General features: G+C 49.7%; 45 protein-coding genes. 7 read left to right on the forward strand and 38 right to left on the reverse strand.

The genetic code is table 11. The annotated features are described in order from the left end of the window. Positions 1-477: 477 nt before the first annotated feature. Positions 478-1,092: a TetR/AcrR family transcriptional regulator gene (locus ACRJJO_RS11430; protein WP_431065866.1), complete on the reverse strand. Its 615-nt coding sequence runs from the start codon at positions 1,090-1,092 to the stop codon at positions 478-480. 104 nt (positions 1,093-1,196) lie between these two features. Here ACRJJO_RS11430 and ACRJJO_RS11435 point away from each other — a divergent pair, with 104 nt between their 5' ends. Genes ACRJJO_RS11435 through ACRJJO_RS11445 form a run of 3 tightly spaced genes read left to right on the forward strand, consistent with a single transcriptional unit; the run spans position 1,197 to position 7,069 of the window. Continuing rightward, positions 1,197-2,411: an efflux RND transporter periplasmic adaptor subunit gene (locus tag ACRJJO_RS11435; protein WP_431065867.1), complete on the forward strand. Its 1,215-nt coding sequence runs from the start codon at positions 1,197-1,199 to the stop codon at positions 2,409-2,411. A gap of 6 nt (positions 2,412-2,417) precedes the next feature. Further along, positions 2,418-5,603: an efflux RND transporter permease subunit gene (locus ACRJJO_RS11440; RefSeq protein WP_431065868.1), complete on the forward strand. Its 3,186-nt coding sequence runs from the start codon at positions 2,418-2,420 to the stop codon at positions 5,601-5,603. After that, the gene (locus ACRJJO_RS11445; RefSeq protein ID WP_341328776.1) at positions 5,600-7,069 is read left to right on the forward strand and encodes an efflux transporter outer membrane subunit; all 1,470 of its coding nucleotides are present in this window, start codon (positions 5,600-5,602) and stop codon (positions 7,067-7,069) included. The genes ACRJJO_RS11440 and ACRJJO_RS11445 overlap by 4 nt, the downstream gene beginning before the upstream one ends. A 252-nt stretch (positions 7,070-7,321) precedes the next feature. Here ACRJJO_RS11445 and ACRJJO_RS11450 read toward each other — a convergent pair whose 3' ends face one another. From ACRJJO_RS11450 to ACRJJO_RS11590, 29 genes are all read right to left on the reverse strand, one after another. Beyond that, on the reverse strand, positions 7,322-7,930 hold the full coding sequence (locus tag ACRJJO_RS11450; protein WP_431065869.1) for a hypothetical protein: 609 nt from the start codon (positions 7,928-7,930) through the stop codon (positions 7,322-7,324). Positions 7,931-8,182: 252 nt separating this feature from the next. After that, the gene (locus tag ACRJJO_RS11455; protein ID WP_431065870.1) at positions 8,183-8,353 is read right to left on the reverse strand and encodes a type I restriction enzyme subunit R domain-containing protein; all 171 of its coding nucleotides are present in this window, start codon (positions 8,351-8,353) and stop codon (positions 8,183-8,185) included. Beyond that, positions 8,346-8,876 (reverse strand): virulence RhuM family protein, encoded by a 531-nt coding sequence (locus ACRJJO_RS11460; RefSeq protein WP_431065871.1) that lies wholly within the window; start codon positions 8,874-8,876, stop codon positions 8,346-8,348. The genes ACRJJO_RS11455 and ACRJJO_RS11460 overlap by 8 nt, the downstream gene beginning before the upstream one ends. Before the next feature lie 10 nt (positions 8,877-8,886). Beyond that, entirely contained in the window at positions 8,887-9,255 is a 369-nt protein-coding gene (locus ACRJJO_RS11465) for a type II toxin-antitoxin system VapC family toxin (protein WP_431065872.1), read from the reverse strand. A 2-nt stretch (positions 9,256-9,257) separates the two neighbouring features. Then, complete coding sequence (locus tag ACRJJO_RS11470) at positions 9,258-9,452, reverse strand: type II toxin-antitoxin system VapB family antitoxin (RefSeq protein ID WP_431065873.1); 195 nt, start codon at positions 9,450-9,452, stop codon at positions 9,258-9,260. Positions 9,453-9,498: 46 nt separating this feature from the next. Beyond that, entirely contained in the window at positions 9,499-10,614 is a 1,116-nt protein-coding gene (locus tag ACRJJO_RS11475; protein ID WP_431065874.1) for a restriction endonuclease subunit S, read from the reverse strand. Continuing rightward, positions 10,611-12,149, reverse strand: coding sequence for an N-6 DNA methylase (locus ACRJJO_RS11480; protein WP_431065875.1), 1,539 nt, complete (start codon positions 12,147-12,149; stop codon positions 10,611-10,613). Before ACRJJO_RS11480 ends, ACRJJO_RS11475 begins: the two co-directional genes overlap by 4 nt. Before the next feature lie 16 nt (positions 12,150-12,165). Further along, positions 12,166-12,450 carry a type II toxin-antitoxin system RelE/ParE family toxin gene (locus ACRJJO_RS11485; RefSeq protein ID WP_431065876.1) on the reverse strand — a complete coding sequence of 95 codons (285 nt, stop codon included), beginning with the start codon at positions 12,448-12,450 and terminating at the stop codon, positions 12,166-12,168. Continuing rightward, entirely contained in the window at positions 12,447-12,707 is a 261-nt protein-coding gene (locus tag ACRJJO_RS11490) for a CopG family ribbon-helix-helix protein (protein WP_431065877.1), read from the reverse strand. The genes ACRJJO_RS11485 and ACRJJO_RS11490 overlap by 4 nt, the downstream gene beginning before the upstream one ends. A gap of 203 nt (positions 12,708-12,910) precedes the next feature. Then, positions 12,911-13,171 (reverse strand): PhzF family phenazine biosynthesis protein, encoded by a 261-nt coding sequence (locus ACRJJO_RS11495; protein WP_431065878.1) that lies wholly within the window; start codon positions 13,169-13,171, stop codon positions 12,911-12,913. Positions 13,172-13,253: 82 nt separating this feature from the next. Next, positions 13,254-13,601 (reverse strand): PhzF family phenazine biosynthesis protein, encoded by a 348-nt coding sequence (locus ACRJJO_RS11500; RefSeq protein ID WP_431065879.1) that lies wholly within the window; start codon positions 13,599-13,601, stop codon positions 13,254-13,256. 568 nt (positions 13,602-14,169) lie between these two features. Continuing rightward, positions 14,170-14,439, reverse strand: a complete 270-nt coding sequence (brnA, locus tag ACRJJO_RS11505; RefSeq protein ID WP_431065880.1) for a type II toxin-antitoxin system BrnA family antitoxin — start codon at positions 14,437-14,439, stop codon at positions 14,170-14,172. Then, positions 14,429-14,692, reverse strand: coding sequence for a BrnT family toxin (locus tag ACRJJO_RS11510; RefSeq protein WP_431065881.1), 264 nt, complete (start codon positions 14,690-14,692; stop codon positions 14,429-14,431). The genes brnA and ACRJJO_RS11510 overlap by 11 nt, the downstream gene beginning before the upstream one ends. Before the next feature lie 569 nt (positions 14,693-15,261). Beyond that, entirely contained in the window at positions 15,262-16,587 is a 1,326-nt protein-coding gene (locus tag ACRJJO_RS11515; protein WP_431065882.1) for an ATP-binding protein, read from the reverse strand. A gap of 471 nt (positions 16,588-17,058) precedes the next feature. Further along, the gene (locus tag ACRJJO_RS11520; RefSeq protein WP_431065883.1) at positions 17,059-20,469 is read right to left on the reverse strand and encodes an eCIS core domain-containing protein; all 3,411 of its coding nucleotides are present in this window, start codon (positions 20,467-20,469) and stop codon (positions 17,059-17,061) included. Continuing rightward, positions 20,466-21,890 (reverse strand): contractile injection system tape measure protein, encoded by a 1,425-nt coding sequence (locus tag ACRJJO_RS11525; protein ID WP_431065884.1) that lies wholly within the window; start codon positions 21,888-21,890, stop codon positions 20,466-20,468. The genes ACRJJO_RS11520 and ACRJJO_RS11525 overlap by 4 nt, the downstream gene beginning before the upstream one ends. A 30-nt stretch (positions 21,891-21,920) precedes the next feature. After that, positions 21,921-25,706: a hypothetical protein gene (locus ACRJJO_RS11530; RefSeq protein WP_431065885.1), complete on the reverse strand. Its 3,786-nt coding sequence runs from the start codon at positions 25,704-25,706 to the stop codon at positions 21,921-21,923. Between the two features lie 16 nt (positions 25,707-25,722). Next, a complete protein-coding gene (locus tag ACRJJO_RS11535) occupies positions 25,723-29,394 on the reverse strand; it encodes a hypothetical protein (protein ID WP_431065886.1) in 3,672 nt (1,223 codons plus the stop codon). Next, complete coding sequence (locus ACRJJO_RS11540) at positions 29,391-33,791, reverse strand: baseplate J/gp47 family protein (RefSeq protein ID WP_431065887.1); 4,401 nt, start codon at positions 33,789-33,791, stop codon at positions 29,391-29,393. The genes ACRJJO_RS11535 and ACRJJO_RS11540 overlap by 4 nt, the downstream gene beginning before the upstream one ends. A gap of 3 nt (positions 33,792-33,794) precedes the next feature. Beyond that, the gene (locus tag ACRJJO_RS11545) at positions 33,795-34,232 is read right to left on the reverse strand and encodes a GPW/gp25 family protein (RefSeq protein ID WP_431065888.1); all 438 of its coding nucleotides are present in this window, start codon (positions 34,230-34,232) and stop codon (positions 33,795-33,797) included. 1 nt (position 34,233) lies between these two features. Beyond that, positions 34,234-34,503, reverse strand: coding sequence for a PAAR domain-containing protein (locus ACRJJO_RS11550; protein ID WP_431065889.1), 270 nt, complete (start codon positions 34,501-34,503; stop codon positions 34,234-34,236). A 12-nt stretch (positions 34,504-34,515) separates the two neighbouring features. Further along, entirely contained in the window at positions 34,516-36,282 is a 1,767-nt protein-coding gene (gene vgrG / locus ACRJJO_RS11555; protein ID WP_431065890.1) for a type VI secretion system tip protein VgrG, read from the reverse strand. Next, positions 36,279-36,986 (reverse strand): CIS tube protein, encoded by a 708-nt coding sequence (locus tag ACRJJO_RS11560; RefSeq protein ID WP_431065891.1) that lies wholly within the window; start codon positions 36,984-36,986, stop codon positions 36,279-36,281. Before ACRJJO_RS11560 ends, vgrG begins: the two co-directional genes overlap by 4 nt. Continuing rightward, on the reverse strand, positions 36,986-37,174 hold the full coding sequence (locus ACRJJO_RS11565) for a DUF5908 family protein (protein ID WP_125219687.1): 189 nt from the start codon (positions 37,172-37,174) through the stop codon (positions 36,986-36,988). The genes ACRJJO_RS11560 and ACRJJO_RS11565 overlap by 1 nt, the downstream gene beginning before the upstream one ends. 7 nt (positions 37,175-37,181) lie before the next feature. Continuing rightward, entirely contained in the window at positions 37,182-37,622 is a 441-nt protein-coding gene (locus ACRJJO_RS11570) for a phage tail protein (protein ID WP_431065892.1), read from the reverse strand. 5 nt (positions 37,623-37,627) lie between these two features. Further along, complete coding sequence (locus ACRJJO_RS11575; protein ID WP_014148652.1) at positions 37,628-38,065, reverse strand: phage tail protein; 438 nt, start codon at positions 38,063-38,065, stop codon at positions 37,628-37,630. Positions 38,066-38,106: 41 nt separating this feature from the next. After that, on the reverse strand, positions 38,107-40,059 hold the full coding sequence (locus ACRJJO_RS11580) for a phage tail sheath family protein (RefSeq protein WP_431065893.1): 1,953 nt from the start codon (positions 40,057-40,059) through the stop codon (positions 38,107-38,109). Positions 40,060-40,084: 25 nt separating this feature from the next. Next, positions 40,085-41,092, reverse strand: coding sequence for a hypothetical protein (locus ACRJJO_RS11585; RefSeq protein WP_431065894.1), 1,008 nt, complete (start codon positions 41,090-41,092; stop codon positions 40,085-40,087). Further along, positions 41,085-41,726 carry a DUF4255 domain-containing protein gene (locus ACRJJO_RS11590; protein ID WP_431065895.1) on the reverse strand — a complete coding sequence of 214 codons (642 nt, stop codon included), beginning with the start codon at positions 41,724-41,726 and terminating at the stop codon, positions 41,085-41,087. The genes ACRJJO_RS11585 and ACRJJO_RS11590 overlap by 8 nt, the downstream gene beginning before the upstream one ends. A gap of 494 nt (positions 41,727-42,220) precedes the next feature. Here ACRJJO_RS11590 and ACRJJO_RS11595 point away from each other — a divergent pair, with 494 nt between their 5' ends. From ACRJJO_RS11595 to ACRJJO_RS11605, 3 genes are all read left to right on the forward strand, one after another. Continuing rightward, a complete protein-coding gene (locus ACRJJO_RS11595) occupies positions 42,221-42,451 on the forward strand; it encodes a toxin-antitoxin system TumE family protein (protein ID WP_431065896.1) in 231 nt (76 codons plus the stop codon). 131 nt (positions 42,452-42,582) lie between these two features. Then, positions 42,583-42,930 (forward strand): transcriptional regulator, encoded by a 348-nt coding sequence (locus ACRJJO_RS11600; protein ID WP_125219363.1) that lies wholly within the window; start codon positions 42,583-42,585, stop codon positions 42,928-42,930. A gap of 357 nt (positions 42,931-43,287) precedes the next feature. Further along, on the forward strand, positions 43,288-43,653 hold the full coding sequence (locus ACRJJO_RS11605; RefSeq protein ID WP_431065897.1) for a P-loop NTPase fold protein: 366 nt from the start codon (positions 43,288-43,290) through the stop codon (positions 43,651-43,653). A 137-nt stretch (positions 43,654-43,790) separates the two neighbouring features. On the opposite strand, the gene ACRJJO_RS11610 is transcribed toward ACRJJO_RS11605, so the two are convergent. The 8 genes from ACRJJO_RS11610 to ACRJJO_RS11645 form a co-directional block, all read right to left on the reverse strand. Next, the gene (locus ACRJJO_RS11610) at positions 43,791-44,183 is read right to left on the reverse strand and encodes a hypothetical protein (protein ID WP_431065898.1); all 393 of its coding nucleotides are present in this window, start codon (positions 44,181-44,183) and stop codon (positions 43,791-43,793) included. 277 nt (positions 44,184-44,460) lie between these two features. Continuing rightward, a complete protein-coding gene (locus tag ACRJJO_RS11615) occupies positions 44,461-45,957 on the reverse strand; it encodes a SpoVR family protein (protein WP_431065899.1) in 1,497 nt (498 codons plus the stop codon). Beyond that, the gene (locus ACRJJO_RS11620) at positions 45,954-47,216 is read right to left on the reverse strand and encodes a YeaH/YhbH family protein (protein WP_431065900.1); all 1,263 of its coding nucleotides are present in this window, start codon (positions 47,214-47,216) and stop codon (positions 45,954-45,956) included. The genes ACRJJO_RS11615 and ACRJJO_RS11620 overlap by 4 nt, the downstream gene beginning before the upstream one ends. Positions 47,217-47,233: 17 nt before the next feature. Beyond that, positions 47,234-49,156, reverse strand: coding sequence for a PrkA family serine protein kinase (locus ACRJJO_RS11625; RefSeq protein WP_431065901.1), 1,923 nt, complete (start codon positions 49,154-49,156; stop codon positions 47,234-47,236). A 774-nt stretch (positions 49,157-49,930) separates the two neighbouring features. Further along, positions 49,931-51,271 (reverse strand): sigma 54-interacting transcriptional regulator, encoded by a 1,341-nt coding sequence (locus tag ACRJJO_RS11630; RefSeq protein WP_431065902.1) that lies wholly within the window; start codon positions 51,269-51,271, stop codon positions 49,931-49,933. A gap of 124 nt (positions 51,272-51,395) precedes the next feature. Then, complete coding sequence (locus ACRJJO_RS11635; RefSeq protein ID WP_431065903.1) at positions 51,396-52,349, reverse strand: transglycosylase SLT domain-containing protein; 954 nt, start codon at positions 52,347-52,349, stop codon at positions 51,396-51,398. A gap of 163 nt (positions 52,350-52,512) precedes the next feature. Beyond that, the gene (locus ACRJJO_RS11640; RefSeq protein ID WP_404355133.1) at positions 52,513-52,725 is read right to left on the reverse strand and encodes a DUF2905 domain-containing protein; all 213 of its coding nucleotides are present in this window, start codon (positions 52,723-52,725) and stop codon (positions 52,513-52,515) included. Positions 52,726-53,150: 425 nt separating this feature from the next. After that, complete coding sequence (locus ACRJJO_RS11645; protein ID WP_431065904.1) at positions 53,151-53,624, reverse strand: Crp/Fnr family transcriptional regulator; 474 nt, start codon at positions 53,622-53,624, stop codon at positions 53,151-53,153. Positions 53,625-54,089: 465 nt separating this feature from the next. Here ACRJJO_RS11645 and ACRJJO_RS11650 point away from each other — a divergent pair, with 465 nt between their 5' ends. Further along, the gene (locus tag ACRJJO_RS11650) at positions 54,090-57,539 is read left to right on the forward strand and encodes a hypothetical protein (RefSeq protein ID WP_431065905.1); all 3,450 of its coding nucleotides are present in this window, start codon (positions 54,090-54,092) and stop codon (positions 57,537-57,539) included. Positions 57,540-57,671 lie beyond the last annotated feature (132 nt).

The raw sequence follows: 57,671 nt of genomic DNA on the forward strand, positions 1-57,671 counted from the left end.
ATCGGGATTTGGAGCCAATTGATTACGGCGTGACGTTCCAGATGTAACCAAGCCAAGGATGTTACTCATTTACGAGGGAATCCTTACGGTCCCCCAGTTTGAGGGACTTCACCAGGTCGGTGAAAGTGTTGTAGACCGTTCATGCTTCGCCTTGGCTCAGCACGAACGGTCTACAACACATGCCAAATGCTCTTTTCAGGATTAAGTATAGTGTTCCCACACATTAAAACTCGGTTTTTTTAACCCTCTAGCGTTAGGTGATTCACGTAGGGTACGCTGTGCGTACCATGGTAACCCCGCGATGTTGATGTGCCAACCGAACCGCCAGGGCACGGCTTTGGTACGCGCAGCGTACCCTACAATTTTTGTATAACGATGAGAGCTCCAGCGTGGGAAAGAGCGAATCCCCCTTTTCCAAAGGTGGAGGAAGGTTTAGCTTAATGGCAGTGACGCAGCCTCCTGAAAACGAGTAAAAACTCATTTCTTCAAACAACCGTGTAAAAATAGATCGACGGCCTGCCTAACCCAAAGGTCTATTTCGGTCTCTTCCGGCGTTGATGCCAATCCAAGCTGCAACTTCTGAAAATGTTCGTTTCGCAGACAACTCAAAAAATAATCGGCTAACACCCTCGGCGACACATCCGAAAAATGCCCTTCTTGCTGTTTTTTGACGAAATAATCGACCAGCGTATCCCGGGCGCGTTGCGGACCTTGCTCGTAAAACTTTGCCGCCAATTCCGGAAAACGCAGCGACTCGCCGATCAAAATCGTCCTGATACGCACCGCATCGGACCGGGTAATGAGGTGAACATAGTGTTTTGCGAAAACAGTCAGCGCCTCTCCCGGCTCGAGATTTTCGGGCAGTCTGTCGACGAACTGGTCGCTGCAACGCTTGATCACGGCGCCGAATAACCCCGCCTTATTACCGAACCGGCTGTAAATCGTCCGCATCGATACATGGGCATCCTTCGCGATCGTTTCCATGCTCAGATCACCGTAACCGTGTTCCAGAAACAGTTGCAACGCACTGTCCAACAAGCGCTCGCGGCTTTGACACTCCTGCCCTTTCGGCGGACGTCCACATTTAACCATGCTGTCTTACTCATAAAATACATTGACAAGAACGACGATCATACCTAAATTAAACGGTAATTTGTATTACCTTTTAATCCACAGCGATCGAGGTCGCCTTACCGATGAACCCAAAAACCGAACCAGCACTTGCGATATATCGCCCCTCCGTCAACGAAGTTTCGCTTACGAGCGGTGGAAACATTCCGTCTTTGTCGCCAAGACTGCTGACATTTTGGGTCATCACGGCTATTGCGATCGCGCTGACCGGTTGCGGCGACAAGGCCGAAATTCAAGCTCCGCCGGCGGCCAAGGTCAAAATCGCGCACCCGCTGTCCCGTGATGTCACCGAATGGGACGAATTCACGGGCCGCATCGAAGCGATCGAAGCAGTCGAAGTACGGGCGCGGGTTGGCGGTCATTTGGAGAAGGTCAATTTCTTCGCCGGCGAAAAAGTCAAAAAAGGCGATTTATTGTTCACGATCGATCCGAAACCCTATCAGGCTCAATTGAATCTGGCTCAAGCCGAATTGGAAAGAGCAAAATCCAAACGAGAACTCGCGCAGAACGACCTTGAGCGCGCGAAAAACTTATTAAAAGCCAAAGCGATATCCATAGAGGAATACGACGGGCGCAGCAAGGGCCTTCGCGAAGCATCCGCCTCGGTGCAAGCCGCTGAAGCGAACGTTTACCGAGCCAAGCTCGATCTCGAATACACGCGCATTCATGCGCCGATCGACGGACGCGTCGGGCGCGAATTGATCACGGCAGGAAATCTCGTCAACGGCGGCGGCGCCGCGACGCTGCTGACCCACATCGTCTCGATCGATCCGGTCTATGTCTACATCGACGCCGACGAGCGTTCGGTATTGAAATACAAACGTCAACTCAGCGGCCGCGAGAATCTTCAAGGCATGCCGATGCAACTGAGCTTGACCGACGAAAGCGATTTTCCGCATCGCGGCACGCTCGACTATATCGCGCCGAGCGCCGATACCGATACCGGCACCGTGACTTTGCGAGGCGTTTTCGAAAATACCCATAATCTGTTGAGTCCGGGCTTTTTCGCCCGCGTGCGCATACAAGGCGGTGCCCCCTATCCGGCGCTATTGCTGCCGGATCGCGCTATCGGTACCGATCAGGCACAACGCTTCGTCTGGGTATTGAATCAAGACGATCAGGCCGAATACCGTAAGGTGATTCCGGGCGCGCGCATAGACGGCTTGCGCGTCATTTCCGAGGGCTTGACGGCCGAAGACAAAGTCGTGATCGAAGGTCTGCAAAAAGTCAGACCCGGCGCCAAAGTCGCGCCCGAGCCCATCACGTTTAGCGGAGAATAAAAAATCATGCACCGATTTACACACTTTTTCATCGATCGTCCGATCTTCGCGTCGGTCTTGTCGATCCTGATCGTCATGGTCGGCGGGCTCGCGCTGATCGCATTGCCGATCGCCCAGTATCCTGAAATCGCGCCGCCGACCGTGATGGTCAGCACCGTTTATCCCGGCGCGAATGCCGCGGTCGTCGCCGAAACGGTCGCAACGCCGATCGAACAGGAGGTCAACGGCGTCGAAGACATGCTGTATTTGTCGTCGCAATCGACCAACAGCGGCAATATGGCGCTGACGATTACGTTCAAACCCGGCACCGACCTCGACAAGGCACAGGTCCAGGTGCAAAACCGAGTCGCGCTGGCCGAACCGAAACTGCCCGAGGAGGTCCGGCGTCAAGGCATCAGCGTCAAGAAACGCAGCCCGGACCTCAGCCTGGTCGTCAACCTGATTTCGCCGGATCAACGCTATGACAGCGTCTACCTGAGCAATTACGCATTATTGCAAATCAAGGACACGCTCGCGCGGCTGCCCGGCGTCGGCGAAATACTCGTGTTCGGCGCGCGCGATTACAGCATGCGCCTATGGCTGGACCCGGAAAAAATCGCTGCGCGCAACATGACTGCAAGCGATGTCGTCAATGCCGTGCGCGAACAAAACACACAAGTCGCGGCCGGCGTGGTCGGCCAACAACCGTCTCCGGAAGCGACCGACTATCAATACACGGTCAGCACCTTGGGCCGGTTGACCGACCCGGAACAATTCGCCGACATCGTCATCAAGCAAGGTTCCGACGGAAAAATCACGCGTCTCAAGGACGTCGCGCGTATCGAATTGGGCGCGAAGGATTACAACTCCAGTTTGTATTTGGACGGCGAACAAACGGTCGGCCTAGCCGTTTTCCAATTACCCGGCTCGAATGCCTTGGACACCAAGAAAGCCATCGAAGCCGAGATGGAAAAATTGAAGACGCACTTTCCGGAGGGCCTCGACTACACGCTCGTCTACGACACGGTCGTGTTCATTCAGCAATCGATCGATGCGGTCGTCATGACTTTATTCGAAGCGCTGCTGCTGGTCGTCGTCGTGGTTATCGTCTTCCTGCAGAACTGGCGCGCCGCGATCATTCCGCTGCTCGCGGTGCCGGTGTCGTTGATCGGCACTTTCGCCGTGATGGCCGCCATGGGCTTGTCGTTGAATACCTTGTCGCTGTTCGGATTGGTGCTCGCTATCGGCATCGTCGTCGACGACGCGATCGTCGTCGTCGAAAACGTCGAACGTCATATCGCCGAGGGCATGAGCGCCCGAGACGCGACGCGCAAGGCGATGGAGGAAGTTCTCGGGCCGATCATTGCGACGACGCTGGTGTTGGTCGCGGTGTTCATACCGACCGCCTTCATCACCGGCGTGTCCGGCGCATTCTACAAACAATTCGCATTGACGATCGCGGTTTCGACGCTGATCTCGACCTTGAACTCGCTGACCTTGAGCCCGGCGATGTGCGCATTGTTGCTGGACCGCGCGCACGGCGACAAGGATGCCTTCACGCGCTTGCTCGACCGGCTGTTCGGCTGGTTTTTCGTCGGCTTCAACCGCTTTTTCGATCGCTTCGGCGAAGGCTATGCGCGCCTGGTCGGCCGCTTGATCCGGATGACTGTCTTGGTATTGACGCTTTATGTCGGACTGAACGGACTGAACTGGCTGGCCTTCGAAAAAGTGCCGACCGGTTTCATTCCGCAACAAGACCAGGGCTATCTGATTCTGTACACGCAACTGCCCGATGCCGCATCATTGAGCCGCACGCAGGACGTGGTCAAGGAAGCCACTCGCATCATTCTCGATACCGAAGGCGTCGCGCATGTGATCGCTTATTCCGGCTGGTCGGTCCTGACCGGCGCCAATCAGTCCAATGTCGCGACGATGTTCACTCCGCTGGACAGCTTCAAGGACCGCGCCGGCAAGCCCGAACTGCATGCCAACGAGATCATCAAAAAACTGCAACAACGCCTCGCGCAAATACCGAATGCGCATATCGCGGTATTCGCGCCGCCGCCGGTGCGCGGCATGGGTTCGGTCGGCGGTTTCAAACTGCAGATTCAGGACCGTACCAGCGCCGGCATCGATGCCTTGCAAGACGTCGCCAATGAAATGATCGCCGAAGGAAACCGACAGCCCGGACTTGCCGGTCTATTCACGACCTTCCGGGCCGGCGTGCCGCAATTGTTTCTCGACGTCGACCGGACCCGCGCGAAAGCGATGGACGTGCCGTTGAAGGAAGTCTTCGAAACGCTGCAAATCTATTTGGGCTCGATGTACGTCAACGACTTCAACAGCTTCGGGCGGACCTACCAAGTCGTCGCGCAGGCCGACTCCGAATACCGAATGCATCCGGAAGATATTGCCGAATTGAAAACCCGGAACGCGGCCGGCGGCATCGTGCCGCTCGGCTCGCTCGTAGACATCAAGGAAATCACCGGGCCGGACAAGATCACGCGCTACAACATGTATCCGGCCGCCGAAATCAACGGCGGCACCTTGCCCGGAATCAGTTCCGGCCAAGCCATCGATATCATGAGCCGCTTGCTCGACCGACAACTGCCGCCCGGCTTCGGCTACGAATGGACCGAACTGAGCCTGCAGCAAGTCTTGGCCGGCAACGTCGCGTTCCTGGTGTTTCCGCTCAGCGTCGTCTTCGTATTTCTGGTGCTCGCCGCACAATACGAAAGCTGGTCATTGCCGCTCGCGATCATCTTGATCGTGCCGATGTGTATCTTGTCGTCGATGACCGGCATCTGGCTCAGCGGCATGGACAACAACATCTTTACCCAAGTCGGCTTCATCGTGCTGGTCGCGTTGGCCAGCAAAAACGCGATCCTGATCGTCGAATTCGCGAAACAGCGCCAGGAAAGCGGACTCGACCGCTTCGCAGCCGTCATGGATGCTTCGCGCGTCCGGCTACGCCCGATTCTGATGACATCGTTCGCATTCATCATGGGCGTGCTGCCGCTGGTGCTGGCGCAAGGCGCCGGCGCCGAATCCCGACGCTTGCTGGGCACCGCGGTATTCAGCGGCATGATCGGCGTCACGCTGTTCGGCCTGTTGTTGACGCCGGTGTTCTATGTCAGCGTGCAGGGACTGGTCCAACGTCTGTTTTCTTCGCGGAAACCAAATCCGCAACACTCTACATCGGATTCTGAATGATGAAACAAGTCATTTTTACGAATAGCGGCCGGGCGCGGTCTAATCTCGGATTGGGTCTGACTTCGTTATGCCTGACATTGCTCAGCGCCTGCGCAGTCGGTCCCGATTATCGACTGCCCTTTATCGAAACGCCGCAAGAATTCGGCCAGGCCGTCCATCCTGAATTTTCTAAGGAAGGCATCGAGCTTAACTGGTGGACCTTGTTCGAGGATAGCCAGTTGAATGACTTGGTCGAACAAGCCGTCGAGCACAATTACGACCTGAAAACGGCCTATGCCAATCTCGAGGAAGCGCGCGCACTGTATTTGGAATCCGGTCTGGATCTTTTGCCGGCGATCACATCAAAAGCGAGCTATACCGACCAGAAACGCAGTTTCGGCGCGATGAATAACCGCACCTTCGCGCCGCGCGAATTAAAACTGTATAACATCGGTTTCGATGCCTTTTGGGAGCTGGATTTGTTCGGCCGCGTTCGCCGCAGCGTCGAAGCCAGCGACGACGAAGTCGACGCACAAGAAGCGAGCCTGCGCGATTTGAGCGTCAGCCTTATCGCCGAAGTCGCGCGTAATTATTTCGAGTTACGGGGCTTGCAAAATCAATTGGCCGTCGCACAAAAAAACGCCGAGAATCAGGCCGAAACAGCCGAAATCACGCAGTCCAGGCTCGTCAACGGTCGAGGCACCGAACTCGACACATCGAGAGCGCTTGCCCAACTCGAAGCCACAAAAGCCGGTATTCCGCCCCTAAAAAGTGCGATCCAAAAAACGATACACCGCTTGAGCGTATTGACCGGGCAATTTCCCGGCGCACTGACCGAACGATTGTCGCGCCCTGCCCCGTTGCCGAAATTACCCGAAACGATACAGATCGGCTCACCGGCAGAACTGCTGCGCCGCCGCCCCGATATCCGCATCGCCGAACGCACATTGGCCTCATCGACTGCACGCATCGGCGTCGCGACGGCCGATCTTTTTCCGCGCGTCACCTTCGTCGGTTCGATCGCACTCGAAGCCAGTTCCTTATCGGGACTCGCTACGGGCGGTTCGGACGCTTTTTCGGCGGGTCCGAGAATTACTTGGGCGGCGCTGGATCTCGGCCGCGTGCTGGCACGTATTGATGCCGCCGATGCGCATGCCGAAGCCGATTTGGCGCAATACGAACAAACCGTTTTGAATGCCTTGGAAGAAACCGAAAACGCGCTGATCCAATACAATCAGGAACGCGCCAGGCGCAAACTGCTGGCTGCGGCGGCCGAGGCGAGTCAAAGAGCCCAAGAACTCGCTCACTTGCGCTTCAATGCCGGACTCAGCGATTTTCTGACGGTATTGGATATCGAATCGAGACTGCTGCAGGATCAAAGCAGTCTAGCCCAAAGCGAAACAGCGACCGCAACCGCGCTCGCGGCGTTATACAAAGCCTTGGGCGGCGGTTGGGAAACGACTGTAGAGACTAATGATGACGATTAATTTAAAATAATTTTTACGGATTTCTCGCTCATCATTAGTGTTTCGCTCATTCCCAAGCTCTTGGCTTGGGAATGCAGTACGGGAAGCTCCAGCTTCGCGAATTTGGCAAGCTAGAGCTTGCGAGACTGAATACCAAGGAGTTTGGGAAACAACAAAATTTACCGCGTCTTGAACGGCGTTTGCGGCTATAGGCGTCATTGTTCGCTAATTTTCCAGGGAAATTACCTGACCGGATAGGCAAAACTGCCTTTATCATTGCTCTCCTTGACTTATGGCTACCATAGCTAGTCTGCGGTACATCATCAAAACCATGATGAATACGCATGTTAGCCCCAACACGGCTGGGAAAAGTACGGTTGTCACTGAATAGTGCTCAAGTGCCATAACAACAAATAAATTGCGAATAGCGAACAAAGCGTAAAAGTTTAACGGCTCGGATTTCGGCTGGTGATAGGCCTTGCGAATCGTAGGGCCGAACCCCAGCACATCCACTGTTGTGAGAATGAAAACCGCCCAGAGCGGATCCGAGGTGAAGTACCACAGCGGTAAAGAAGATAACGCCGTTATCAGGAATACCCAATCCGTTTTTGTGATCGTTACATCCCCGCGCTTTGCGAAAGCCAAGATGGCAATGAAGATCGTAAGAATCCCCGATACCCCGACTGGCCAAGCCCCAACGCCGCCCTTGTTATTAAGTTGCGCCAGAAAAACCACGAAGGTAGTTGTCCCCCAAATCACCCATGAAAATACATGCGGTTTGGTCGCACCTTTCAAAATGGAATATATGTAAGGAGCCGTCGCCAGAAAAGTCAACACGATGGCAACAATGCTCAATAGCTCTTTGTATGATACGGTTTCCATTGTTTCTATTGCCTATTTGCCTAACATTACCAATCACCCTGCGGCGACGAGTGATCCATTTGAAAACGCCAGACTTTGCCGCGCGGGTGCATTGGATCGTTATTCGCTCGGGTTACGCCTCGGCCCCATTTAGCCTCAGGCGCATTGCCAGTAGACCAATTTTGGAGATGTCATCGACACGAGATTGTAGCGTCAGATTTCCCCTAAAGTAACTGCTCCGCAGTTGTATTTAAATCTCTGTACAAGTTAATTTTATTGAACTTCAACAATTGAGGGCGCATCGAAGCCGGTCAGCCACATATTGCGGACGATAACGAGCTTGACTTCATCATTGTTATCCTTCATCCGTTCGGCCAAGGCTTTGCGTTGCTGCTTGGTGGTGTGATGTTTGGCCAGCTCGGAACCGTCTGACGAGTCATCCATTGTTACCATTGATTAAATTGATTATGACTTTGATGATGGTATCTTTTTCTTCCGGTTTGCTTTCGGCGATCAGCAAAGTAAAGGCAACCAGGGTGTTATCGGCAATGCGTTTTTCTCCGTCTTCGTTGCTGGCGCGCAGTTTTTGTTCGTTGAGCGCGTAGCCTTGCAGTAGGTATTGCTTGAGGATAGTGTTGGCCCAGATGCGGAATTGAGTGCCACGTCGTGATTTAACCCGATAACCTACTGAGATGATCACGTCGAGGTTATATCGATTGACTTCATAGGTTTTGCCATCGGATGCAGTTGTCCGGAATTTCCGGACAACTGCAATTTCTTGCAACTCGCCTTCCTTGAAAATATTACGGATAGGCTCGGAAATGGTGCGCTTGTTTTTGTCGAATAATTCGCACATTTGCGCTTGGCTAAGCCAAACGGTGTCTTGTTCCAAGTGGACATCAATGCGAATGCTGCCGTCTTCATTTTGGTAGATGGCGATTTGTTGTGGTTGGTTTGTTGAAGTCATGCGCTGATGCTTAGGGTTGATAGCTCATAGTGAGCTGCGTAGTAACGGCCAGTAGTCGGTTATCGCGTGTCCATAAGGTGGCGTTAAGCGCCAATTTTGCAGCGGCTAACAGATGCACATCGACAAAACCGATGCCCAAACCAAACAAGGCATTCGCTTCGATAAACCGGTTGATTTCCGCATCGAAAGCTACCGGCGCTTGCGGCAAGTGATCTAATAGCTCCAAAAGGGTATACCGTTGCGGCAGATTGCCTAACGCGAGTTCACTCCGGACCAACGGATGACCCAACACTTGGCCGTTTTCCAATAAACCGACCAACGCGGGTTCTTTTTTGCGAAAGTGATCGATCCATACCGAGGTATCCACCAACACCGGCATTGTTACAACTCGGTTTGCCGGCGCGGGATGGGCTGCAAATCGGGGGCAATACCGCCCAGGCTGGCTAGGCGCTTGGCGCTCTCGCGTTCAATCAGAGCCTTCAAGGCTTCTTTGATCAGGCTGGATTTTTCTTTTAGGTTGGTTAAGGTTTGAGCTTTTTCGAGTAATTCATCATCTAATACAACCGTCGTGCGCATAATGGCCTCCATAAAATGTCATCGAATGATGCGCTTTTTTGTGCAGTTAGGCAATTTTCACCCGTATTTCGCCGTTCATCAGTTTGGGAAGCAGGGTGTCGCGGAGTTTTTCGAGAGTTAGAATCTGATCTCTATTCGTTTTGAGCTTGCCGACAAAATCAGCTACAAGCTCGTTAAAGGCATGTAATTTGTCCTCTGGTGGAATTCTTATCTCTGTCGATAGCGCTATATCGCGGTTTAATCCCGGTACTGCGGAATCGGTATTCATGTCCTCAAAGCCTATCGTTTTCAACAGAAAATATTCATACAACAATCCCGCAGACTCTACATTTGACTTTACGTAATAGGTTGTATCGATCGGATAAAAATTGTCCCAAAGGTAGATCACCTTGCCGAGCGTTCCCTTTCTCCCAATGACAATGCCTGGCCCTTTTATCAAGAACTCCGTGTGGTGATCGACGATGCCGCTGGAGCCGACAACGGGATAGCCTCTACCTGCTCGCTCTTCTGTCTTTAATCCTTTTCCATAGTGCAACTCGATAACATCGCCCAAGCGCCCTTCATCCCAATCCTCTCCCGCTTCCTCAATAAACCACTGCCGGAACAGCGTTTCAGCCATCGTTTCGAGGGTCTTGTTCTGGCGGTGCAGCAGGTCGATTTTGTCGTCGAGGCTGGACAGGACGGCAGCAATGGCTTCTTGTTCTGGAATGGTGGGTAGTTGAAATTCAAAACTACCCAGTTGTTTTGCATTGGCTCCCGGCTGGGCCGAACCGCCTGCTATTGCATCTACATAGTCATACCAAGATGATGACTGAAGTATGTGCCCGACATATTCGGGACAAGCCAAGTTTTTATTTATTTCATAACGAATTAAGTACGACGCATACACAGCATCATGCTCAAGATTTTTAATGATTTTGTTGTAACCAGTTGTAGCGCCTGTTCTGGCGATAACGATATCGCCTTCTTTAAGCTTATATTTCTCAATGTCTTTTTCGCTAGCTAGACAATTCGGAACTTCGTTCCAATTTATTCTTTTGGGAACAATGTCGGTTATCCGCAGGAATTTCGGTCCGACACCATTTTGATTTGCGCTTGCTGTGTAGCCATAGGAAATATCGCTGCACACATCTGCTAGGCAAGTATTTTTCCACCCGCTCATAGCCGCACCTTCGCCAGATTATTAGCAATGGCCTTATTCAACTCCGCTTCTTCCAACAACTGCGCCTCAAACTCGGCTTTCAATGTGGTAAACCGTTCCTTAAAATCGAAATCATCCTTTTCGTCGGGCAAGCCGACATAGCGCCCAGGAGTCAGAACATAATCCAGTTCGGCCACCCGCCCGATTGAAGTGGATGCACAAAAGCCCTTGATGTCTTCATATTCGCCTTCGCCGGTACGCCACACATGGTAGGTATCAGCGATCTTTTGGATATCCTCATGCGAGAGTTCACGAGTGCGGCGGTTAATCAAATGTCCCATGTTGCGGGCATCGATGAACAGGATTTCGGCTTTGCGTGGGTGGCCGTTATTGCGGGCGCGGTTCATAAACCACAGCGCCGCCGGAATCTGGGTGTTCAAAAACAGTTTGGCGGGCAAATTGACGATGCAATCAATCAGATTACCGTCCGCGACCAAAGCCTTACGGATGTCACCTTCTCCGCTGGATTTGCTGGTAAGAGCGCCTTTTGCCAGTACAATCCCCGCCTTGCCGGTCGGTGAAAGGTGATAGATGAAGTGCTGGAGCCATGCAAAATTGGCACTGCCGGAGGGTGGCGTTCCGTATTGCCAACGCCCATCATTACGCAATAAATCCCCACTCCAATCGCTGTCATTGAACGGCGGATTGGCAATCACAGTGTCGGCTTTCAGGTCTTTATGCGCGTCATTCAGGAACGATCCCTCGTTATTCCATTTGACTTGCGAGCTATCAATCCCACGAATGGCCAGGTTCATTTTTGCCAGCCGCCAAGTGGTTTGATTGCTTTCCTGTCCATAGATCGAAATATCGTTGATCTTGCCTTGGTTTTCTTCGACAAACTTTTCTGATTGCACGAACATGCCGCCGGAGCCGCAACACGGATCGAACACGCGGCCTTTGTAGGGTTCGAGCATTGAAACCAGTAATTCCACGATACTACGCGGAGTATAGAACTGGCCGCCTTGTTTACCTTCAGCCAAAGCGAACTCACCGAGAAAATACTCGAACACATGACCCAAAACATCGGCGCTACGGGCCTTGGCATCGCCCAGTGCGATAGTGCCGACCAAATCGATCAGACCGCCAAGATTGGTCGGATCGAGGTTTTGCCGGGCATAGACTTTCGGCAAAACGCCTTTGAGCGAGGGGTTTTCCTTTTCAATGGCATCCATCGCGGCGTCGATGAATTTGCCAATTTCAGGCTGCTTGGCCTTGGCCAGCAAGAATGACCAACGTGCTTCCGGTGGCACGAAAAAGACATTTTCGGCTTTGTACTCGTCCTTGTCTTCGGGATCGGCACCGGCATATTCGCCTTCGCCCGCTTGGAGTTTGGCAAACAGTTCTTCAAATGAATCGGAAATGTATTTAAGGAAGATCAAGCCCAATACGACGTGCTTATATTCGGCGGCATCGATGTTCTTGCGGAGTTTATCGGCCGCTTTCCAGAGTTGTTTTTCTAAAGGCTCTTGTTTTTCTTCTTTTTTGACTTTCGCCATGTCATTCTTTCCATAATTAAAATTGATCCGGCCATTCTCTTCGGCCATGAAACACCGCTAAAACCTGAATCTGCTGCCCTTGCACCCGATACGGCAAAATGTATTGGCTACCGGTCAAAACTAACTCGCGTGTTCCTTCCACTCTACCTTCGCGGCCTAACTGCGGTTGATCTATCAACACATCGACACGCGCTTTGATTTCGGCTAAAAGAGTACGAGCAGCTTTGGGGTTTCCGGTGGCGATGTATTCGAAGATATCCCGTAAATCCTGTCGGGCGGGTTCGGTCCAGACGATCCTCACGCTTTCCCTTGGGCTTTCCGTTCGATCAGCTCTTCCATTTCGCGCATGACATCATCGTGTTCGACGACTTCGCCTCGATCGGCGGCGGCAATGCCTTGGTTGATCTTCTCGATCTGCCAGGCGTGATGCTGGAGATATTCCTTCAACGCCTGATTGACGATGTAATTGCGTGACCGGTCCAGCGATTCGGCCATGTGGTCGAGTTGGTGAACAATGTCGGGTTCGGTTCTGACGGTGAATGCTTCTGTGGAGGCCATAATAGTGATTCGGTTCAGTTCGATTCGGTTGTAATCTTAGCCCATACCTTATATATGTACCATCAGATTCTCGATGAGAACCCGAGTTAATCGAAATAAAGGCACTGGAATAACAGAAACGATGGGAAATATTTGTAAAGGTTGTTGAAACGATTTCCCTCATTACCATAACGCAAAGCTAAGCCGACCGCTTGAGCGCCTCGTTAGGTGTAGAACGCAATTTCGGCCGCCATGAACGTTACGGCACTTCGGGACAGTACTACTCTATCGTTTTTTACCTCGCATGCGAGGTTGCCGCCACGCTTTGAAACCTGTCTGGCGGACAGAGTATTTTTACCAAGTTTTCCGGCCCAGTATGGCGCAAGCTTGCAATGGGCGGCACCGGTGACGGGATCTTCTGGAATGCCGATCTTAGTGGCAAAGAAACGACTGACAAAATCCACATCAGTGCCTGGCGCAGTCACGATAACGCCGCGCAAAACGAGCAAACCGAGCTGGGGGCTTCGCTATCAAACACGACCATGTAGTCGTTGCCGGCCAACACCTCTATAGGACGCACGCAAAACATTGAACCAAGGCTTCGGAAATCTCGCAAGCGGTTAACTTGTTCGCGGGGAAATCCATTTGCAAGAGACTTCCCCGCTTTTTCACGAATAGATCACCGCTACGCGTTTCAAATGTAATGACTAATTCCGTGAAGCCAAGAGATTCAAAGATTATGTGAGCCTTTGCCAATGAGGCATGTCCACAAAGAACAACCTTCTTGATTGGAGTAAACCATCTCAGATTGAACCCCTTTGCGCTAGGTACGAAGAATGCGGTCTCCGACAAGTTGATTTCTTCAGCGATGGCTTGAAGCAAATCATCATCCAGCCAGTTCTTCAACGGGCACACACTGCCGCCGGATTTCCCTCGAATGCTCGGGTAGCAAAAGCATCTACTTGGTATTGTTTGATTTTCAATTCTGATAGCGTGTGATGAGAAACTTAACTTCTGAATTCACCAGCCCGCATGGCTTTCCGCCACATCTTGTTCTGATTCACCAACGAGTGCTGAATTACATGACGGACATTTCAGGAGATAAGTGCGAATAGTAAAAATGTCCGCATACTCGTGCTTTGCATTCACTACACTCAATTAACATTTAACTTTCCTTGACGAGGATACCTAACGTAAAAGTGTGAGGTTGCGCGCTTTTGCGCATTCCCTCTCGACTGCCGGGTTAGTGAGCGCACGGTTATAACCACAGTGAGAAAGTTACAATACGTGAAGCAACGGGTAATTTTCAGAGATGGCAGCACTCCGAGCAACACCACAAGCAATGACTTTGGCGCGAACCTCGGCAACCAACTCATAAATTGTAAGAATTGCTCCGCCAGCGATAGCATGACGTTTTTTTGGGTGCTACGGAAAGACAGCAATTTGGCGAAGAGGTGCGACATCAGTGCGCTTTAACGCTCTGCTAATGTGCGCCGTTTGAGACGTCACCATTGAGCGGTTTGTTAGCAGCTTCAGCTTTTAAGCGCTCAACCAGCCAGACCTTGATGATCGATTGCCGGGTAACACCGATACGAGCCGCTTCACGGTCCAACGAGTCTACTACCCACGAAGGAAAGTCGACATTTATGCGCTTCTGTTCCTGGTTGACACGACGCGCCGTGGATAAGTCAAGATCATCAATGATGTCTTTTTTGCCTTGGTCAAATTTCTTATCAAAATCTTTAGCTTTCATATAGTTCTACCTCTCGTTTGCGGGAGCGCCTTACAGAAATAAGCCGAACTGTTCCGTTTCTATAGGTGACGAAGGCTGACCAGTGTTTCGAACCAATCAGACCTATGACCAGAAAACGAGGTTCATCATCCGATCTAGCTTGGAGTTCCAGCAGATCAGGGTCTCGCCAGAGGGCCTGGGCATCCAGAAAGTCGATTCCGTGCTTTTCCAAATTGGCTTGGCTTTTATCGTCATCGTATTCAAAGTCACTCATGAGTATAAAGTATTCCTTTTTTACTCATTTGGCAAGGAGGGGCAAACGTGGGAGTAGCTGCTAAAGCCAAGCTTAGCCGGGGAGGCGCGTCAGCGCCGACGTCGTCTGGAGCTTAGTGTTGAACAGGCCCGGCCCGGTTGTATCAGCATGGATGGGATGCTTTATCCTAAAAAGAGCTTCACCAATCCGGTGAAGGTGTTTTAGACCTTTCAAGCTTCGATTTGGCTCTCATGAAGATAATTTTTTATACTTTTAATATCAATTGCTTGATGAGATATGAAAAGAGCAGAAAATGTTGGTAAACAGCGGCGGTTTCATGGTAACGCCATGCACCCATAAGAGCTATCTTAGCGCTTATCCTATGCGCATTTGCCGCTTTATTAGTCATATTGGCATGGATTACCGATATCCAGGTAAGGTTAGGCATTGCCATCCATGGCACTGGATTCCGCCAATCCCTGGCGGAATGACGTTTAAGTTAGCTGACCCTACGGCGCTTTCTTTGCTCGGCAGGAACGGCCTACAGCACATATCATCTGCTGCTTTAGGTTTATAGTAGCGAGCAAAATCTAAACAACCTTGCCTTCTTTAATGAATTCGCGCTGGATCGCGGTTTCCAGTCTTTTTAGATCGAGCCTTGCGCTTTGCGCCGCTATGATTTCAACCGCGCAATAGTGGGTAACATTTAAAATGCTCGCTCCCGACAATTCGTAACGGTTCGCTACCTGCCGCCAATTGATGTCGACATGAACCTCGAGTTGTTCGGGAATTGTTTTGCGCCAGATCTCGTAGCGCTCATCCGCCCCCGGCATTGGAAAGTGAATGATAGTTTGAAAGCGCCGCACGAACGCCTCGTCGATATTGGCTCGCTGGTTTGAGGCCAGAATCACTAAGCCGTTATAGTTCTCGATGCGCTGCAATAAATAAGCGACTTCTTGATTGGCGTATTTATCGTGGGCGTCTCGTATGTCGGTGCGCTTGCCAAACAATGCGTCGGCTTCGTCGAAAAATAAGATCCAATCTTTGTTTTCGGCCTTGTCGAACAGACGCGACAGGTTCTTTTCGGTTTCGCCGATGTATTTCGATACGACGCGCGACAAGTCTATGCGGAACACGTCCTTGCCGGTCTGCTTGCCGAGCAGTGTCGCGGTCAAGGTTTTGCCGGTGCCGGGCGGTCCGTAGAATAACGCCCGATAGCCCGGCTTGATCTTTTTCTTCATGCCCCAGTCTTGCAGTAAGGTATCGTTGTATTCGATCCAATGTTCGATTTCGCGTATTTGTTTCAAGGTCGACGGCGGCAGTACCAAGTCGTCCCAAGCCATTTCGGTTTCGATATATTCGGCCGGAAAGTCGATACTGAAGCGCGGTTTGCTAACCGTGCCGAGCGTCAACCATTCGACGATTTCAGGGTCGAGCACCAAGCGCCCGCTCATGATCGGCTCGCCTTCGGGAACCGGGTCGAGCCGCAGAATTTTTTGTTTAGCGAACCAATGGTCGTCGTTGAAGATTTTTTGAACTTCGAGACGTTTTTCCAGATCGTCCCCGGCCAGAATGAATTGCGCGGTTTCTCCTGTGGGTAAAATGCCTCGGTGATTAGTGCCTTTGACGCCGCCGAATTCGGGGAAATCGCCGCCTTCGGGGAGAAATTCGGAAATCAATTTGTTGAAGAAATGGGGTTGGAGGTGAGGAACGATAGCGAGTAACAGTATGACAAACTCTTCCAGGCAAGGGTTGTATTTTTCTATGAATTCGGTCAGCCATGATTCACTGCTATAAAAACTCAACGACTTTATTTCAATTTCCGAGGGTTTTTTAAGGCGTGAATATAGGCAATCTTCAATAAAGGATTTTAACCATTTAAGCGCTATTTCAAGGTTTACGATGTCAACGTTCATTGAGTCATTTCATTGAATTTTATTGAGGATAAGTACCGAAAAAATGCCGATTTATGTTTATCCTGAGCACCGAATCCCTACTCAGGTCAAATCATATTGGCTTGGTTAACTTCGGTAGGGTTGCCGTGGTACGCACTGCGTACCACGGGACTCGTTCCCACGGTCATCCGTGGGAATGCATACCCATCTTGCCACGGGGTGCCAACGTATGGGTTCCCACGGAGGACCGTGGGAACCAGAAAAAAATGCCGATTTGTGCTTATTCTTAAGCATCGAATCCTTACTCAGGTCAAATCACATTGGCTTGGTTAACATCGGTAGGGTTTACCGTGGTACGCACAGCGTACCACGGGACTCGTTCCCACGGTCCTCCGTGGGATTGCATACCGATCTTGCCTAGGCTGCCAAGGTATGGGTTCCCACGGAGGACCGTGGGAACCAGAAAAAATGATCGTCTGCCTAAGCGATTCATCATGCCCCCGTTTTCACCCAAACGATCTTCAAATTTTTTGCATCCGGCCGATTTACTAAACTCTCAAGCAATGATTGTTCATCCGGTTTTAAGTCTCTAGGACAAATTATTGTGTATTCGATTTCCGGCCCTGGTCCATATTTGCTTATTAAAGTTTCGATCGTATTGGGAATTTGAGCAAGCTTATGTCTTACCGGTCCTCCGGTTTCGCCGCTAGTATCGGTCAGGTCGCGAATAGTAGTCACTTCAACCGCGAACACATGCGAAATTTTCCCTTTGCCTCCCGGTTGTTTGATTTCAACACGGCCTTCCGGACGCGGCCGCCGGCTTCCGACACGAAACGCTTTTTGAGTCTTAAATCTCGCCATATACTGCGCGGATTCTAATTTTGGATCGCTAGTCGTAATGGGAACTCCGGTTCTTTCTTCCCATTCGGGAATCAACTCGCCCAAAACTACATTTTGCATGGCCCCTCGTTCATATTCCGCCCAATCGTGTTCTGCCGGCGCCAATCTTTCCTGAACATCTTTTGAAACACCTTTTGATGTGACTTTTACCGAAGCCACTAACGGTCCGGAAGACTTCGATTTCGAAACTTTTCTTGAATTGAGCTTTGGATTAATCTCCCCGCTTACATAACTGGTTTCCGAGTCTTGGTTTTCCGACGCCTTGACGAGTGTTAGTGAGGTCAACTTGTATTTCTTTTTGATAGAAATTAGCTTTTTATCCAACCGCTTAGTGCTAATTTTTGGGTTATCGAGTAAAATTTCCGACACTCGAATAGCCGATTCCAAATCTCGTTTTTTCTCATTTTCAGTACGTTTGTCATCCTTTTTCCCAAATAGTTTTGAAAACAAAGCTTTCGCCCTACCTACAATCCAGCCAATCAACTTATCCAACGCCTTATCAATCGGCACGCGAACTTTATTGATCACTCCCATGACTTTATCGGCAACTTTACCGAAACCTGCGAAGCCGGCGAGAAAACTGATCGCCAGAGACAACATGCCGGCTAGTACCGATTCGACGCGTTTGGCCGCCGCACCGATGTTGCCGGCGGCGATTTGAACGATCGAACCGACGAATGCGGCGCCGACCTGGGCGATTTTCGACAATTTCTGCACGACGACCATCACTAGATCGTAAATGGACAAAATAGCCGAAATGAAACCGGCACCCGGTATAAACATTGAAACAATCTTGGGAACTGCTTTTTTGACGACCATGTCGACAACCATGCTGATAATTCCTCCGACCACGGTGTCCTTGAGGTCCGAAAGCTGATCCTTGATTTTATCCCATGCGGCAGCGGGTCCTTGCGTGACCAATGTTTTGACGATGTCGAAACCGGTTTCGAGCGCCTGAACGGTTTTTTCGCCCAGCACTTTGACTAACTTGACGCGCATATTTTGCCAGGTCAATCCCAACACCGAAAACACGAACTTCGCAATCTCGCCCAATGCAAACGAAGCAGGAATATAAACACCCGGCAATGAACCGGTTAGCCATTCGAATAACCCTTTTTTGAGATGTCCTAGAAAATTGCCGGCGAATTTTTGGAAACCCAACTTACCGGCCGCCGCCAAATTACTGACGAAAGGTAAAGGATTTTTTAGAATCGCTTTCAATGCGCCGCCGGTACGCTTAACGATACCCATTACGCCGGGTTTAACGGTGTCAAAAATAATCTCTAGAAGATTCCAAATGGCGGTGCCCGCCCAACCGATGAACTGGCCCGCGAACGAACCGAAGACCTTGGCCAGTTTACCGAACGCGAGCGGAATCAGAATAATATCCTTGATTTCCAATGCCTTGAACGCGGCAATAAATAGCCCCGGAATTTGTGCGGCAAAAGTTTTGACAGTTTGCATCGACTTTTTGAACCAAGCCATGCAGCGCGCTACCGCATTCGCTTCCTGAATTTTGGCCCAGACATCGCCCTGATTGATCAAGTTCATGAATCCGCCAATCAACGCCTCGGCATCGTCCGGAGACTTGTCTCCGGTGATCGGATCTTTACCGAGTACCGAGCACAACAACGGATAAGCATTCGTTTGGCTGCGAGCGAACTCTGCGATCGGTTTGAGAATTGCATCCTTGATTAAGTTGGCAATTCCGCCAACGAGACCGGCGGCAAAAGATTTCACTCTGTTTATCGGTCCGGTTATGAGGCGTTTGCCCTGCTCCCAAACAGCATCCAGATTTTTGATATCGGTAATCGATCGCTCTTTGATAAATTGTTTAACGCTTTCCCAAATACCGCTCCCCATTTCCTTGAGTGCATCGAACTGTTGGTAAACCCAGTCGCTGATTTTCGAAAAGATTCCATGATTTTCCAAAGCCTGATTGATAACCGGGCCGATTCCGGGCAGCAGACTGATGACTCCCCTCATGATGTTTCCCGGACTGCGATCGACAGCCGCACCGGTCACCGGGTTCATGCCAATCACGACGGTCAACATCGGAAAGCCCGGAATCAAGGCTGCCTTTCTTGCAATGAAATCCCTCGGATCAGGCAAGAAGCCACGCTGAAGAGCAGGCGGAGTCGCGGTCGTCGTCACTTGCGGACTGCGCTGCACGGCGGCGCCCTGTTGTATCGTATGGGTAAGCTCGTGTGCGAGCAGTTGCTTGCCTTCGCCGGTACCGGGCCGGTATTGGTCGTGGGAAAAGAATATGTGATTGCGGAAGGTGAATGCCTTAGCGCTCAATTGATTGCTTAAGCCCCCGGATTCAGCATCTCGATGAATCCGGACATTGCTGAAATCGGCGCCGAAGCGCGGCTCCATGAAGCCTCGAACATCGCCGGATAAGGCCTCGCCGCCGGTGGTTTTATTATGAATCGCCGATTGGACCTGACTACTGACGCCTGGCGCGCCGTCGCCTTTGCGCTGTAATGGTTCTTCTTCTTTTTTCTGGATCTCTTCATCGGGTAATTCGGCTTTCTGCAGTTCTTCGGGAGGTTTAGCCCTTTGTAAAGGCTCTTCCTCCTGTTTCTGCAACTTATCTTCAGGAGCTTCGGTCTTTTGCAGTTTTTCGTCTTCCTGCTTTTGTATCGCTCGCTCGGGCTCTTCGGTTTTTTGCAGCGGTTCTTCCTCTTGTTTTTGGACTTTTTCTTCTGGAAGCTCGGCTTTTTGTAGTGGCTCTTCTTGTTTCTGAACTTTTTCCTCCGGTAATTCCGCCTTTTGCATTCTCTCTTCCGGCGCCGGCATCTTCATGACCTTATCGGCCATGTTATCGGCCTCATTTTCGAATTTGTCACCGGGCTTGTTGGCCGTCATTTTCAATTGCACGGCCGGCGCCTTCGGTTCATTCGCGGCCGCAAAAAATCCGCTCGAACCGGCCTTGGCAAAAAAAGCTTGATTGGCCGGTTTCGAAACAGTGCCGGATGATTTTTTTACACCGGTTTTCATAGGCTCCACTCCACCCAAAGCAGGTTTTGCATCCACGGCAGCTTAATCGTTGCAATGTTCCAAGGCAGGCTATCCAGTAAAATGTCGCAGCTTCGATATTCGACATGCAGTTGCCAGTCGCCATCGCCGCGCCGGATCAGCTTTCCGGGCCTCAGAATAAACGTTCCTCGTAAACTGTCGATCGAGGTATTTCGTAAAACGTCCCAATGTTTCACCACGGCAGTCAATAATTCATCGGCTTCGCTTCGTTCTTCGTGACTCAGTTCCGTTAGCGTTTCGACCGGCACCGGCAAGTCGATATTGCACAGTACCTTGGGTAATACCAAGTCGTATTCGTGTGCAACCGTTTCTGCGGTTGCCAGATAATGCAAAAGCGCCAAGGCCCTGCCGGTTTTAACGATTTTATAGTCTTGCAAACAAGCCGATGCGGTAAACAGTTGCGGCAAAAATGGATGCAACAGCACCAGACCGGCATTATCGACATAAACGCCTTCGGCGATGTCCGGATCGTCGAAGGGATACGAAGAATGCGCTAGTGGCTCGTCTTCCTGCCGATGTGTCGCTGGTGTTGAAGACCGCGACGCCGAATCGCTTCGCCGAGAGTCTTGATGTTGCCGCTTTACTTCGAAATGTCGATCCGGCGCGTAGTTTGCGTCGTATCGGTCTTTAACAATTGCGCCCATATCGTCCAGCATCGTTTGACTAACGCCTTGACCCGATGACAATATGACCAACAGGTTCCGCACAACCGTTCTTAATCGGTCGTCTTCGGCAATCGCGGGCGGTACGAAATCCGTTAAGCCTTGCCGTATTTTCTCGAAAACGACAGCGGTTTCCGGAAAATAGCGAACTAATAAGCGGACAACGAAATCCGTCGAAAACTGCCGAAGCAAACGGACTCTAGCTGCATCGTTCTGTAAAACTCCGATCAGCGCCTTGCTGAAATCCCTTTCACCCAAGGCGGACTCGTTATTACGCCAATTTTCGGTCAAAACCTGTTCCAAATTTCGCCCGTCCGGCAAACGGAACGACCAAGGCAAGCGGCCGGCCCTCAAAAAAAACAACAGGGCTTCGTTTACGATTTGTTGTCTCGATTGCCGATAATTTTCGCCGGCGATTAGCGCCCTCGAGTCGTCGACATTCGAAGCGCTAACATCGGCTAAGGCTCGTTCCAGATTGGCAGCGATTCTTTTCGGTAACTCGCTTTCCAATTGCGCCAGATCGACGCTTCCGACATCGATCGACAAACGTTCGATATACAGATAATCATTCGGCGACGAACAACGTTCCAAAACACCGTCGATGGTTCGAACGATTTGGTCGTGAGTCAAACGGGTCAATAGGCGTTGTAATTCGACGCCGACCGACTCGGGGCCAATGGTTTCGGCATCGAGCGCATAACATCGAATCACGGCGTTCATCGAAGTAAGTCGCTCATTGAATTAACTCGCTCATTGGAGCAATAAAGTTCGTTCGGCAACGTAATGGCAGCCGTTCGCCGTGATTACGGTGAGTCTTGCGCTAGGCCCTGGCTTCTCGAATTCAACCTCGACTTTTTCACCGGCATACACCGATTCGGACGTTCGAGCGGATGGAAAATCCCATATCCAGGCGACGATTGGAATCGATGCATTGCCTTCGATGCCTCCCGAAAAGCTCATTCGGTTAGTACCGACCGACTCGAATGCAATCGTAGGCCGGATGTCAGGTTCGTCGCAAAGTCTGCTGAATTCGCCGTCGGCGCAGCGGTTGCGTTCACTGCAATCGAAGGCCGGAATCCGGGTTTCCGTATTGCGTCTGCGGTCTCTTATAATCACACCGTTGAACGGATTACCGTCAGCCAACGACTCATTGCTATAGCGCACGCTGACATCGAAGACGGGTGCAGGTTGCGCATAGCTCATGCTCCATTCCAAACTGAAGCGTTCGCAAACAAAATGCTCGATCCGCAATACCGCGAACGGTTCCATCTCGTCCGGCTCGTAAGCGACGATCACGCGTTCTCTTCCCGCCTCGCCGAATGCTTGGACCAACACCTCTTCGATCGACGCGTTCAGTAATTTGATGGCTCCGCCTATCGTATCCTCAAAGGATTGATTCAAATTAGCCGCCGTGAAATCCGCAAAGACTTTTTCCGAGCCTATCTCGAAATCCTGACCATTGAAGCGGAAACGGATCGGATTGCCGCTTAGTCGAACCACCTCATAAGACGTTTCCGGGCCAGGCGCTTGCAGCCATAAACGATAAGCGCAACGCCGCGACAAACCTTCGCACGGTAAATCGCATTCCGCTTCGCAAACGAAGACCAATTCGGTTCTGACGCTGCATTGATTATGGTCCACGACCTCGACCGGAAGCACTTGACCACTCGCTGTCGGCGAGGAAACGAACACATTGGCGCTTAACAATTCGCCGTTTACCGAATACGGAGGCGTGCCGCCGGTAATCTGCACAGTCGCGATATAGGCATCGGCATCGGTGCATCGATATTCAGGTTCGAGCAAACGCAAAGGCTCGGCGATCACGATATCGCGCACCGTCGATTCGCTATCGTCGGCATCGATGATCCGAATGCGATGTACGCCCGCGTTCAATATTAGCGGCTCATCGGTCAAAGGCACATAGGCTTGATCGTTCAACTGCAATCGATAAGGCGCTTTGCCGCTCAGCGGTATCACGAAAACTTCCGCTTGATGGTTAGGATTCGTGCAGCCCATTTCGATATCGAAGGTCGGCGGCGATTTCGGCAAGACGAATTGAATCGGCGCGCAGTCCGAACAGCACAAATAAGGCAAATAAAAATCGGCAATGACCGAACCGTCCGATAATTGCCCGACAACCGCATCCAACAGCTTACTCCAGGGCGACGGCACAGCTATTTCAGGGCGAAACGGTCTTCCGGTGACGGTTTCTAGTAGCCATTGCAAATCGTTATCGACAGCCAACGCGGGATTGCTTCTCAGCCTTTCGACAGCATCTAAAGCTCTCCTATTCGCTACGGACGACGGCGTGCGTTCAATGTTTGAGGTAACGGCGGCCATATTATTCACTGCCGATACCGCAGGTTTCGCGTCGGTTTTGGACGTCTCGTGATAGACCAATACGAACGTGCCGCCGATGGGTACGCCGGCTTTATGGCGAATACCCGGGTGTTGTTGTAAAAAATGGCTCAAAAAGCGTTTTTTCTTAATTTCGTGAATACGCCGCAGCAACTCTTCTTCTATCAATTCCAATGCTTCGAGCTTGCATTGATCGAGCATCGATTTCAAGACAAGAGAAAGAGTATTCCAATCGAGTTCGCCCGCGCTTTCATCGCCTTTCCGCTGTTTTTCGATTTCGACCGTCCATTGTTTAAGACCCGCCGTGTTTTTGTGCAATGACGACCAGTCGATTTCGATGAGATCGTCAACCAATAGTTGATCGAATTTGTAGAGATAACCCACCGACCGAATCGCGGCATTCATCAAAGGGGGTTCGCCAATATCGACCAAATCGCATACATCCCGTCCCTGATATTTTTCGGCGAATAAGGCGCCCAAGGTACCGGGCTGCCGATCGAGCATCGCTATGCGGCTTTCGGCGGCGAGAGCTTGCCGGCCGATGTCTTTGTTCAACAAGGCCGAAAGCGCCTTAGAAGATGCACAAGAAATTTCCCGCTTGTAGGCTCGGTAGAGCGTCAGTAAATCCTCGAAATAACAGGCATGCTCTTTAAGATCGACGCTTCCGGATTCGTCGAACTCTCCGGTACGCAATGCCATGATTTGTATCGGCAATCGGTAACGCTCTTTTTGCAGCAGCAGGTTTTCCAGTACATCCTGATAGGGTTTGCCTAAGTGTCCTTCGATGCGCAAAAAATTGTAGGGCTCAAGATCGAAACGCAGCGGCTCGAGTACGAACGCTTGCGAAGCATATTCAAAAGCGCGGTAGCTAAGATTTTGTGCGGCCCGACCGCGCCGGGTCAAAACCGGATTCCATAAGCGATACAACGGCGGATTGCCGGTTTGCAAATAATAGTAAGGAATCGCCTTCTCCGATAATGCGACGGAGCCCAAACGGCTAGGCGTTATCTTGATCTGCTGCGTTGCATCGTTCGTTAATGGCGGCTTATTCGAAAAGCGCTCGACCATCTCGACCAAACGCGCGAACAACTGTTGTAGCGTTCGGGTTTGCTCTGTACAGGCGCCGACCGCAGGAGACGGCAAAAAACGATGCCGGTAATGGCCGGGCTCGGCGACGGCTTCGGGAAACAATAAACCCACCATTAAATGCCGTGGAAACAACTCTGCCGGCGGGCCGCATAAACAAATCAACTCAGCCGCTTGCCAGCGAAATTCGTCGTAAGCGGACAACAAGTCGTCGAAACAATCGTAATAATACGATAGAAATAAAACTTGTTCGGCCGAATCGGGTTGGCTATTCAAAAAACCGAATTTCGCGTCGAAGCCTTCGAACGGGTCGTTCGGATAATCGTTTTCGACGAGCGGTTTAAAGGCTCGATACGCTGCCGATAAGGCCTCGCCGAGTTTAGCGGCCAAGCCGGAAGACGAAAAAACGGCGTGAAATGCCGCCAAGACCTGCTGCGAAGTCGCCAAGGACGTACTCGGCACGCTGATGTTCGGCAAACGCAAATCCGGCAGATTGAAACGTTCGGCCAATTGATTCTCCAAATCGGCGGAACTCAGACCCGCATCGAGGCCGTTGAGCGCAGCAATGATGTCGGCTAAATCGGTGCGTTTGATCAACAAACGCCTAAGCGTGACCGTCACCGACGATCCCTTATCGTCGCAATTATTCGGACTGCAATTGCGCAGCGGGGCCTTTTTCAACTCCAAAAACAACAACAGCGCCTTATCGTTAAGAAAACCGGACGGTTGATTCAAGGCTTGGGTATTCGGCTCGCCGTTCGGGAACAGTTCCCAAAGCGGATAGCCTTCGAAGGGTGCATACTCGATATCGTTGGGCAGCGTGTATGAACGATAGTCGCTCAGCTCGATATCGTCGGCTTCGCAGATCAAGTAGCCTTCCGAAGTGATACCGATGCCCTTCGATAGCCGAATAACCGCTTCCGGAGACGTCGCGTATTCGAGTTCGAACCCGCATACGATACCGATACCGATCAGGTTCGAGCGCGTCAGTCGGTTTTGCTCGTCCAAGTAATTAAATACCTGATTCAGATGCCGATTACTCAGTACCTGATTGGCTTCGAAAATTGGAAATTGATCGTGTTCAGCTTTCATGACGTTTTGACCGTATTCATGGGTTTTCAAAGGGCCGTGGTACGGCATTGAGCGAACCGAGGGCCGTTCTATCGAGCAGTACCGGATTATGATCGCTGCCGTCGTCGCAGTCGTGTAGAGTCGCTTCGGGATAGATAGATTTCAGATCGGCCAGCAAATTGACTACGATTCTCAGCCGGTAAGACACTTCAATGTAGTGTTGGTAATGCTTATCGAGCAAGGCTTTCAATTCGGTTTCGGTACCGGCTTTAAAGTGAGCATCGGAACATAGCACGATCGGTGCCGGTTCGAACGACGTCAAATCTTCCGGCGGTTCCAGGCTGTTTTCGACATAGTCGTTCAGCCGATCGGAAAACGCCGTGCCGTAATCGGCAAGAATGCCGGCGGCACATCGGCACAACGACGTTTGGTCTCCATTGAGCAAGGACCCGGCCAACAAGGCTTCGACTCTTTCCTGCAGGCGCTGTTCGGTCCAATCGATCGAGGCGTTCGCTTCGAGCCAGAGGCACCAAGCCGTTTCGAAACGTTCGAATTGCCGGCCGTAACGGGCGATTTCAGCAAAATGCCCGGTCAATTTCGACACGATAGCGCTCCATGAAACAGCGCCGATCGCCAAGGTACATTCGATCCCTCCGGGGTTCAGATTAGACTCGAATTCGCTTGCCAATTGCGCCCGCAAGACGTCCGGATCGAAATATTTCAAGGTTTTGCTGTGATACCAGTCCTTGAAGACTCGACTGAATTCGCTGTAAATCGTTTTTGCACAATCGCAGGCCTCCTCTTCGGTAGCCTGCTCTTGTTCGAGCAATAGCGCCGCCAACTCGTCAACGACCGGTTCGCAGGGATTGTCGATGATCCCTTTGTTGCCAACCCAACAGATTTTGCTCAATAAGTGCGCCGGGGTTTCTTGGCGTATCGTGCGTTCGGCAAACGCTCGCAAGTCCAAGTTGACGTTATACGGCGAGGTCCAACCCGGAATGACCCAAGTCAATCGAAATGAATAAGGGTCTTCATCGCCGCAGGTTTTACATTCGCCTTCGGAGCAAACAGGATAAAGCACGTCGCCGGGAAACTTGGGTCTGAGCAGGACATGTTCGACTAGGATCGTTCGTTGGTGAGCGCTCCAATTCAGTAAAACGGCCTTGATCGTTTCCGCTTCGGCCTCTGTCGCCAAATCATCCGGATAAGCGGCGCGCAATACGATCGTATCCTCCTCAAGCGTTAATCGATGAGTCTGCTCATCTATCCGATAAATTTTAGGGTCGCTCATTTGCTTGACGACCGTACGGTAAGCGGCGGTGTTGGACGCCTCGTATGCATCAAGCTCAAGCGTGCCGGTCAACCAAGTTCGATTGTTCCAGTCCATCAACTCCAAGGCGATTTCGGTCTTGCCGGCGATGGTTTCCAATGGCGACAATGCCAAATTCAGATCGGCAATGCCCAGCAGAAGATTCACGCGTTTTTTCAGAACCGGATATTGCTCGGGCGCGCAGGCTTCGCCGGTGTAATCAAACGACCGGTAACGGTACCGACTAATTTCCGGTAGTCCCTTGAGCAGGGCGAGTTTGGTGTCGATCAAGGAGGCTTGCGCTTTTTGGCGGCCGGCAAGGTCGGTGAGCAATAAGGTGTAGTCGGATAACTGTTCGCCGAAGCGGGCCAATAAATGATCGAGAAAACGGTTACGCCGCTGCAAGAATTCCGGTTCGGACTCGATCAGCTTTTCGAGTTTTTCCTTACCCAAACCGGCGACCAGATCGTCGTAACCGTCGATGATGTCTTGCGTTAACTCCTTGATAAAATAGGTTTGATGTATGCCGGGGTCCAACGAAAAACAATCGGCACTTTGCGCTAGCTGTGCTAGTTGATTGGCTAAGAATTGTTCGAATACCAGCAAATAGGCTTTCAATTGTTTGGCTTGAGCCCGCCGTAATTTGGACGCATGGCTGGGCAGGCCTTCGGGGCCGATGCCATAACTCTGCGGAAATTCATTTTGTATCGGAAAATAATGGCTGGGATTTCGGTATATTCCCTTCGGCAACGGCAGGTCTTTCGGCGTATTTTTGATCTTCGGGTGCTCGGCCTCGCCGCGTAATTGATGCAAGGTCGCAATGGCTTCGTCGTAGCGCGCTTGAAATGGCAGGCCGTTCTTAAAAAATAAGAACCGCGATGCTTCGCGGTAAAATCGCGGCTGTTTGCGATCGTCGAGCATCAGCAACCAGGCCGCGCTGATTCGATCCGGATCGAACACAGGCGTGCCGTCGTTTTGCCAAATCGGGTCGGCCTTGCCTTTGACGATTCGGCCTTGCGGATCATAAAGGGTCAACAGCAGGTTGTTGACCGCCAGAACGCCGTCGATCGCCATCAAACGTTTAACGATATCGGACGTTCTGATTTCCGATTTCAACGTTGCTCGCTGCAGATCTTCGGATTTGATGAAACCGTTGTCGAGTGCCGGTCCGTTGAAAATAGCTTCGACCGACAAGCCTTCATCGCGCAATTCTTGCAAACTGTAAAACGCAATCGGCGGATTTAGGTAATGCTCGATTTCCTGCCAGATGCGCGCTTGCACGCGATCGATATCGGCGTCGGAGGCCACTTCAACATCGGCGCATAGCGCAATTTCGGCCAACGCTATGCCTTCGATACGGCAATAATCCTCATCGAGATTGCGCCTCTGATGCAATGACCTTTTGGCCTGTTCGACGGCTTGAGCAATCTTGAGCGCTTTGCGCCGATAAAGCCCGACGATTCCCGAATCCGAAGCGTCTTCCAGCAACTCTACAAGTTCGGCCAGCTTCGTTTCCGCCTGTGCATCGGCATTGCCGAACATGCGTAGCGTGGCATTATCGATTGCCAGCGTTAATGCTTCCGATGTCAGCAGAAAATCCACATGGAACAATTCCCGCCAATGTCTTTTTAAATAACGCTCCTTGCCGGCCTGATCCAACGTCGCATCGGTCAAGACATCGTAGCCTTTGGCCGCGCCGATTCGGACGCTGATCTCATAATCGTGGAAATTATCTAAAAAAGCCTGCCATTCGTCGGCTGCGGACAGGGATAAATCGGGGAAACGCACTTCGACGACCCGAGTCTGAACTCTGCCTTCGGCGTCATAAAAAAGGCGCGTTTTCTGGATTTTGCGGGTATTCAAGTCGCCCAACTCCGAGTCGGATTCCAATTCCAGCAAGACTTCGTATAAACCCAATACCGCCACTTTTTTCGGGTCTAACTCGCCTTGCTCGGGCTTGCGGTAGGACAAAACCAAACGATCTTCGTCGCATAGTGCGTAATAATCGGTTTCGCAGGCGCATTGTTTACAAAATACCCACGCATTGCGCACCGGCTCCAAATCGATTAGCACGCGACTGAAATCGTCCGGTGTGACGGGACCGCTCGTTAGTATCTCGCGTGCGGTATAAAACGCTTGAGCCGGGAACGGGTCGGCGGCGGTCGAGAATTCTCGGGTCAACAGGTCCTTGATATCCCAACCGCTTCGGTAAGCGATATCGGTCAATGCATAACACAAGGCTTCCAGGATCGTGATGCCCGGATCGTGAGTGTTGTAATCGGTCCAATATTGGCTACCGCCCTGCTCGAGATAGCCGATGCCTTCGCGGCGCAACGCGAAAAAATCTTCGCTCGGTTTTTGCGAATCCAATCGGGGTAAAAAGGCGGCTTGCTCTTTCATGGCTCGCAGGGACAGGTTTCGCCGAGTTCATTCATCGCGGCGGGTTTGATGACATCGATTTGGTGTTTTTCGGCCGGCGCCGAAACCAAAACCGATACCGCAGTCGAGCCTTGCGCCTCATTGACCGCGACTGCTCCGGCCGCCCCGCCGCTATCGTGATACAGCACGAAGTCGGTCAAATAATCGACGTAAGTCTGCTCCTCGACGAAACGAATCAATACCGATTGATGAACTTTTCCGCCAAAAGAGGGCTTCGCATCGTTTGCAAAAGCCCAGGGCGACAAAAACCGGGTAATCGCTTGGCGCAGTGTATTGCTATAAAACGTCTCGTCGAAGCCTTCATGAAAACGGACTTTACACGAGCAACGCACGGTCTCGAAGCGCGGATTGCGGACATGCAAGTTGACGAAACAGGACACGCGCGCGCTTAAAAAATCCTTGATATCATCGAGCAAACCGAGACTCGTATAGGGTTTGAGTGGATCGCGATACGTTTGGAATTGGAGATTGGGAATCGCAATCAGCGTAACATGGCCCGGCGCGAGTTCCCGGTAGACGAAATCGCCGTTTTCGCCGGGCTCGTACTGAGTATGATTCAGGCATTTGACGCGATAAATTTGCGGAAAGGCTTCCAATACCAGGTGTTCGTAATCCCAAAGCGCGACCGCCCTGTCCTTATGACGCAGACGCTCGCTGACGCGCGTATAAAAAGCTGCTGGCGTCTCGGCGCCGCGTCCGCCGAACGAGGAAAAAGGCTGTTCGATTTTTTTAACGGCCGCATCCGGCCGGTCCAACTTGCTTATCGTGCCGGCTTTTAGCGGTTTCGCCGAGAAGCCGGGATCGTTGCCTCGGTCGCTAAAGGTCGCCTGTAAGGCTTGCGCGGAAACGGCTTGCAAACGGCAAACCGCTTCGCTATGCGATGCCACCGCCGCCCTTAGCCAATGCATGCCGGGCGGTAAAATCGAGTTGTTGTTATCGGCGTCGTTCGGCAGTGCAAACCTGATGATGCCGGAGTTCAATAGACCGCCCGTGCCGTCCTCGACTTCGTCTGTCTTGAAAGCGATCCATTCGTTACTCCGTAGATAACTCCAGTGGATATGCGGGTCGGGTTTGACCGTCAACGGGTCGGCCGTGCCGTCCGCGACTTGGAACAGTAGCGACAGGTTTTGCGGCGGTTCGAGCCAGGTTAGTCCGATGTAAAACTCGGCTTCGCTCATTATTTCGTCATGGTTTTGTTGGAAACGAAAACCCGGTATCAAATAAACCTTACACGTCGAATTCAGAAACGGATGCTGTTCACAGTGACCGAAGGGCGCCAAATGATAGAAAAAGGCTTGCCTATTCCGCCAAATGCCTGAATCGGCGCTATCGAGCGCAATCATTTGCTCATCCGTGGTGTAATCAAGAGTCAATTCGGTCATCCATGGACCTGTCGGCGGCTTGGGCTTGATAGGTTCGTCGCCTAAGGCTTCGCCTATTCCCTCAACCATCGTCGAGACACCGGCAACAAGGCCTGCAACGTTATTATTGAATTGAATAGTCTGGGCACCGAAATCCTCAATAAGTTGACTGCCGGCCGACATAACAACCGATGTCTTTTCAGTTACCCACTTACCGGCATTATCGAGCTTGATCATTTCGCTCGCTATCCGATTAATATCGTCATGGGTATTAGCTACGAGACTCAAGAAAGTATTAATCGTTTGAGTTAGATTGGCGACCCCCGTTTTTTTTTCTATTTCATTCGCGATATCAACGACCGTATCTTTCAAAATGGAAAGCCTGGTTACTGTTTCATTCAATCTACTAATGAGATTAGGAACCCCCTCACTAGCATCGTCAGGAGTAAGTAAACCTGGAAGATTACTCCAGTCATTGACGACATCCAGGTCTATTCCTACGTCAGGAAATTGTTGCAGTAAATTATTGATAACAGTTTGGATTTCCGTTTCCGCTTCGCCATAAACATGATTGATTTTTTTAAAAACTTTCTCCGTGTTTTCGATCACTTCAGGAAACTTTTCAATCAAATCATTACTAACTTCAGCCATCTGAGTGGGTAATTGACTGAGATTTTCAATGACCGAATTGTGCAAATCATTGAATTCTTGCACCCTAGTATTGATTTGGCCGATAAAATCGACTGAAGCCTGAACACCCTTTGCCAATTCCTTATCGTTATCCATCAGCTTTCTGATGTAATCGATCAAGGCTTTTTCATACTTGTCTTGCCCGAAACCTTCGCTTGTCGAAAACCGCACAAAGCCATGACGCGCAGCGGAGTTATAAAACACAGGCTCATTGAAGTCGGCGGCATCTACTACGGTTTGATTGATTTCGTTATCAAGCGAATAGGAATCGCTTGTAATCGCTTTGGTTTCGCCGGTCCCTTGTTTCCAAGTTCCCGACTGTAAATAATCGACGTTGATATTGACTTGGGTACCGAATGGCTCGGGAGGATTTTGCCATTGCCAATTGACTTTCGCTGAAAGCAGTTTTTTTTGAAAGGCTTCTTTGGAACCCAGGATCAATGAACTATTGGCCACAGGAGATGGGCCGAATGGCTGGAAAGGCTTAGAGGTGACCACCGAACCGAAATCATTGGAAACCTTTAAGGTTCTAAGCCCTTTGACGGCAACGTTCAATCTGATTTTGTCGAGCACTGCGTTTGCGAGTAACGACACCGGATAAAGGCGGTCGCTTTGATGCCGAATTTTGACTAATAAAATCGGCAAGTTGGTTGAAAAATCAAAGCCATGAACTTTAGGGCTATACGCCGTTATTGCAGGATCGGCCCCGGAAAGTTTGATTTTCAATTGAAGCCTGCCTTGCACATTTTCAAATTTCATTGCCGACTTTTCGAGCCAACCTTCTTCGGTAGACAAAGAACAAACCAGATCCGCTTTCAAATCGTCGGGTAACGTATTGAAAGCAATATCACTCAGATAAAATTCGACCGTCACGGTCCGCTCACCCTCGGCCAACCATAAATAGTGCGAGGCGATCGCAAAACCCAGTTCGGCCTCGGGCATCGCAATGCTATCCAGTTGCGTATTGCTATAGCGTTTATTGAAAAACGGATGCCAAGATTGTTCTTCGTTAGTCAGTTTCGCCCCCAGTCCGTCTTCGGAATCGGCAACCGGCGAGGCATAGTAACGGCCCGACTGTTTAGCCGCGTTGACACCCAATCCGGCAACCGCTTCGCCGCCATGACGGTATACGGTTTTCAGCTCTGCAACCTTCGCTTTATTGGCGATGAAGTCGCGGTCGTTCGTAAAAAAGGCTTCGATGCCTGAATCGTCCTTTCCGGCCTTGAACGACACGCCGTTATCAAACCGGTGACTGTCGGCATGTTTAGCCAATTCGGCCAATAAATGGACCCGAGGCGGTTCGGCAGGTTTTTCCTTGAGCCGTAAAATGTCCCGGTAATAAAAATCCAGGTGCCGGCCTGTCAATGTGTTGATCTCGGCCCGAGTCCCTTCGAACAAACGTAAAAACGCGATCAGCAGCGCATAATGCGGTTCATGATTGCCGTTTTGAATGAACGAATTTTCCAGTTCTTGTTTGGCTTCGACGACGATGCGCGCATAGATTTTCAAAAACTCATCGAATATCGATGTAAAAAGGTTGTGGCTCGCGATCGGATTCAGGATTGAAAACCAATAGTTTGGATCGGAAGGGTCAAGCAGAGAGACGCTGAAAACTCGGCTATCCTTGACGATGCTGTCGATGTAATGCGGCCAATCCGGAAAGTTGCCGATGATCCAATCTTTCGAAAAGGGGCTTCGATAGATATCACCGAAGGCTTGGGCTTCTTGACCGAATATCGTCAATTCCGCAGCAACGTCCAGCTCGTCGGTCAATCCGAAATCGCTCTCGTAAGCCTTGTAATACGCGATAAGCCGTTTGAAGCCCTGCGCCGACTGCGATTGTATGCGGCTTTGCAAAAGAGTTTTCAGCGCCGTATCGACCGGCAAGTTTTCTTTCAAGCGGTCTAGTTGCTTGGCCATGGTCGCCGCGATACTGAACAAGAAACCTAAGCGTTGTTTGAGTGCGTCTCCTTGCGATCGGTTATTGCTATTGTTCAAAAAATCGAAACTGGCTTTGACTTCCGAGCGGTACGCGTCGACGTCTTGTAACGCGGCGACAGCCAACAACACCGAGACATCCTTATCGAAAAAACTCCGCCAATCGCCGGTGACGCTGTCGTTCGAATCATAATAATTGAGATACGCCGAATAGGCTTTTGCAAACACCAGGCCGTACTCCGGCCCTCGTTCATTGACCGGCACATAGTTCGGATCCAAAGCCTTCGGCACACGCAAGTCTCTGCTGCTGCCTTCATGTATCAGTCTTGAGGCATCGGTGTTGTGTTTGCAATCGCTCGAGTCGGCCATGATTCAATCGCTATCGGGCAAGAGGTTGACGGCTGCGGTTAAGTTAATATCGGTACCCTCCAATTTGTAATAGGGATAAACGAAATTGAAACGCGAGTTCGTAGCCTTAACGCGGTAGATCACTTCGATCAATACCACGCCCTCGAGCTCCAGGCTATCGTCGAGCCGAACGCTTTCCAGTTCGACACGCGGCTCATGATATAAAATCGCCGATTCCACCTTGTCCGCCATCAAGGTTTTCATGCGCGTATCCAAATTTTCGAACACCAACTCCTGCAAATTGCAGCCGTATCTAGGCAGCATCGAGCGTTCGCCTTGCGCGGTACTCAGCAGAATCTCGAGGCTCGAAGCGATGTCCGCTTCGGCTTCGAGCATCGTAACGCCGCCGCTTGCCCGGTTGAATGTCGGCGGAAAAGACCAGCCGCGTCCGAGAAAACTCATGTCATCCTCCTATCAATACTGTCGGCATACCGGGCGGTATAATCGCGCCGCCCGAAGCGCTCGAATCGCCGACACGCGCTGCCGGCATGCCGCCGATCATGACCGTCGCCGAGCCTTTGATAATCGCATCGACTCCGCACGAATCTCCCAAGCGTGCCGCAGGCAAACCGCCGATCAAAACGGTCGGTTCGCCCGGCGGAATGATCGGCACCGGGGCGCCTTGCGTCGCAGTGCTGACGATCATGTCGGTGATTCTGGCTGCCGGTAACATCGCTTCATCTCCTCAATTGATCTGCACGACGCCGCCTTGTATCGTGGTGCTGGCGCTGCCCTTGACCGTGGTGCTGGCGCCGGAAATTTCGGCCGAACCGGAACCCGAGGCCTTGAATTCGGCTTGCGCGCTCAGTTCGGTATTGATGCCTTCGATCTTGACGTCACCGGCAGCTTGTAATATCAAGTCTTTGACGCTTTCGAGCTTGATGCCGTCGGCATTCATGGTGACTTTATTGCCGTTCTGATCCTCGATCACGACAGCCTGCTCGTCTTCGGATAAAGTCAGACGGTTGCCGCCCGGCGTTTCGAGCACGACGACTTTGTTTTCATCGTCGAAGGTCAGGGTTATCTTTTCGCGGCTGACATAGCCTTTCAGATGATTGTCGTCCTTCGCGGGCTCCGGCGCCGGTTTCGCACTGCTGTGACACATGCCCAACACGACCGGATAACGCGGATCGTCGCCGAGAAATCCGACCACGACTTCATCACCGATCTCGGGCCGAAAAAACGTTCCTCGCCCTTCGCCGGCATCCAGCGTTGCAAGCCTTGCCCAAATGCCTTCATCGGCCGTGTCGACCAACGGCAGTCGAACCTTTATTCTGTCTTCGCCTTTAGGATCGTTTTCCAATACCGTCACGACGCCCATTTGCAATCCGCAGACCGACGGCAATAATCCCGACGCCGGCAACGGGCGCAAGTTGTAGGTTTCGGCGAATAGATCGGGGTTTAGGCCCAGTTGCGCATCGGTTTCCCAGTTGCCGCCGGAAACGCAATGCCGCACGCCCGACACATAAAACAGTCCGGCAAAGCGCTCGCCGATGCCGCTGACTTCGATCACAGTCCCCGGTATGACCTCGGCAATGCCTTGAAATTTCGCCCGGCCTCGGATTCTGGCTAGACGCTCCTTCAACAAACGCGCATCGGCCCAGGTTTTCAATTCCGGCTGACTCAAGCCGCCGCCATGGCGTATTTCATGCATTTCAGTGCCTAATATCGCCGCCAATGTCTCGGCATCGATATTGCCGGCACTGGCGGATTCCGGTTCGGAAGCTTCGGCTTCGATCAATGCCTGATCGGCCGCATGCCAAGCCGTGGCACTGATTCCGGGACTTTGCAAACGTGCATCGATTTCGGCGTCCAGTTCCAACAGGGTCGAACCGTAAGCGACCTTCACGACCGATTCTTCGCCGGTTGCGGGCTTGCCGACGGTAATCGCATCGTCGCCGACATTGACGACGAAACCGTTCGCTTCGGCCCGGCATAGCATAAAATCCCAGTCGGTCGATTCGAATTGCATGACCTCTTGTAAATCCGGTTCCGTCGCATCGCTCGTGCCGGTCAAGCCGTAATCGCCGAATAATGTTTCGATAATGTCGCTGTCTTTTTGTTCGGTAAAGTAGCGGCTGTGTATGCCGGACGTCATTTTGACCGCTTCATGCCGGCAGTCCAGAATCAAGAGGCTTTCGTTTTTTCTGAGCTTGATACTGTGCTTGACGATCATGCCTTTAAATACCGTGGCGTTTTGCGAGCGGTAACCGAACTGAATTTCGATCTTTTGACCCGGAATGAACAATCCGGTATTACTGGCGGGAAAGTCGGCTTGCGACGCTTCGCCGTCTTTCAGTTGAATCGTGGCTGACGGAATCCGGTTCAATTCTTTATTGACGCTGACCGATAGCACCTGAAATTGTCCCGGAATTTCGGTGCCGTCGATTAATAAAGTCACCGTGCAGACATCGGGGGTGGCCGGCGTTGGAATGGCGGATTCGTTTCTCATGATCGAGCCGTTTTGTTGACCGGAGGAAACACGATTTCACGGCCGGGTTCGAGCGACCTGAAGTGATCCAAGCGGTTGATTTTTGCGATTTCCAAGTAATAACGCGGATCGCCGTAGATTTTATAACACATCAGCGGCAACGTATCGCCGGCCTTGACTCTGCGGCTGTGGCTCAAGTCGGGCGAGCTTTTGTTTTCTTTCGCGGCGCGTTTTTCTTCTTCGATACTGCTTTTGAACTTGACCTTGACCAATGCCCGTATCGGCGTGCCGTCCGGTCTGAACAGTTTGTAGGTAATGCCGACTTCGACGACCCGCCCCTTAAAAATCGAATGCTCGCCCCAAACCAGCTTGAAATGCCGCGGTTCGTGAGCATCGCCTTTATAGCCGGTCAACACTTCCTTGAACGCCTTGATGTCGTCGGCGATCGAGTCGCGCGGTTTACCGTCGATGATGCCGGTATTGTCGAATAAAAATTCGAAGGAAATTTCTTCCGGTTCGGTATATTCGTATTTTAATTGTTGACCGCTGGTCCCCTGCCCTTGCCCGGATTCGGAAAACTTGAGCTTATAGTCGAGCGTATAGCTCTCCGGATTGATCAAGGCCTCGACGCTTTCGTCAGCTTCGAGCAAACCACCGCTTTCGGCCTTTTCCGAATCGGAGAAAGCCAGTATCAACATCTTTTCCAGTTTCCCGTTCTCGGCCATCAGCGCTCCGTTTTATTCTGTAGAATTTGTAATACTTGTTCGACGCATTCGGCAATCAAGGCATCTTGGTCGACCGGTTTTCCCGCCGTCCCCCCTCTTCCCGCATTACCCGGTTCTTGCCGTGGGCTCCCTTCTTCGGGCGGGTTGACCGTGACTTTGATATGCAGTTCTTTAATTTCAATCGGCATGGCGGACTCAGGTTTGCACCGTGAAATAACGGTAGGTCAATTCGATCGTTTCGATGACGACCGCGCTTTCGTTGGCGTTGAAATCGCCGATCTGCCATTTTTTCGGAATCGCCTGGGCGACTTTCCAAGTCCGTAGCGGTTCGCCTTTTTCATTCATCAAGATCACATTCACCGATGCGGGTTCGAACACTCGGTCGCGAAAGGCATTGAGTAACCAATCGATCACGCCGGAATCGGTCAACATGCCGCGTTTCAACACCATGTCGGCATACTTGGTTCGGACCGGTAACTTATGTTCGAATCGGTTTTCGCCGCCTTCCTTGAAGCTTTCATAATCGTATTCCACGGTGAGACCCGAGACCGACTGAAACCGGACGTCATTGCTCACTTGGCTGATGCCGAACTCTACTTTGTAATAAAAGCCGAGCGGCGGATAGTAATCGGCCATCGGCGTTATACTTTCATTAGTTTAAGTCCTTCGTGCGCGACCTCGATGGTTTCGATCGCGACTTCATTGGCGTCGGACTTCAAATCGGGCGCGGTGACCTTGACCGGAAAACATCGCGTCGCCGACCAAGCCGCGACCGGTTCGTGTTTTTCGTTCAATAAGCGAATCACGACATCGCGGCGGCCTTCGACGCGTTCGTTGGCGATTTCGTCGAGCCAATCGTTATAATCGAAGTCGCCTTCGAATTTGCCGCGTTTCATCGTGATATTGCTGAGTTTGATCAAACCGGGCATGCTGATCTTGCTGAAATCCTTGCTGTCGCTGTGCCGGTATTCGACTTTTTCACGCTCCATCACAAGACCCGTGACTTCGGTAAAACTCAATTTTGCACCGCCCCAATCCACTTGAAAGTGAAAACGCGGTAATGGATAGACTTGCGCCATGATGATTCCCTCTTGTTTGCTAAAGTATGTCGGCCGCTAAATCAGGATTCGGGCATTTTGTGCGAGAATCTGAGAATGATGAATTCGGCCGGCCTAACCGCCGCCATGCCGATTTCGATAATCATCCGGCCTTCCAAAATATCGAGCGGTGTCATCGTTTTACCCAAACCCACCGCGACATAAAATGCATGCTCCGGCTTGATGCCTTGCAACGCGCCTTGCCGCCATAGCACGGTCAAGAAGTTTTCTATCATCGCCTGGACCTTGACCCAAGTATTCGCATCGTTCGGTTCGAAAACGAATTGTTCGGTCGCCTTTTTGGTGCTTTCCTCGACCATGTTGAAAAAACGCCGGACGCTGACATAGCGCCATTCGTTGTCGTTGCCGGTCAAGGTTCTAGCTCCGAAAACCAACGTACCTTTACCGGTAAAAAATCGGATGGCATTGATCGACTTACCGCTATTGACATCGATATTGAGCGCATCGAGCTCGGATGCCGTAAACGAGTCTTTCGGGCCGATAATGCCGGATACGCTGACGTTAGCCGGTGCCTTCCATACACCTCGGGTTCGATCGACATAGGCATAAATTCCGGCAATCGCGCCGGAAGGAGGAACGCTGGTGTTAGTGTTTTGGATACCGGTCAATATCGTTTTATAGAGGGGATAGGCATTGAGCAAGCCGTCGTGCTTTTGATTCTCCAATATATGAGCGGTGCCGACTACGCCGCTAAGCCACGCATTATTGATCGAGTCGAATAGCGCTCTCGCCAACGGTAATACGCTGTCCATTTTTGCCGCGTTGGTCGTAGCGCTACCCGGTATTACCGATGATGCGCCCGGCGCGCCGGCACCGAAGATATCATCCCACTCAGCGGCGGAAGGCGGGGTTCCTGTTTGGAATTGTGGATTGTATGTACCAATTTCACCGTCGAGTTCTTTATCGTAAGCGATCAATTCTGAATAGAAGCCTTTCAGCGTCGAGGCAATCAAGTTTTGCAAACCGGTTTGTAAGTCGGCATTTTCCAGTGCATTACTGCCGGCACCCACCAACACATCGACACTACGCGCAACCGAAAACAAAAAGTTAATCAGCTGCATATAATTAGCGGGTGTCTTGTTCTCTAAATAGCCTCCTTCTAGCGAGGTAAATTGTTCTCTTAAGGTTTGCGCAGGATTGGCCAGCGTTGCATTTGCCGAAACGACCTTATTGACATCATCGATGACTTGTTCGAAATCATCGATTAATACCTTAATCGCTGCATCGTCGGTCAGATCCGCTAAATCGAAATGTGTGGAACCTTTAAAGATGACATTTTTGAAATGACGAAACTTAACATTTTTAGGGAAATTGACGGTTAACCAAGGCGTATAAGCCGCGCCGTATTTTAGATCTTTGATGCCTACACCGGAGCGGAATTCCGTGCCTTTCGGGTCGTCTTCCTTTAGATGAAACAGCCCGACGCGATCCATCAACTTACCGCATTGTTGCAGTGCCGCGTCGTAGACTCCGTAAAAGTCGTTGCCGGTGGTCAACAAGGAATTGTCGGGAAAAACTAAGATCGTAGGTTCGTCTACTTTGTTGAGCGTATCGATGCCTTTTCCCGTCCCGGTAAAATCGCCGACTATCTTGCTTGCGGTCTCGTAAATTCCTGTCGAGACAATAAAACAATCTCCGCCGCCGTTCGTATAAAACAAGCGTAAACTCTCATACATGAAAAAACGATTATTCATGTCGGCCGATTCAAAGTTCTTGTTATCATCCAAACTGACTTTGGCAATCGTCGGTTCCGCACCAAATCCGAAATAGGCCTCATATTCGGCAATCGAACCGATTTTTGTCGGAACATTGAGCAAATCGCCCGGCTTGATTTTATCCGCCTTCTCGGTGTAACCGATAAATGCGGGAATCGCGGTTTCGACCGGTGCAATGGACGGAGGGAATTTCGGAATTTCCTCGATATAAACGCCTGGAGTTTTATACGCTGTAGCCATGATAATTACCGATTCCTATTAAAGATTACTCATAAATCTCCGAAACGAGTTTAATCACTCTATCGCCGCTTAAAACCGGCTTGACTGAGTTTTCGGAGGGTTTGCGGCGATTTCCGGCATTGCCGAAATAAGTTGAGGGCAACGGCTCGGCGGTTTCAAATTCCAAAGAACCGTTGTCCTGGTTTAAATATTGCCAAAATGTCGAGCGATTTTTCAGTCGCACATGAAACGAAGGCGCGGCTTGTCTTACCCTGCCCTGGCTATCGATCAAACTGAATCGACCATCATCCGGTCTTTCGGCATGCAAAAGAATCAGTGCAAATACATCTTTCGGAAGACTTGAATCCAAGGCAATACCGCGAAAAATTGCACCTTCCATCTCCGGCACTTCCAGCACCGGAACATCGCCTTGATGTACATAAACCGGCCAAAGCCCGGCTTGATCGGTAATCGTATGAAGTCGATCGCCCGACTGGTCTGCGATAAGCTGTGTCAACGAATTGCCCGATAAACCCATCGCTTCCACGAGATCGTCATTGGCGACAGCTGGAAATTCCTTGGATAAAAACAGGACTTCATCGTCGCCAGCACCTCGGGAGGCACCGGTCAGATTCGATAAGACCGGCACGTTTTCCTTGTACAAATAACGCTTGCCTAGGTCGGCATCGTAAAGATCCATGATGCGCTGCCGTCTCAGCGTCAACGCAGTGTAATTTATGAACACCGGGTTGCGCACGATAACCGCGAACTCGAAAAGCGCATCGCTTGCGATAACCGCCTCTTCCGGAACTGCCGCGATCAGGCCCAAAGCGCTATTGATCACAATAGCCCGATAGGCTTTCAATTGTTTCTCCGTCTTTAGGGTCGGTCGAATCTCAAGGAAGGCGCGGACGTCATAAGAGGATAAGCGTTGTTGCTTTTTCAGAGGGTCATCGATCGAATCGAATAGGGTTTCGCCTTCGTCCAACCAATAGTGATGCAACACCTTCACTTCAAAGAGGCGCCGATATTTAATTCGAATTTGTTCACTCATTGGCGACCGCCAACCCGGTTTTGTGCCGGAAATCGTGAACAATTTCAGTAATGACGCCGCTTTCGCTTTTAACCGCACGGAATTTCAAATCCAACATGCGCAGCACATAAATCGCGAACGGGTATTGTTTACCGCCCAAGGTTCCCCATAGGTGATTGACTTCCTCCATCGTCGGAGAATACAGATCGAAAATCAGTTTGAACGATTCGAGTTGATCGAGCGGATTGGCGGGCGCATTATTCGAAATCGACGCCGGATCGACCGTGTCCTGCGTGAAAACATTTTGCGCCTGAAAAAAGCGTATCGCCCGCGACAGCATCAACAAGGCATTGGTGTAATTAGTGTGAGAGGCGACGATCAGAATTTGAAAATTGAGAAAGGTCGGCGGGTTTTCATACACGGTGCGAAGTGTAACGTCGTTACGCGTGAAGTGCGGCACGTTCTTCAAGGTTTTTTCTTCCTTGATGTTGACCAGCGATAAATAAAGCACATCACGCGGATTCGCGCCCGCACCGTTACCGAAGCCGTCGGCTAAGTTCCCCAAACGCCCGATATTCATGACATCGGACCCATAATGGTCGGTTAAATGCCGATTGAGTTCGTTCAGTACTATCGTCAGAGCATGTGCGATCATGCGGCGCTTCCTATTACCGAATTTATTCATGGAACAGCTTTTTCATGAATAAAACGCAAAAACGATGCCATACTCGACGAATCGATTAAAAACACAAATTGTTGATAAATATAAGAAAATATTAGATTGAATTAGTCACGTTTTGCTCTCTGTAACAACAGCCTGTTACAGAGAGCGAAGGAAGGCTTATCAATCAAATAGAATATGCTTTATTAACAGAGACTTGAAATCTGTAACATTAAGGAGTTACAGACTGTGACAGTTGTATTCGAAATAGGACTTAGTAACTCAGCCCCGAGCATTTCGAACAAAGCCTACGCAGATCCAAACGTTTGGAGCGGTTTGAACAACCCGCTCCATGAAGCGTCATGCAGGCCGAATACTCGCTTGCATGGCTCCGTTCTTACTTGAAAACTTCGATTTTGATTATTTGCTAAGAATGCAGCTCTAGCATATGTTTAGGCGCACCTTATCATCGGATGATATTATTAACTATGCACAAAGAGTCAGAAATTGATACGCTTTTGGAACTTGATCAACAGATTCTTGATCAGGGAAATGGCTATTGGATCAAAATTGAGGCTAGACGAGTGACGTCAACCAAGGAAATTCCGCATGGTATAAGGTACTCGCTGACCTTACATGAACCCTATGGCAAGCGGATACTTGGCTATGACAATGCTCATGCTGTGAAGCCGCCGAAAAAATTCAAATTCGCTGGATAACGTTTACCCTATGACCACAAACACCGGCATATTAGCGACCAAGGCGTGCCTTATGAATTTCAAAATGCGTATCAACTTTTAATGGACTTCTTCGCAGAGGTTGATCGGTTATTGGAGGAACTTAGAAAACTATGAGTAAAGTTATGATTGGCATTCTGTCACAGGAAAAAATGCGGGAACGGGTTCTGGCTATTGCCAAAGGTGAATACAAGCCAAAACCTTCAGAGCCCAAAATTTGGTTCACCTCAATGCGTTCTTTGGCTGAAGTTTTGAGCGATGACAATCGGGCGCTGTTGAAAATCATTCAGGAAACCCATCCGGAGTCAATTTCATCTTTGGCGGTAATTACCGGAAGAAAACCAAGCAATCTGTCTCGTACCCTGAAAACCATGTCGAATTATGGGTTAGTGGAAATGCGACGCGAAAAAAATCAAGTCCGGCCAATTGCTGTGGCTACTGAGTTTCAGATTTTTGTTTAAGATAATACCGATTATTGTTATGAGATCTGGCGAGATGAAATTCTCAGTGTAATTTTCAATCAAGAAGTATGCACACACGATTTCCTCTTCCAGTGGATGTCGGATCCAGTTGACAAATCAGTCATTCGAAATGAGAGTCGGCCGACTGGTTTGGGTCGGTTGGATTCAGCGACGAGCGGCCGCTTTCAGGAATCGGAATTCAATGACCGGTTTATGGCGATCAATTTATGTAGAGCGGACGGTCGCCAGCCGGCCCGTAGCGGTCTATCACCTAAAGTGATTCAATGACAGCAATTAGATCATTTCCTGTAGATATACGGAAACCATCTAATTACTAGATTCCCGTAGAGATATTGCATGGATTCAAAAGACTTACATGGATTTGCTTCAGATAGGCAAAGCCAAAAAATTGAAGAGGACTTACTGGGTAGATCTAATTTCTCAGAAGATATAGCGGATGCAATTGCGAGCTGGCATCGTAAGAATAGCCTGGTCGTTGCTCTGCATGGTAATTGGGGAGCAGGAAAATCATCGATTAAAAATATGGCCGTATCAAAACTGGAAGGTCTAACTGAAAATAGGCCAGATGTTGTCGAATTTTCACCATGGGAATGGGCTGCTCAAGAGAAAATCACAGCATCATTCTTTCAAGAAATTTCAAAGTCAATTGACCGAATAGACAAAAGTAAGCCGGGTAAAAAACTAGTACTTAGTCATTTGTAAGTATTCAGACCCCGTTGGCAAATTACCGCAATTCAGGCGTAATTGTTGGCCTCCCCCCTTTGAAAAAGGGGGATTGAGGGGGATTTATTTAAAAAATCTCCCCTAGCCCCTCTTTTTCAAAGAGGGGGGCTGAATACTTACGGATGCGGTGTTAAAGCTTGTTTTGCATCTTTCACTGCTTCAGAAACTATTACCTCAAATGGAGAGGCGGGACGGTGTTGTTCAAGTTCTTGCGTTAATTCTGTAATATCGCGATCGTTAAAAACTACATCGTTCTTTTTGCCAGCAATAATCAAAGCATCTTCTAACCAATTCGGTCCACATCCTGTTATTTGTTCCTCAAGATAAAGTTTCTCAAGAGATGAGAGAATTTCGCTACCGCCAGCTGCATCTGCCCAATCTGGAGTTGCCGCCCTTGAATATAAATTTCCTACTAACCAACCAAATTTCGCTTGAAAATCAGGTGCCAGCCTTCCTCTTCTCGCATCAATCAGCGCATCGTAATGATGCGATTTGAGAGTCGTAATCACACGAAGGAACGCGACTGAGTGATTGCCCGAGGCGAATGGCTGTCTCAAGCCGTGAACCACTTTAGAAAAATTGGACGCATTTTCCTCCCAATTCAGAGATAATGATGCTGCCCAACACCTAAATAAGGTCAGGGCAAAGATCTTTCAATTAATCAACAAAGCCCAACAAAGCGCCGCTTAAGCTATTTTCACAAACACCCTTCGCTCAGGGATTGGAAAATACTCTGTTCGATGCACTCGTTATTTGCCGGTGAACGTAACGCAGTGCCGATGGAGGCTATAGTTTGCATTCCATTATCGTTTGTAGCGTACCGTCTTCATCCACTGTTTCAAGCCGCACATCGAAGCCCCAGAGTCTGGCGACATGCATTAAGACTTCGTCGGCATTTTGGGCTAAGAACCTTCGATGGTATTGAGTATGGCGTAGCGTCAGCGAACGGTTGCCTTTTCGGTCGACATGATAAACCTGAATATTCGGTTCATTACTGCCCAAATTGTACTGTTCCGACAAGGCTTGCCGGATATGCTGATAACCGTCTTCGTCATGAATTGAGGTCACGGCGATCTCCCGCTCATTGGAATCATCCAAGATGGAAAACAGTTTAAGGTCGCGAATGACTTTAGGGGATAAAAACTGACTGATAAAGCTTTCGTCCTTGAAATTCTGCATCGCGAAATGTAAGGTCTTGTTCCAATCGCTGCCGACTATTTCCGGAAACCAGCGTTCGTCTTCGAGCGTCGGCGTTTCGCAAATCCTGCGGATGTCGCTCATCATCGCGAAACCCAACGCATAGGGATTAATGCCCGAATAATAGGGGCTGTCGAAGGCCGGTTGGTAAACGACATTGGTATGCGATTGGAGAAACTCGATCATGAATCCATCGGTTACCAGGCCTTCCTGATACATCTGATGCAAGATCGTGTAATGCCAGAAAGTCGCCCAGCCTTCGTTCATCACTTGAGTCTGCCGTTGCGGATAAAAATATTGGGCTATCTTGCGTACTATGCGAATGATTTCGCGTTGCCAAGGCTCCAGGAAAGGCGCATTTTTTTCGATAAAATAAAGAATATTCTCTTGAGGCTCTTCGGGAAAGCGGACCTTTTCGTCAGTGGCGTCATAGGCCGGCTCCTTGGTCGGAATGGTGCGCCATAACTCGTTGACTTGGGATTGCAGATAGGCTTCTCGATCCCGTTGCCGGGCTTGCTCTTGTTGTAGAGACAATCGGGAGGGGCGTTTATACCGGTCCACGCCGAAATTTCTCAAGGCATGGCAAGAGTCAAGAATGGCTTCGACCTGTTCCTCGCCGTAGCGCTCTTCGCACTCGGCAATATAGTTTTTAGCAAAGAGCAGATAATCGATAATCGAGTCCGCGCTGGTCCAGGTCGTGAATAAATAATTATTTTTGAAAAACGAATTGTGGCCGTAAGCGGCATGCGCGATTACCAGGGCCTGCATCGTCATGCTATTTTCTTCCATTAAATAGGCGATGCAAGGATTGGAATTAATCACGATTTCATAAGCCAGGCCCATTTGACCTTTTTTATAACGTTTTTCATTCTTGACGAATTCCTTGCCGAACGACCAGTGACTATAGCCGATGGGCATGCCGACCGAAGCATAGGCGTCCATCATTTGTTCGGCAGTGATGATTTCCAGTTGCACCGGATAGGTATCCAATCCGAAGTCGCCTGCGATACGCGCGATTTCCGTATGGTATTTTTTAATCAGTTCGAAGGTCCATTCCGATGTTTTCGATAAGGGCTTTCTAGTCATGCGTTTGATTTCTCGAAAAGTTTACGAAATACCGGATAGATATCGGCCACTGTAGCAATTCGTTGCATCGCAAAATTGCTCCAAGTGTCTTTCAGAGTCGAATATTCGTACCAGAGGTTTTGATGCCTGTCCTCGGTGATTTCGATATAGGCGTAATACTGCATATAGGGCATGATTTGTTCCGACAATATTTTTTTGCAGTCTATTGAATCATTATCCCAATTGTCGCCGTCGGAGGCCTGCGCGGCATAAATATTCCATTCCGAAATCGGAAAGCGGTCCTCGATGATCTTTTTCATCAAGTTGAGAGCGCTCGAAACGACCGTACCGCCGGTTTCTCTCGAATAAAAAAAGGTTTCTTCATCGACTTCACTGGCTTCGGTGTGATGGGAGATGAATACGACTTGGGTTTTTTCATAGGTGCGCGTCAGGAAAAGGTACAGCAGCATGAAAAAACGTTTCGCCATGTCTTTTTCTTCAGGCCCCATCGAGCCCGAAACATCCATGATGCAAAACATCACTGCTTGGGTCGTCGGTTTGGGCTTGTCAATGCGGTTGTCGTAACGTAAATCGAAGGTGTCGATAAACGGGATGCGCTCGATTTTTTCCTTGAGGCGTTTAATTTCTTCACGCAATTCGATAACCACCGGATCGGTTTCGCTGTGGCGTTTAAGCAAGTCTTCCAGTTGCGCTTCGGCCTCGGCAATCCTGTCCCGATAAGGCGCGCGCAATGCGATGCGCCGCCCCATCGCGCCCCGAAGCGAACGAATGACATTGATATTGGTGGGTATACCGTCACTGGTATGGCCCGCGCGTACTTTTTGAGTCTCCTCGAGAGTCGCTAGACGGGTTTTGACCAGGTTGGGCAATTCGAGATCTTCAAAAAAGAAGTGCAAAAATTCCTCGCGCGTCAACTCGAAGACGAACTCGTCCATGCCTTCGCCGGAGTCGGAAGCCTGTTTACCTCGCCCTCCGCCGCCGCTTTCGGGCCGCTTTATTTTATCGCCTTGTCGAAACTCCTTGTTCCCCGGATGGATGGCTTCCCGATAACCGTCATTACTATGATGGAAAAACGGCTCCGAAATGTCTTTTGCCGGAATGGAAACCTTTTCGCCTTTATCCAAATCCTTCACGCTCCGTTCGTTTACCGCGTCGGTCACGGCCTTTTTAATTTGGCTGCGAAAACGGCGAATAAATTTCTGCCGATTGACGGCACTCTTATTCTTTCCGTTCAGACGTCTATCTACAATTTGAGTCACACATTTCTCCTCAAGCGTTAAGACGATTTACGCACCCTCAAGTACCATTCGCTGAGTAAGCGCACTTGTTTTTCCGTATAGCCTTTTTCAATCATCCGGTCGATAAATTGTTCATGTTTTTTCTGGTCTTCGGGTGAAGCTTTGGCGTTGAAAGAAATCACCGGCAGCAGATCTTCGGTGGTCGAAAACATTTTCTTTTCGATCACAGTGCGCAGTTTCTCATAACTTGTCCAGGCCGGATATTTACCGCCGTTTTTGGCGCGAGCTCGTAACACAAAGTTAACGATTTCGTTACGGAAATCTTTGGGATTGCTGATGCCGGCCGGTTTTTCGATTTTTTCCAGCTCATCGTTCAAGGCGCTCCGGTCGAACATTTCGCCGGTATCCGGATCGCGGTAATTAGTATCTTGTATCCAATAATCGGCATAGGTCACATAACGATCGAAGATATTTTGTCCGTATTCCGAATAAGATTGGAGATAAGCGGTTTGAATTTCCTTGCCGATAAAATCAATGTATTTTTGCGTCAAATGACCTTTCAGATAAGACAAGTACTTGTCTTCGACATCGGCCGGAAATTGCTCGCGTTCGATTTGCTGCTCAAGGACATACAAAAGATGAACCGGATTGGCCGCGACTTCGGTATTGTCGAAGTTGAATACCTTGGACAGAATCTTGAAAGCGAACCGTGTGGAAAGACCGGTCATGCCTTCATCGACGCCGGCGAAATCGCGGTATTCTTGATAAGACTTCGCATGCGGATCGGTATCTTTGAGATTCTCGCCGTTATAAACCCGCATCTTGGAAAAGATATTGGAGTTTTCCGGCTCTTTCAAGCGGGATAACACTGCAAATTGTGCCATCATTTCCAAGGTGCCGGGTGCGCACGGCGCATCATGCAAGGAACTGTTTTCCAGCAGTTTATCGTAGATTTTGATTTCTTCCGAAACGCGCAAGCAATAAGGCACTTTGACAATATAAATCCGGTCGAGAAAGGCCTCATTGTTTTTATTGTTCCTGAACGCTTGCCACTCCGATTCGTTCGAGTGGGCCAGAATAATGCCCTGAAACGGTATCGCCGGAAACCCTTCCGTGCCTTTGTAATTACCTTCCTGCGTTGCGGTCAGCAGCGGGTGCAACACCTTGATCGGCGCCTTGAACATTTCCACGAATTCCAGCAAACCTTGGTTGGCACGGCACAAGCCCCCCGAGTAACTGTAGGCATCGGGATCGTCTTGAGAATACAGTTCCAGTTTACGGATGTCGACTTTGCCGACCAGCGATGAAATATCTTGATTGTTTTCATCGCCCGGCTCGGTTTTGGCTACGGCAATCTGTTTAAGAATAGAAGGACGGATCCGAACGACTCTAAATTGGCGTATATCACCGTTGAATTCATGAAGTCGTTTCGTCGCCCAAGGCGACATGATGGTATTGAGATAACGGCCGGGGATGCTGTAGTCTTTTTCAAGAATATCGCCGTCTTCATCGGCATTGAAAAGCCCCAATGGCGATTCGAATACCGGCGAACCTTTAATCGCGTAAAACGGCGCTTTTTCCATCAATGCTTTTAGCCGTTCGGCCAGCGAAGATTTACCACCACCGACCGGACCGAGCAAATAAAGAATCTGTTTCTTTTCTTCCAGGCCCTGAGCCGCATGACGGAAGAATGCGACTATTTGCTCGATGACCTCTTCCATTCCGTAAAATTCGCGGAAGGCGGGATAAATTTTTATGACCTTATTGGAAAATATTCGGCTAAGTCTGGGATCATTATGCGTATCCAATAATTCAGGCTCGCCGATAGCAGCCAGCATCCGCTCGGCCGGGCTTGCATAGGTCAACGGGTCTTTTTTGCAAAGCTCCAAGTATTCCGGAAGAGTCAATTCTTCGTCCTTTAATTCCTCGTATTTTGCTGTATAACGCTCAAATATACTCATCACAACCCCACAATGATTAATTACTTCTTATACCCGTCGTAGATCAAAATTCGGTGCCTGGGTGTCCGCTAAAGGACGCCGTGAATACGTCCATGTAGGCTCTATGCCAGCTCCATGCTGGCAAAGCCTTTATCGGACACCCAGGCGCCTCCTCTGGCACTGCCAAAATTTGAAGTGCTAAAAGTATACCTTTAGTTAGACCATGGATGCGCTCATTGTCTCCAAAGTCACACGAAACATTAGACGTAATTATTCACCCCCCTATCGTTCCCACGCTCTGCGTGGGAATGAAGACCGAGACGCTCTAGCGTCTCGTACCGCTGGAGCGGTACTCAGGCATTCCCACGCAGAGCGTGGGAACGATAATTGCCGGGGGACTGAATAGTTACCATTAAGACTACGAATTTATGTTTTTAAGTGTCTTTAGGTTTAAACAGTATTTTTTACTAGAAGTTTCGTTTGCTATGCAGCTGTCGACTCATTATGCCAAATGTTTCTCGTTTTACTATAGCAATTCAATTACCGAAACCGGCTAAGTGAAATCGGAGATTTTTTGGTTAGACAAGTTCTAGGATAGGGAGTTACAGGTGAAGTGAAATTAATAAAAGCTATGTTTGCGTTAATAGTTGACTCAAAGTCAGCAGAAACCAAAGGATATAGCTTTAAATAATTTGCTTTTTTCAATATTGAGCGAATTGTTGAAAGGAGGGTATGGTTGCTCGATTGACAGGTGTCTGCGAAAGGGCAGATTTTGCTCCTCAGCAATTGCTGATTTTAGAAGGCTTTTTTAGTTCTAATTCGGTGTTTTTCCATCTTTCGATAAAGCGTCATTCTCGAACATTGCAATTGTTCGGCGGCTTTGCTTTTATTCCAATTCGTTGCATTTAAAGCGGCCAACAGGCTCTCGCGTTCGCGATCGCTTTGATCTGAAAATGCCTTAGCCATTTCGCCGCCACGAATCGGTTCCGGCAAATCGCTCCGGGAAATTCGTTCATAGGGAGAATCTATAAAAACGGTTTCCAAGACGTTTTTTAATTCGCGTATATTGCCCGGCCAATGGTAATCGAATAAAGCCTCTAAGGCTTCGATACTAAAGCCGACCAAACTTAATCCAAATTGCTGATTGAATTGTTTGAGATAAAAATTAAGTAGTTCCGGAATATCTTCTTTGCGCTCTCGTAACGGTGGCAAATGGACTCGGGCGATATTGAGACGAAAGTAAAGATCGTCCCTAAACTCTTTTGCCAGCATCATTTTTTCCAAATGCCGATTAGTCGCGGCGATTATTCGAATATCGAGAGCAACGCTTTGTTTAGCACCTAACGGATAAACCTCCTTGCTTTCCAGAACGCGGAGTATTTTGGCTTGCGCGTAGGGGCTCATATCCCCGATTTCGTCGAAAAAGACCGTGCCGCCATCCGCCATTTTCAATTTTCCTGCGTAGGCGGTTTGCGCGCCGGTGAATGCTCCTTTTTCGTAACCGAATAATTCGCTTTCCAATAAACTATCGGGTAAGGCCGCGCAATTAATCGCGATAAAGGGTTTACGCGAGCGTTGACTATCACCGTGGATGAATTTTGCAACGAGCTCCTTTCCGGTTCCCGTCTCGCCAGTAATCAGCACATGACTATCGACATGAGCGACTTTTTGTAAATAGGTTTTTACCTTTTGCATCGAATGGCTACTTCCGATGAAAGGATGATGAAGGACGGACTTTAAAGCCTGAGTGCTAGAAACCTTTGATGCCCGGGGGCTTAACAATTTAGTAACCGAATTAATCAAGTCTCGACCGGAAAATGGATATTCAAAATAATCCTTAATGCCCATGCGTAATGCCGAAATAGCAAGCCTTTCGGATCCTCGCGTCGTAACCAAGATAACCGGAAATCTCCGGTCTTTGTCATGAATGGATTCAACAATTGCAAGCGTATCGACACCGTCCTGACAAGGAGATTCGAGGATCAGCAATTGTGGCATCGTTGCTTGGAAGTATTTCAACACTTCCTGACAAGTCATAGCTTCGACCAATTCGACTGTTTGATGATGTAAAACGGTCTGTATCGATTGCTTTAGCTCATGACTCTGAACAGCGAATAAAATAATTGGTTTATTCATCGAACTCCCCATTCTGATCGCAATTGATTTAAGAGCGGATGCACATCGAAGTCTTTTATAAAATCATCGCGAAATACTCGAACACTATTCGAAATAGTAGCTGAATTTACGAATATCGACAGACTCAAAAGTCGCTTGTTAGCCCTGGAATGCCGATGCGTTGAATTCGCACGGCATTGCTGCCTTCTTGATAAGCTGGAAGCGTGCCTTCCTGTCGCCAAAGTCTAAAAGCAAGCGCGTAAGATAATACTCGAATCGGATAATCCCTCGGCAAATGCTGAAGATACGGCTGAATTGTCGTAAAGTCGGTGACGCCGTATTTCTGCATGATAAAACGCAGACCGCCATTGGCCGGGCCTATGTTGTAGGCCAATAGCCCTAACAACAAATCGCCGTGCATTTCGTCCAAATAGTATTTAAAGGTTGCTGCCGCAAGGTAAGCATTATAACGATCGTCGATAATCGAGCGCTTTTGTCCGGAGAAATGTTTTTGCGCTTCGTTTTCGACGACTTTCGGCACCCGGGTAATTTGAAACAAACCACGGCCGCCATCCGAACTATTCCGAGGGAGAAAAGATGATTCCGCCGCCGCAATGCCCAACAATAAATCGGGATCGATTTGGAAACGCCCCGCGGCATCCTCAACAAGGAGACTGTATTTTTCTCCTCGAGCCACCATTTGCCGCATAGCACCAACCCCTTGACGGCGATACGCGGCATAAACCTGATGCGCAAGCGTCACCCTTCGTACTTCTTGTTTTCCGCCGACCAGCATCCGGAAATGATTGAAAGCCAACGCAAATCGATCATCCATGACCCATATGCCGGAACCGATCGCTAACATTACCGAAATCACGGGCATTAAAATCACGGTCCTGCCTTGTAAGCTGCGCCGAAGCTTCCACCAAAACAAGAACAAAAACGAAGCGAATAGAATTAAGACCAGTACCCCTATAGCAAATGGCAAGAGACTGGTAAGAAATCGAGTTCCACTGAAGCGTTCTGCCGAATAGCCTAGCAGCACGATAATCGCTGATACAAGCGTAATGCTTAAACCGGCCAATTCAATAACCGCCAAGATTAATTTATGCTTGAAGCTATCCGGAAATGTAACGTTTTTTTTCTTAGCGGATCTAACGGAACGACGAACTTTTTGCTTAGGCTGTCGTCGCGTATTGTTTTTTGGCTTGTTACGCTTTGATTTTATAGTGGAAGTAGTCAACGATTAAGAAACAAACAAATCATTTTAACGATGAAAACAGATTGATTAGAAGGCTCAACACAAGGCTGACAACTATCATCGACGTGATAGGAATAAATATAGATCGCTTCTCATCAACGATTTTGATATCGCCCGGCAAATTACCGAACCAACTGATCAATCCGGGCGCGTAACTAATGAGCAAGCCTAATACCAATAAAAAACCACCTATCATTATCAATAACTTACCCATAAATTACCCCGTAATGAATTCAATCGAAAAAACGTTTACAAAGTAACTATCCATTCCCCCGGAAATTATCGTTCCCACGCTCTGCGCTCATCGTTATACATAAGTCAAAAATTACCGTTTTGCAATCTTAGCCAATGAGACCTCGATACCCTTTATTGTCACTTAACATTAGCGGATCACCTAACGCTAGACGAACCGCGTAGGGTACGCTGTGCGTACCATGGTAACCCCGCGATATTCATGTGCCAACCGAACCGCCAGGGCACGGCTTTGGTACGCGCAGCGTACCCTACAATTTATGTATAACGATGAGTGCTCTGCGTGGGAATGCCTGAGTACCGCTCCAGCGGTACGAGACGCTAGAGCGTCTCGGTCTTCATTCCCACGCCGGAGCGTGGGAACGATAGGGGGTGTGAATAATTACTTTACAAATGCCGCTCGATATCATGCGCTCTTAATCCCCAAGCCAAAAGATTTTCAATGCGATGATTCGCACTTTTCATGCGTTCAGTCAAAATAACGAATAGCTTCTTATAAAACAAATAACCGAGATCGGGATGCTTTTCAAAATACTCATTTAATTTATCACCGACAATTTCCCAAGCACAACCTTCGGAAATCGCCGTAACGGTTGCGGTCCGCCTATGAATCTCATGAAGACAACTTTCGCCGAAAATATCGCCTTCCTTAAGATCGCAAAATCCGGCCTGAAGCTGTTTTTTTTGCTCTAGGCCAACCAGTCCGGTTACCCGCAAGCTACCCTTTTCAATCACAAACAAGGTATTGCCGATATCGCTCTCTTTCACCAACACATCCTGTGCCTTGAATGCATGACGAAACCATGCATCGCCTTCTTTAAATTCCGGGTCGGCTAATATTTCTTTTAACGTTTGATTCACTAGTATACCTACTAAGTAGTGTGTTAATTATCTGTTTATCATTATACCTAAAAAAAAAGAGCAGTTGAGAACCTCAAACTACCGTTCGACCTGAGCCCCCTTCGGCTGCGCTTAGGAGAGACCTGTCGGGTAAAGGGTAATTTAAGGCTTCAGCAAGCCGGTGAAAGTGTTGTAGACCTTTAATGCTTCGACTTGGCTTAGGATTTGGTAATAAATGTTCTTGCCTAATTAATTTAGGCAAAATCGACATCGATTCAATTCTTTTTTATTTTTCAATAATCGTATAACCTATTCTTCAAATACTCGACACGGCCGAAACTTAATTTAGGAAACGATTGACTTCCAGTCTTATCGGATTCGTCGAAAAGCTAAACGGTTTATTAATTTTTATCCAAACCGTCAGCACTCGAGATTAAATCGTGCCGCCTCGAACACAGCCAGTCTGAAACCTTGCCGGAGCCTACCATGATCTTATCAGCCGCACCCATCCAAAATAGTCCGAGTAGCACCGAAGAACACGAAGGGCTACAGCATATCAATCTTAAACTAGCCGCACTTAATCAACCCACTTGTGAAGCCGAAGGCGATCGGCAATATCTAAAAATCGCAGATAGCTTATTAAAGAATTATTCGCAGCAACGCCGTCTATTAGCCAATTACCGTTGCCCAGCGGATCAACGAATACAAGACTTTTTAAACGCTTACCTCCTCGAAAATAACGTCGACGTTTCAGTTCAATTACCCGGAGAAACATTTATTCTCGAGCGAAAAGGACAAGCCCGGGAATTATCGCTGCCTTATCATCATAACGAGTTTCACTCCGCTTATGTCGACTCCTATCGTGTTTTACAAGGCGTCTTGCATAATCCACAAAACGATCGACGGACAACTAAAGGGGTCTTTCATATAGTTGCAGGCGGACTTCCCGTGCCGGGAGATAAAAGCGAAGTACCGGTAAACGCCTATGCCGCGTTATTACAACATGCGTTGACTCCACCAAGCGATCTACTTCGCCTGCCTTTCACAAGCCTACAAAATAAGCCGGCCACGCTTTGGGTCTCGTTATTATTGAGACCGATCGTTCGTCCAGCAATCGAACCGATAAGCCCAGTTAAAACCATGGAAACCCGTTTTTTCGCACCGGGCGGATTGGTCGCTAACTTGGATTTCGTCGAATCGATCTTCGGCAATGCCGGCGATCCTTTCTTGCCGGAGAACGATGCGGCACTCGATATCGAACATTGGACCGGACATACCGGTTGCATTATTCTAGCCCCGCATTTGGTGCATTGCCGGAAAAAAGATATCGGCCTTCCCCATTATGATGATGCAAGCGAACGCCAACGCAAGGACGGTATGTTCTGGCAGCATGAAGACGAACTTTACAACGACGGCAAACCGTTTAAATTGGTTTGTCGCAATATGCAAGGCGTCGTCGTCACCTTAATCGCCGACAATTATTTCGGTTACAGCAAAAAAGAGATCAAATCTCAAATTAGCTATTCGGCTAATCTCTTCGGCGACTGCGAGGAAGAACATGCCGGCGGCGCATTGGCATTCCCCAGAATGAACCTTGGCGACATTTATCTACCGCATGGCAGCGATCTCGATAGACGCTATTCGTTCGATAAGTTATGCGAACAATTATCACCGATGATTGACAGAAAGAATGAAGGTTACGCCGTCGACAACAATTTTCCGGAGATCATATACATTCCGGCAGCAGCCGAGATCAATGTGCAGCAGCAACAAATCAGTTGGCTGCAAAATGGTCGCCCGCAATCCCTCAAGTTGCTTGCCAAACACACGTACATCTATCCAAACGGTTTCAAAGTCCATATGGAACGCCATCCTCACGCCCCGAGTTGGCGTTTGGTGGGCACTTTAGCGGAAGGAACATTCTGCCATAAACCCAGCACGGTTTCCGGCGGCGGTAAATCGGAAATTTCCAAATCCATAGCCGGCGCGGTCATTTCGGGCACTATTTTTGTCGAAGACTTCGAAAAAGACATGGATATCGTCGAGTCCATTTTTAAACACGATTATTCGACCCGTTTCCGCGACCCGGACCGACACGGCAGCGATCAACGCAATCTGCTCAGCAATCAACGTACCCTAGGTTCGGTCATCAAGCTATTAACGCCTTCGTTCACCGACTATTCCGATGCTTATAACGAATGGCTGGAGCAAATTCCTCAGCATATTTGGGCAATTGTGCTGATTATTAAACGCTTTTACCACGAGGAATGGGGTGATGATTGGCGCGATCATTTTTCAGTGGACGTGGTCAATAGCTACCCCGGCAATGAACTGAAATACCAAGGGCGCAAACTAATCGCCAGTTACCTTCGAGTTGGCTTCGATTCGAACGGTGCCTGGCGTGTTTTCAAACTCCGCCAAGATTTTATCGCTTCGGCTAAAGTTCAGATGGAAGACGACATCAGTGCGTCGACGGTAGTGCCTTCTAAACGACTCACGGGGCTCGACCCCGATTATCGAAATCCTTCCGTAAAATTAGTCGACAATTGCGAGCAAAGTTTTTTCCAGCGCCCCGACGATGCCATCCATCGAGGCAGCGATTTACAAACTGAGCGTGATTTATCGGGAGGCAATAATTTCATCTCCAACTTCCAACCCTTAACAACGCAAGATGCACGCGATCTAATTGAAGATATCATTCACTTCGAAGAATTCAGCGAGCCGATGTGTAAATTGATCGAGCGAGCCGCCGAAGGTCAGGAAGATGAGTTTTTCGTCTCATCGGCACATCCGAGATTGGTCGACGGAAAGCCCAGCCAAAATGTACGCTATCTGCAAGTACGGCCCGATATCGCCGATCCGAGAATGCGCTATATCGCTGAAATTTCGACTCGTCTGGCTAGAGGCCTCAATGCCGATCAAGCGGTACATTTTCCGGTCAATGCGGTTCTTCCCGGACGCCGCAACAATCCGCAAGATTTAGCCGCCGGCATCCGACCTTTGGCTGTTTACAACCCCATCCATTATCAAGAGTTACCGGAATTGTTCATGGATTTTGTATGCAGTCTAACCGGCAAATCTCCTTCCACGACGGGAGCCGGGTCGGAAGGCGCATTGACCAAAGGGCCGTTCAATGCCTTGAGCACGACCGCCGATCTAAATACTGCACTGGTCTCGTTCATCTTATGCGGCTACGACGGCTTTTCGACTGCGGCCGGTTACATCGGAACTCAGCGTAGAATCGATCACGACATCAGTCTGTTGATTCCGGAAATCTGGTCGCGTCTACCTGTCGCCGAACGCGATGCGCGCTATCTGATCGAAAACGGCCATCTCGAAAAACTGGAAGATTTCGAATACGAAGGCAGAACCGTATACGCAAGCCGGCTAGGATACCGAATAACCGAGCGTTTCGTGCATACCAACTTCGGTAAAGTCTTCGATTATCCGACAGCGGTTTTTGACGAAGCGATGCTAAAACCTGAAACCCAAGATCTTGCCGCTTTTGTCGACGGCATCGATAACGTCTATGAAACGCAACAACGGGTGGCTCTAATTTATTTTCAGGACGGCACGATAAACGATGCCTGCCCACCTCTTAAAGCCCTATTACATGTCATGGCTTATGGACACTTTGAAGGCAAAACTATCGACAACTCGGCGATTCGAGATTTATTTACACGAGAATCGCTACTGGCTAGCGATTGGTATCGTGAGCGACTCTCCATCAAGCACCAGCGTGATTTGGCCTTATGGCAACGTCATCGCGACATAATTACAGAACGCTTAAACGAAACAGAAAACAGCGATTCATCCGAATATTCGAAACTGGAAGTGAAGCTTGAGAAAACTGAAGCCATGCTTGCCGAATTAAGCCAATCGGGTTATTCGGAAAGTTTAATCGGCACATTAGGCGCAGACTGGGTGCATCACTGAGTTTCAGTTCTTGGAGTTTAATTGTACTCCCTTTATACTCAAAAAATAGCTAACTTTGTTAAGGTATGGTGTGTGGCTAGAGAGGATGTCGGCAGCAGGGATCACTGCCGTCAAGCCCCCATGGATGAGTTT

Source organism: Methylotuvimicrobium sp. (assembly GCF_050611805.1).
GTDB lineage: Bacteria > Pseudomonadota > Gammaproteobacteria > Methylococcales > Methylomonadaceae > Methylotuvimicrobium.

Coding starts and splice junctions, on each gene's coding strand:
- ACRJJO_RS11435 (WP_431065867.1), top strand. CDS start 1,197: ATGAACCCAAAAACCGAACCAGCACTTGCGATATATCGCCCCTCCGTC.
- vgrG (WP_431065890.1), bottom strand. CDS start 36,282: ATGAGAAACGAATCCGCCATTCCAACGCCGGCCACCCCCGATGTCTGC.
- ACRJJO_RS11530 (WP_431065885.1), bottom strand. CDS start 25,706: ATGAAAGCTGAACACGATCAATTTCCAATTTTCGAAGCCAATCAGGTA.
- ACRJJO_RS11550 (WP_431065889.1), bottom strand. CDS start 34,503: ATGTTACCGGCAGCCAGAATCACCGACATGATCGTCAGCACTGCGACG.
- ACRJJO_RS11560 (WP_431065891.1), bottom strand. CDS start 36,986: ATGGCCGAGAACGGGAAACTGGAAAAGATGTTGATACTGGCTTTCTCC.
- ACRJJO_RS11595 (WP_431065896.1), top strand. CDS start 42,221: ATGCACAAAGAGTCAGAAATTGATACGCTTTTGGAACTTGATCAACAG.
- ACRJJO_RS11545 (WP_431065888.1), bottom strand. CDS start 34,232: ATGAGTTTTCTCGGACGCGGCTGGTCTTTTCCGCCGACATTCAACCGG.
- ACRJJO_RS11460 (WP_431065871.1), bottom strand. CDS start 8,876: ATGACTTCAACAAACCAACCACAACAAATCGCCATCTACCAAAATGAA.
- ACRJJO_RS11535 (WP_431065886.1), bottom strand. CDS start 29,394: ATGAAAGAGCAAGCCGCCTTTTTACCCCGATTGGATTCGCAAAAACCG.
- ACRJJO_RS11510 (WP_431065881.1), bottom strand. CDS start 14,692: ATGAGTGACTTTGAATACGATGACGATAAAAGCCAAGCCAATTTGGAA.
- ACRJJO_RS11445 (WP_341328776.1), top strand. CDS start 5,600: ATGATGAAACAAGTCATTTTTACGAATAGCGGCCGGGCGCGGTCTAAT.
- ACRJJO_RS11430 (WP_431065866.1), bottom strand. CDS start 1,092: ATGGTTAAATGTGGACGTCCGCCGAAAGGGCAGGAGTGTCAAAGCCGC.
- ACRJJO_RS11640 (WP_404355133.1), bottom strand. CDS start 52,725: ATGGGTAAGTTATTGATAATGATAGGTGGTTTTTTATTGGTATTAGGC.
- ACRJJO_RS11540 (WP_431065887.1), bottom strand. CDS start 33,791: ATGGCCGACTCGAGCGATTGCAAACACAACACCGATGCCTCAAGACTG.
- ACRJJO_RS11585 (WP_431065894.1), bottom strand. CDS start 41,092: ATGAGTGAACAAATTCGAATTAAATATCGGCGCCTCTTTGAAGTGAAG.
- ACRJJO_RS11475 (WP_431065874.1), bottom strand. CDS start 10,614: ATGAGCGGGTGGAAAAATACTTGCCTAGCAGATGTGTGCAGCGATATT.
- ACRJJO_RS11605 (WP_431065897.1), top strand. CDS start 43,288: ATGGATTCAAAAGACTTACATGGATTTGCTTCAGATAGGCAAAGCCAA.
- ACRJJO_RS11465 (WP_431065872.1), bottom strand. CDS start 9,255: ATGCCGGTGTTGGTGGATACCTCGGTATGGATCGATCACTTTCGCAAA.
- ACRJJO_RS11470 (WP_431065873.1), bottom strand. CDS start 9,452: ATGCGCACGACGGTTGTATTAGATGATGAATTACTCGAAAAAGCTCAA.
- ACRJJO_RS11520 (WP_431065883.1), bottom strand. CDS start 20,469: ATGAAAACCGGTGTAAAAAAATCATCCGGCACTGTTTCGAAACCGGCC.
- ACRJJO_RS11650 (WP_431065905.1), top strand. CDS start 54,090: ATGATCTTATCAGCCGCACCCATCCAAAATAGTCCGAGTAGCACCGAA.
- ACRJJO_RS11590 (WP_431065895.1), bottom strand. CDS start 41,726: ATGATCGCACATGCTCTGACGATAGTACTGAACGAACTCAATCGGCAT.
- ACRJJO_RS11600 (WP_125219363.1), top strand. CDS start 42,583: ATGAGTAAAGTTATGATTGGCATTCTGTCACAGGAAAAAATGCGGGAA.
- ACRJJO_RS11580 (WP_431065893.1), bottom strand. CDS start 40,059: ATGGCTACAGCGTATAAAACTCCAGGCGTTTATATCGAGGAAATTCCG.
- ACRJJO_RS11450 (WP_431065869.1), bottom strand. CDS start 7,930: ATGGAAACCGTATCATACAAAGAGCTATTGAGCATTGTTGCCATCGTG.
- ACRJJO_RS11575 (WP_014148652.1), bottom strand. CDS start 38,065: ATGGCGCAAGTCTATCCATTACCGCGTTTTCACTTTCAAGTGGATTGG.
- ACRJJO_RS11630 (WP_431065902.1), bottom strand. CDS start 51,271: ATGAATAAACCAATTATTTTATTCGCTGTTCAGAGTCATGAGCTAAAG.
- ACRJJO_RS11440 (WP_431065868.1), top strand. CDS start 2,418: ATGCACCGATTTACACACTTTTTCATCGATCGTCCGATCTTCGCGTCG.
- ACRJJO_RS11565 (WP_125219687.1), bottom strand. CDS start 37,174: ATGCCGATTGAAATTAAAGAACTGCATATCAAAGTCACGGTCAACCCG.
- ACRJJO_RS11625 (WP_431065901.1), bottom strand. CDS start 49,156: ATGAGTATATTTGAGCGTTATACAGCAAAATACGAGGAATTAAAGGAC.
- ACRJJO_RS11525 (WP_431065884.1), bottom strand. CDS start 21,890: ATGAACGCCGTGATTCGATGTTATGCGCTCGATGCCGAAACCATTGGC.
- ACRJJO_RS11570 (WP_431065892.1), bottom strand. CDS start 37,622: ATGGCCGATTACTATCCGCCGCTCGGCTTTTATTACAAAGTAGAGTTC.
- ACRJJO_RS11515 (WP_431065882.1), bottom strand. CDS start 16,587: ATGAACGTTGACATCGTAAACCTTGAAATAGCGCTTAAATGGTTAAAA.
- ACRJJO_RS11615 (WP_431065899.1), bottom strand. CDS start 45,957: ATGACTAGAAAGCCCTTATCGAAAACATCGGAATGGACCTTCGAACTG.
- ACRJJO_RS11480 (WP_431065875.1), bottom strand. CDS start 12,149: ATGGCGAAAGTCAAAAAAGAAGAAAAACAAGAGCCTTTAGAAAAACAA.
- ACRJJO_RS11455 (WP_431065870.1), bottom strand. CDS start 8,353: ATGGATGACTCGTCAGACGGTTCCGAGCTGGCCAAACATCACACCACC.
- brnA (WP_431065880.1), bottom strand. CDS start 14,439: ATGAAAGCTAAAGATTTTGATAAGAAATTTGACCAAGGCAAAAAAGAC.
- ACRJJO_RS11490 (WP_431065877.1), bottom strand. CDS start 12,707: ATGGCCTCCACAGAAGCATTCACCGTCAGAACCGAACCCGACATTGTT.